37 protein-coding genes, 1 tRNA gene and 2 riboswitches are annotated in these 52,475 nt (G+C 72.2%); of the genes, 22 read left to right on the top strand and 16 right to left on the bottom strand.

Translation table 11 applies throughout. From position 1 onward, the window contains the following. Window positions 1-705 (top strand): DUF6745 domain-containing protein (locus AB0E14_RS28065; RefSeq protein ID WP_362423935.1); only part of this gene is annotated, 705 nt, incomplete at its 5' end. An 87-nt stretch (window positions 706-792) separates the two neighbouring features. Here AB0E14_RS28065 and AB0E14_RS28060 read toward each other — a convergent pair. After that, the gene (locus AB0E14_RS28060) at window positions 793-1,452 is read right to left on the bottom strand and encodes a TetR family transcriptional regulator C-terminal domain-containing protein (RefSeq protein ID WP_362423932.1); all 660 of its coding nucleotides are present in this window, start codon (window positions 1,450-1,452) and stop codon (window positions 793-795) included. A gap of 86 nt (window positions 1,453-1,538) precedes the next feature. After that, window positions 1,539-2,717 carry a Glu/Leu/Phe/Val dehydrogenase dimerization domain-containing protein gene (locus tag AB0E14_RS28055; RefSeq protein ID WP_362423928.1) on the bottom strand — a complete coding sequence of 393 codons (1,179 nt, stop codon included), beginning with the start codon at window positions 2,715-2,717 and terminating at the stop codon, window positions 1,539-1,541. Between the two features lie 162 nt (window positions 2,718-2,879). Between AB0E14_RS28055 and AB0E14_RS28050 the strand changes: the two genes are divergently transcribed. The 7 genes from AB0E14_RS28050 (at window position 2,880) to AB0E14_RS28020 (ending at window position 9,216) form a co-directional block, all read left to right on the top strand. Continuing rightward, complete coding sequence (locus AB0E14_RS28050; RefSeq protein ID WP_362423925.1) at window positions 2,880-4,079, top strand: MBL fold metallo-hydrolase; 1,200 nt, start codon at window positions 2,880-2,882, stop codon at window positions 4,077-4,079. 63 nt (window positions 4,080-4,142) lie between these two features. Beyond that, window positions 4,143-4,937: a hypothetical protein gene (locus AB0E14_RS28045; RefSeq protein WP_362423922.1), complete on the top strand. Its 795-nt coding sequence runs from the start codon at window positions 4,143-4,145 to the stop codon at window positions 4,935-4,937. A gap of 451 nt (window positions 4,938-5,388) precedes the next feature. Continuing rightward, entirely contained in the window at window positions 5,389-7,236 is a 1,848-nt protein-coding gene (locus tag AB0E14_RS28040; protein WP_362423919.1) for an ATP-binding protein, read from the top strand. Window positions 7,237-7,243: 7 nt separating this feature from the next. Further along, window positions 7,244-7,678: a roadblock/LC7 domain-containing protein gene (locus tag AB0E14_RS28035; RefSeq protein ID WP_215071982.1), complete on the top strand. Its 435-nt coding sequence runs from the start codon at window positions 7,244-7,246 to the stop codon at window positions 7,676-7,678. Next, the gene (locus AB0E14_RS28030) at window positions 7,675-8,052 is read left to right on the top strand and encodes a DUF742 domain-containing protein (RefSeq protein WP_362423916.1); all 378 of its coding nucleotides are present in this window, start codon (window positions 7,675-7,677) and stop codon (window positions 8,050-8,052) included. Before AB0E14_RS28035 ends, AB0E14_RS28030 begins: the two co-directional genes overlap by 4 nt. Further along, complete coding sequence (locus tag AB0E14_RS28025; protein WP_362423913.1) at window positions 8,030-8,653, top strand: ATP/GTP-binding protein; 624 nt, start codon at window positions 8,030-8,032, stop codon at window positions 8,651-8,653. The genes AB0E14_RS28030 and AB0E14_RS28025 overlap by 23 nt, the downstream gene beginning before the upstream one ends. Continuing rightward, on the top strand, window positions 8,650-9,216 hold the full coding sequence (locus tag AB0E14_RS28020; RefSeq protein WP_362423910.1) for a GAF domain-containing protein: 567 nt from the start codon (window positions 8,650-8,652) through the stop codon (window positions 9,214-9,216). Before AB0E14_RS28025 ends, AB0E14_RS28020 begins: the two co-directional genes overlap by 4 nt. Before the next feature lie 105 nt (window positions 9,217-9,321). Here AB0E14_RS28020 and AB0E14_RS28015 read toward each other — a convergent pair whose 3' ends face one another. Beyond that, complete coding sequence (locus AB0E14_RS28015; protein ID WP_362423907.1) at window positions 9,322-10,521, bottom strand: acyl-CoA dehydrogenase family protein; 1,200 nt, start codon at window positions 10,519-10,521, stop codon at window positions 9,322-9,324. Window positions 10,522-11,116: 595 nt separating this feature from the next. Here AB0E14_RS28015 and AB0E14_RS28010 point away from each other — a divergent pair. Further along, window positions 11,117-11,488 carry an MmcQ/YjbR family DNA-binding protein gene (locus tag AB0E14_RS28010; RefSeq protein ID WP_362423904.1) on the top strand — a complete coding sequence of 124 codons (372 nt, stop codon included), beginning with the start codon at window positions 11,117-11,119 and terminating at the stop codon, window positions 11,486-11,488. A 26-nt stretch (window positions 11,489-11,514) separates the two neighbouring features. Here AB0E14_RS28010 and AB0E14_RS28005 read toward each other — a convergent pair whose 3' ends face one another. Both AB0E14_RS28005 and AB0E14_RS28000 read right to left on the bottom strand, forming a co-directional pair. After that, window positions 11,515-12,408: a transketolase gene (locus AB0E14_RS28005; protein ID WP_362423901.1), complete on the bottom strand. Its 894-nt coding sequence runs from the start codon at window positions 12,406-12,408 to the stop codon at window positions 11,515-11,517. Between the two features lie 43 nt (window positions 12,409-12,451). Beyond that, a complete protein-coding gene (locus AB0E14_RS28000) occupies window positions 12,452-13,138 on the bottom strand; it encodes a transketolase (RefSeq protein ID WP_362423898.1) in 687 nt (228 codons plus the stop codon). 126 nt (window positions 13,139-13,264) lie between these two features. Between AB0E14_RS28000 and AB0E14_RS27995 the strand changes: the two genes are divergently transcribed. After that, a tRNA-Pro gene (locus AB0E14_RS27995) sits at window positions 13,265-13,338 on the top strand. A gap of 233 nt (window positions 13,339-13,571) precedes the next feature. On the opposite strand, the gene AB0E14_RS27990 is transcribed toward AB0E14_RS27995, so the two are convergent. Next, window positions 13,572-14,273: a TetR/AcrR family transcriptional regulator C-terminal domain-containing protein gene (locus AB0E14_RS27990; RefSeq protein ID WP_362423894.1), complete on the bottom strand. Its 702-nt coding sequence runs from the start codon at window positions 14,271-14,273 to the stop codon at window positions 13,572-13,574. Between the two features lie 143 nt (window positions 14,274-14,416). Between AB0E14_RS27990 and AB0E14_RS27985 the strand changes: the two genes are divergently transcribed. Then, window positions 14,417-25,147: a LamG-like jellyroll fold domain-containing protein gene (locus AB0E14_RS27985; protein WP_362423891.1), complete on the top strand. Its 10,731-nt coding sequence runs from the start codon at window positions 14,417-14,419 to the stop codon at window positions 25,145-25,147. A gap of 26 nt (window positions 25,148-25,173) precedes the next feature. Beyond that, window positions 25,174-25,788 carry a hypothetical protein gene (locus AB0E14_RS27980; RefSeq protein ID WP_362423887.1) on the top strand — a complete coding sequence of 205 codons (615 nt, stop codon included), beginning with the start codon at window positions 25,174-25,176 and terminating at the stop codon, window positions 25,786-25,788. Window positions 25,789-25,940: 152 nt separating this feature from the next. Here AB0E14_RS27980 and AB0E14_RS27975 read toward each other — a convergent pair whose 3' ends face one another. Then, complete coding sequence (locus AB0E14_RS27975) at window positions 25,941-26,783, bottom strand: dienelactone hydrolase family protein (RefSeq protein ID WP_362423884.1); 843 nt, start codon at window positions 26,781-26,783, stop codon at window positions 25,941-25,943. A gap of 116 nt (window positions 26,784-26,899) precedes the next feature. On the opposite strand from AB0E14_RS27975, the gene AB0E14_RS27970 reads away from it, so the two are divergent. Further along, complete coding sequence (locus AB0E14_RS27970) at window positions 26,900-27,940, top strand: helix-turn-helix domain-containing protein (RefSeq protein WP_362423880.1); 1,041 nt, start codon at window positions 26,900-26,902, stop codon at window positions 27,938-27,940. On the opposite strand, the gene AB0E14_RS27965 is transcribed toward AB0E14_RS27970, so the two are convergent. Next, a complete protein-coding gene (locus AB0E14_RS27965; RefSeq protein WP_362423878.1) occupies window positions 27,882-29,273 on the bottom strand; it encodes an erythromycin esterase family protein in 1,392 nt (463 codons plus the stop codon). The two genes, AB0E14_RS27970 and AB0E14_RS27965, sit on opposite strands and share 59 nt — an antisense overlap. Window positions 29,274-29,523: 250 nt before the next feature. Here AB0E14_RS27965 and AB0E14_RS27960 point away from each other — a divergent pair, with 250 nt between their 5' ends. Then, window positions 29,524-30,330, top strand: coding sequence for a serine protease (locus AB0E14_RS27960; RefSeq protein WP_362423876.1), 807 nt, complete (start codon window positions 29,524-29,526; stop codon window positions 30,328-30,330). Window positions 30,331-30,398: 68 nt separating this feature from the next. Here the strand turns inward: AB0E14_RS27960 and meaB are convergent, their stop codons facing one another. Genes meaB through AB0E14_RS27945 form a run of 3 tightly spaced genes read right to left on the bottom strand, consistent with a single transcriptional unit; the run spans window position 30,399 to window position 35,376 of the window. Further along, window positions 30,399-31,394: a methylmalonyl Co-A mutase-associated GTPase MeaB gene (meaB, locus tag AB0E14_RS27955; protein WP_362423874.1), complete on the bottom strand. Its 996-nt coding sequence runs from the start codon at window positions 31,392-31,394 to the stop codon at window positions 30,399-30,401. After that, window positions 31,391-33,565, bottom strand: coding sequence for a methylmalonyl-CoA mutase (gene scpA, locus AB0E14_RS27950; RefSeq protein ID WP_362423871.1), 2,175 nt, complete (start codon window positions 33,563-33,565; stop codon window positions 31,391-31,393). The genes meaB and scpA overlap by 4 nt, the downstream gene beginning before the upstream one ends. After that, window positions 33,565-35,376 carry a methylmalonyl-CoA mutase family protein gene (locus AB0E14_RS27945; RefSeq protein WP_362423868.1) on the bottom strand — a complete coding sequence of 604 codons (1,812 nt, stop codon included), beginning with the start codon at window positions 35,374-35,376 and terminating at the stop codon, window positions 33,565-33,567. Before AB0E14_RS27945 ends, scpA begins: the two co-directional genes overlap by 1 nt. 141 nt (window positions 35,377-35,517) lie before the next feature. Beyond that, a riboswitch (cobalamin riboswitch) is annotated at window positions 35,518-35,711 on the top strand. Between the two features lie 240 nt (window positions 35,712-35,951). Here AB0E14_RS27945 and AB0E14_RS27940 point away from each other — a divergent pair. From AB0E14_RS27940 to AB0E14_RS27920, 5 genes are read left to right on the top strand one after another with little or no spacing between them, the layout of a single operon-like run. Next, window positions 35,952-37,475, top strand: coding sequence for a CoA-acylating methylmalonate-semialdehyde dehydrogenase (locus AB0E14_RS27940; RefSeq protein WP_362423865.1), 1,524 nt, complete (start codon window positions 35,952-35,954; stop codon window positions 37,473-37,475). A gap of 6 nt (window positions 37,476-37,481) precedes the next feature. Continuing rightward, window positions 37,482-38,630, top strand: a complete 1,149-nt coding sequence (locus AB0E14_RS27935; protein WP_362423862.1) for an acyl-CoA dehydrogenase family protein — start codon at window positions 37,482-37,484, stop codon at window positions 38,628-38,630. Next, window positions 38,627-39,727, top strand: a complete 1,101-nt coding sequence (locus AB0E14_RS27930; protein WP_362423859.1) for an enoyl-CoA hydratase/isomerase family protein — start codon at window positions 38,627-38,629, stop codon at window positions 39,725-39,727. Before AB0E14_RS27935 ends, AB0E14_RS27930 begins: the two co-directional genes overlap by 4 nt. Further along, a complete protein-coding gene (gene mmsB / locus AB0E14_RS27925; protein ID WP_362423856.1) occupies window positions 39,724-40,620 on the top strand; it encodes a 3-hydroxyisobutyrate dehydrogenase in 897 nt (298 codons plus the stop codon). The genes AB0E14_RS27930 and mmsB overlap by 4 nt, the downstream gene beginning before the upstream one ends. Next, on the top strand, window positions 40,617-41,408 hold the full coding sequence (locus tag AB0E14_RS27920) for an enoyl-CoA hydratase (protein ID WP_362423853.1): 792 nt from the start codon (window positions 40,617-40,619) through the stop codon (window positions 41,406-41,408). Before mmsB ends, AB0E14_RS27920 begins: the two co-directional genes overlap by 4 nt. Window positions 41,409-41,492: 84 nt before the next feature. On the opposite strand, the gene metE is transcribed toward AB0E14_RS27920, so the two are convergent. From metE to aceA, 3 genes are all read right to left on the bottom strand, one after another. Then, window positions 41,493-43,811, bottom strand: a complete 2,319-nt coding sequence (gene metE / locus AB0E14_RS27915; protein WP_362423850.1) for a 5-methyltetrahydropteroyltriglutamate--homocysteine S-methyltransferase — start codon at window positions 43,809-43,811, stop codon at window positions 41,493-41,495. Between the two features lie 183 nt (window positions 43,812-43,994). Next, window positions 43,995-44,149: riboswitch (cobalamin riboswitch) on the bottom strand. A gap of 154 nt (window positions 44,150-44,303) precedes the next feature. Then, on the bottom strand, window positions 44,304-45,902 hold the full coding sequence (gene aceB, locus AB0E14_RS27910; protein WP_362423847.1) for a malate synthase A: 1,599 nt from the start codon (window positions 45,900-45,902) through the stop codon (window positions 44,304-44,306). Between the two features lie 121 nt (window positions 45,903-46,023). After that, on the bottom strand, window positions 46,024-47,307 hold the full coding sequence (gene aceA / locus AB0E14_RS27905; protein ID WP_362423844.1) for an isocitrate lyase: 1,284 nt from the start codon (window positions 47,305-47,307) through the stop codon (window positions 46,024-46,026). A 394-nt stretch (window positions 47,308-47,701) separates the two neighbouring features. Here aceA and AB0E14_RS27900 point away from each other — a divergent pair, with 394 nt between their 5' ends. Then, window positions 47,702-49,099 carry a short-chain fatty acyl-CoA regulator family protein gene (locus AB0E14_RS27900; protein ID WP_362423841.1) on the top strand — a complete coding sequence of 466 codons (1,398 nt, stop codon included), beginning with the start codon at window positions 47,702-47,704 and terminating at the stop codon, window positions 49,097-49,099. Window positions 49,100-49,139: 40 nt separating this feature from the next. On the opposite strand, the gene AB0E14_RS27895 is transcribed toward AB0E14_RS27900, so the two are convergent. Then, a complete protein-coding gene (locus AB0E14_RS27895; protein ID WP_362423837.1) occupies window positions 49,140-49,781 on the bottom strand; it encodes a TetR/AcrR family transcriptional regulator in 642 nt (213 codons plus the stop codon). A 146-nt stretch (window positions 49,782-49,927) separates the two neighbouring features. On the opposite strand from AB0E14_RS27895, the gene AB0E14_RS27890 reads away from it, so the two are divergent. Continuing rightward, a complete protein-coding gene (locus AB0E14_RS27890; protein WP_362423834.1) occupies window positions 49,928-50,959 on the top strand; it encodes a medium chain dehydrogenase/reductase family protein in 1,032 nt (343 codons plus the stop codon). A gap of 85 nt (window positions 50,960-51,044) precedes the next feature. Further along, on the top strand, window positions 51,045-51,446 hold the full coding sequence (locus AB0E14_RS27885; protein WP_362423831.1) for a nuclear transport factor 2 family protein: 402 nt from the start codon (window positions 51,045-51,047) through the stop codon (window positions 51,444-51,446). A 31-nt stretch (window positions 51,447-51,477) separates the two neighbouring features. Here the strand turns inward: AB0E14_RS27885 and AB0E14_RS27880 are convergent, their stop codons facing one another. Continuing rightward, a complete protein-coding gene (locus AB0E14_RS27880; protein WP_362423938.1) occupies window positions 51,478-52,320 on the bottom strand; it encodes a glutamate ABC transporter substrate-binding protein in 843 nt (280 codons plus the stop codon). Window positions 52,321-52,475: the final 155 nt, after the last annotated feature.

Raw genomic sequence — 52,475 nt, 5'->3', positions numbered from 1 at the left:
ATAGGGGCCGGGGTGGACGCCGAGGGGGGCGGCGGCTCCGACGGAGCCGCCGCGGGCGACGGCACCGCCGCCGAGCACGCCGCCGCCGTGCGGCTCGTGCTGCTCGACGCGGTCCTGGGCCAGCACGACGCGGCCTGGCTCGCGGCCTTCGACGGCCGGGGCGAGCGCCTCGCGGGACTCACGGCGGTCGCCGAGAACGCGGGCTGGTGGTGGCCGTACGAGAAGGTCGCCGTGGTGTGCGAAAGGCCCGTCGAGCTGCACCGGGACGAGGCCGGCCGGCTGGACCGCGGCGACGGCCCGGCCCTTGCCTACGGCGACGGTTTCGCCTTGCACGCCTGGCGGGGCATGGCCGTGCCGGCGGAGTTCCTCGCCGAACTGGGCGGGCTCACCCCGGAGCGCATACGTTCCGAGGAGAACGCCGAACTGCGCCGCGTGATGCTGGAGTTCTACGGCTACGAGCGCTATCTCGCCGAGTCGGGCGCGCAGCCGGTGGCCCGGGACGAGAGCGGAGTGCTCTGGCGGATCGAGCTCGTGGACGACGAGGACGTGGTCATGGTCGAGGTGGTCAACGCGACGCCCGAGCCGGACGGGACCTTCCGTACGTACTGGCTGCGGGTGCCGCCCCGGACGAGGACCGCCCGCGAGGGCGTCGCCTGGACCTTCGGGCTCACGGAGGCGGCGTACGAGCCGCTCGTCCAGACCTGAGCGGTCGGGCACGGGTGGTAGCCGGCGGCGGGTGGTGGCCGGCGGCGGGTGGTGGTCGAGCCGGGTGGTTGCCGGGGCGCGCCCGGCCTACGCCGGGGGCTGCGGGGGCGTCGTCGGCGGGGGTGCCGGCTGCGGGGGTGCCGGCGCGTCCAGCGACGGCAGCCCGAGTTCCCGGGCCAGGGCCGCGTCGGCCCACTCCAGCATGGCGGCGCGGGAGAGGGACCCGGCGTACGACGTCATCTGCACCGCAAGACCGTCCAGGAAGGCGGTCAGCCGCCAGGCGGCGGCCGCCGGATCGGCGCACGGGAACTCGCCGGCCGCCGCGCCCTCCGCGATCACGCGGGTCAGGGCCGACTTCCACTGCTGGTCGAGCGCCCCGGCGACCTCGCGGAGCGCCGGCTCCCGGAGGCAGGCCGCCCAGCCCTCGATCCAGAGCCGCCAGCCCTTGGCCTGCCCGGTCGGGGCGTACCACCGGACGGCCGCCCGGAGGCGGCGCAGGGCGGTGGTCCGGCGTCCCAGGAGTCGGCGCAGATGCACGAGGTCGGACTCGGCGGCATACGCGAACGCCTCCGCGACGAGCTTCTCCTTGGTCGAGAAGTGGTAGAGCACGAGCGCGTTGCTGACCCCGAGGGCGCTGGCGACATCGGCGATCCGGACGGCCGCCACACCCCGCTCCTCGATCTGCGCGACGGCGGCGCGGAGCAGCTCGTCCCGCCGTTCCGCCACGCTCAGCCGCACTCTCGTCACGCCGGTCAGCCTACACAGACCATGCCGACGGCATGATCATCTTTCTGGCTGGTCGGGTGATCTCGCTGGGTTCGTTCGGCTTTGGATCAGTACCAGCCGTACCGCTCCGCGATCTCCGGCAGCCGCTCCTCGACCAGCGCGTGGGCCGCGGCGCGCGGCGTGGTGCCGTCCGCCTCCGCCCGGTCCAGCATCCGGCCGACGAGGGCGCGCATGGCCGTCCGGATGTGGGCGAAGGCCTCGTCCGGGTCGGCGCCGATGTCGCCGAAGAGGGTCCACCACCACCAGGCGTTGGTGGCGGAGTTCACCACGACGTCCGGCAGGACCGTGATGCCGCGCGCGGCGAGGAGCGCCTCCGCGTCGGGGAGGACGGGCATGTTGGCCGCCTCGACGATCCAGCGGGCGGTGATCCTCGACTGGTTCCGGGGGTCGATCGCGTACGAGACGGCGGCCGGGACGAGCACCTCCGCGTCGACGGCGAGCCAGGCGTCGCCGGGCTCCTCCCGGTCCCCGGGCCGCAGCGCGGCGCGGTCCACGGTGCCGTGCGCGTCGCGCGCGGCGAGGAGCGCCTCGACATCGAGCCCGTCCGGGTTGGTCATCGTGCCCCGTACGTCCGCCACCGCCACGACCGTGAGCCCGGCCCTGGTCAGGAAGCGTGCCGTGGCCCCGCCCATGGTCCCGAAGCCCTGCACGGAGACCCGCGTACCGCCGTACGGCCTGCCCGCCCGTTCCAGGGCCACCAGAACCGACTCGGCGACCCCGCAGCCGCCCGCCAACTCGTCGAGGCCGATCCCGTCCACCTCGGTCGCGAACGCGTCGGCGAGCCTGCGCCGGGCCTGCGCCTCGTCGTCCAGGAGCGGATAGACGGCCTGCACCGAGGAGACGAGCCCCGCCTCGGCCGCCGCCCTGTCGACCACGTCCTGGGTCAGACCGAGGTCCTCGCCGGTGGTCCAGAAGCGTTCGACGTAGGGGCGCACCGCCCGCAGATAGCGGACCAGGACGCCGTACGCCTCGGGCGAGCGGGGGTCGCAGTCGATGCCGCCCTTGGCGCCGCCCAGGGGGACGTACCGGCTCTTCGGGTCGTAGTGCAGGGCCTCTTTCATGGTCATCCCGCGCGCGAGCCCGGCCACCTCCGCCGCTGTGCAGCCCTCGCGCATCCGCAGCCCGCCGCTGCACACGCCCCGCACCAGCCGGTCGATCACCAGATGCCCCTGTCGGCCGGTGACAGGGTCCAACCAGGTCAGCGAGATCAGCGGGGCGGTGGTCATGGGCGATCTCCGAGGGTGCGGCGAGGCTGCTGGTGGCTCTGTCGGTGGGACTGCTGGTGAGGCAGGGGGTGCTACTGAATGAGCGTTCAGTATCGCGCATGCTCCGGCCGGGAACGGCGCGGGCCGACCATAATGGAACGACCCCGACCACCAGGAGGTCCCGTGACCGGCACCGGCTCCGACCATTCGCTGCGGGCCAGGCTGCGCGCCCTGCGCCCCGAAGCCTTCGGCGCCGATCCCGAGGGAGAGCGCCTCGAGCGCATCCGCCGCTCGCCGAACTTCGCGGACGGCGTCTTCCAGAACCCCGTGGCCGCCCGGCACAGGCCGTCCGGCTCCACCGTCGAGTTCGCGAAGATCTACTTCCAGAAGGAGGCCCGGGCGCTCCGGGCCCCCACCGGCACGATCCCCGTGCACGCCACCACCGTGGCCGACCTCGCCAAGCCCCCGGTCTCGGGCCTCCGGATCACCTGGATGGGGCACTCCAGCGTCCTCGCGGAGATCGACGGCCACCGGGTCCTCTTCGACCCCGTCTGGGGCGACCGCTGCTCGCCCTTCGCCTTCGCCGGCCCCAAGCGGCTGCACCCGGTGCCGCTGCCGCTCGCCGCGCTCGGCCCGGTCGACGTCGTCGTGATCTCCCACGACCACTACGACCACCTCGACCTGCCCACGATCAAGGCGCTGGCCGGCACGGACACCGTGTTCGCCGTTCCGCTCGGCGTAGGGGCCCACCTGGAGCGCTGGGGCGTGCCGGCCTCCCGGCTGCGCGAGCTCGACTGGAACGAGTCCACCGAGATCGGCGACCTGCGTCTGACCGCGACCCCCGCCCGCCACTTCTGCGGCCGGGGTCTGCGCAACACCCAGCACACCCTCTGGGCGTCCTGGGTCGTCGCCGGCCCCGAGCACCGGGTCTACCACAGCGGCGACACCGGCTACTTCCCGGGCTTCGCGGAGATCGGCGCCGCGCACGGCCCCTTCGACGTGACCATGATCCAGATCGGCGCGTACAGCGAGTACTGGCCGGACATCCACATGACTCCCGCCGAGGGCGTCCAGGCCCACCTGGACCTCCAGGGGGGCCGCCCGCACGGCGTGCTCCTGCCGATCCACTGGGGCACCTTCAACCTGGCCTTCCACCCCTGGGCGGAGCCGGGCGAGTGGACGGGCGAGGCCGCCGAGGACGTGGGCCAGGCCGTGGCCGCCCCCCGCCCCGGCGAGCCGTTCGAGCCCGGCGAGAAGCTCCCCGAGGACCCGTGGTGGCGCGGCGTGTCCAGCCCGATCGCCCGCCCGTGGCGCCGCTCCGGCCGCGCCGAGGTGTCGCCCGAGCCCCGCAGCGGCGACCTCGACCTCGCGGGCGACCGCTGACGGCGCGCGTCCCGGCGGCGCGCAGCGGGCTTCGAAGGCCCCTGCCGCGGGCATCAGGAACGGGTGAAGTCCCAACGTTTCGGCCTGAGTTGGTACGACGTACCGCCACCGGTCTGGATCCGGGTCCTGCTCGTCCTCGTCAGCGGGGCCCTGGCGTGGTCGGCCGTGGGGAACGTCGTGGACGCCTACCGGGGAACGCTCGACTACCGCGCGGCGTCGGTCTGCGACCGGGAGGGATGCGTCCGACCCGCGGTCGGAGAGGTGCTCGACCGCAGGACGGGTGAGCGCTGCACGACGAGCAGCTCCAGCGGCGGTACGTCGGGGGGCACCGTGACGATCGGCGGCGCCGGGCCCGGTATGGCCGGCGGGGCCGGCGGGGGCACCGTGACGATCGGCGGCACCACCGCCGGCGGGACCACCACCACCTGCACGACCTATCACCAGCTGAGGGTCGGGTGGCAAGGCGACACGTCATGGCTGGAAGTGGAGCGGCGGGCCTATGACGAGGCGCGGCCGGGTGACCGCGCCGAACTGCGCTTCTGGCAGGGGAAAGCGGTCCGGCTGGAGGTGCGCGGGCACGTGAGCACGTATCCGCCGCCGACCCAGTCGAGGCTCTGGCCATGGATGATGGTGGTCTGGCTCGCCCTCGGCCTGCTGCTGGCGGGGGCCGTCGGCATGCCGCCCGTGTTCCTTCTCTTCGGCGGATTCGTCTGGGGCCTGGTCGGGATGTTCGTCGCCTTCGTCGCAGGTCTCCTGCTGCTCTGGTCGGTTTCCGCCCTGTTCGTGTTCCTCGGGATGCTCGCCGCCGTGCTGGCGGTGGTGGGCCTGCACCAGCGCTGGATCCTCAGGCCGAACTGAACCAGGCGGGTCGGGTGGCCTCCTCCGTCAGGCTCGGGCGGGTGTCGATGCGAACGCGAATGCGAATGTGAACGGTCGCGGCCGGGTCGCGGGGGTGGGGGGAGTGCCCCGCGGGGTGGAGGAGCGGGGTGCTCGGCTCGCTGTGTGAAGGGGGTGGGTGCGATTCCGGTCGACGGGATTCAGCCTTTGGTGGAGGAGGGCGGAGGCCTCCGGACGCCTCCTCCGTTCCGTGCCCCACCACCCGTGTCGAGTTCCGGCCATGCCTTCTCGGCCTGTCGTGCGAAGGCTGATACCAGAGTGAGTCCCGTCTACGGGTAAGTTTGCCAACTGCGCACCGCACATGAACGGTTGACGTCTACAGTGGGTGGTTGGTGATCATCGGTAGCCTCGTCAGACCCACGTAAGACACCCCCGTCGTACGCCGCATCCTGGGCACGTACCAAGGACACTCATGTCTCAACTTCGCGCACCCGCCGCGCGGTCCGAACGCCGTGAGGGCGGGCGGCACGGCCGGTCAGGCGCCCGTTCCGCTTCCGGTGCGGGAGCCCCCCCACCCGCGCAGCACACCGCGCCGCTCCCGACGGAAGCCCGCATACGCCCCCAACTCCTGCGCACCTCCGTGCTTCCCGCCATCGCGGTCGCACTCGGTGGCGCCGCCGCCGTTCTCTTCACGCTCCGGTCCACCGGAGCGAGCCCCACCCCTGGCCTCTGGGCCGCCCTGACGGGCGCCGCGGCCCTCACCGTCGCCTCCATCACCGCGGCGGCGCTCGGCGCCGACCGGGCGGCCAAGGCCGTCCTCGACCGCTGCAACGCCCTGCGCCGCTCCAGCGCGCGCGCCCAGAGTGAACTGCGTACGGTCGTCGAACAGTTGCGCAGGGGTGAGGGTGCCCCGGACCGCCCGGTCACGCTGCCGACGGTGGCCTCCGGAGACGAGTTCGACCTGCTCGCACAGGAGCTGAACCGCTCGCACGAGGCAGCGGTGGCTGCCGTGGTGCAGGCCTCCCGGCTCTCCAGCAGCGTCGGCAACGAACAGAAGGTCGAGGTCTTCGTCAACCTCGCCCGTCGTCTCCAGTCCCTCGTGCACCGCGAGATCCAGCTGCTCGACGAGCTGGAGAACGAGGTCGAGGACCCCGAGCTGCTCAAGGGCCTGTTCCACGTCGACCACCTGGCCACCCGCATCCGCCGCCACGCGGAGAACCTCGCCGTGCTCGGCGGCGCCATCTCCCGCCGCCAGTGGTCGAATCCGGTCACCATGACCGAGGTGCTGCGCTCCTCCATCGCGGAGGTCGAGCAGTACCCACGCGTGAAACTGGTGCCGCCCATCGACGGTACGCTGCGGGGCCATGCCGTGGCCGACGTCATCCACCTGCTCGCCGAACTCGTCGAGAACGCGACGGTGTTCTCCGCACCGCACACCACCGTGCTGCTGCGCGCCCAGTACGTCACCGCCGGCCTCGCCATCGAGGTCGAGGACCGCGGCCTGGGCATGCCGGTCACCGAGCAGAACAAGATGAACGCGCTCCTCGCCGACCCTGACCAGGTGAACGTGGCTCACCTGCTCCAGGACGGCCGCATCGGACTCTTCGTCGTCTCCGCGCTCGCCCGCCGCCACGGCATCGCGGTACGGCTCCAGTCCAACATCTACGGCGGTGTCCAGGCCGTCCTCGTGCTTCCCCAGGGCCTTCTGGGCGCCGACCCCGAAGGTCTCGCGCGCAGCGCGAACCAGACGGCCCAGATCCAGCAGGCCCCGCAGGCCCCGCAGGTCCAGCAGGCCCCGCAGGTGCAGCAGCCGCCCCAGGTCCCGCAGGGCCGGCCGGTGCAGCAGTCGCCTCAGGTCCCGCAGGCACCCCAGGTGCCGCACGTTCCGCACCGGCCGCAGGGTGCCCCACACCCGGCCGTCCACGGTGTCCCCACCGCTCCGGCACCGGCCACCCCGCCCGTACACACCAACGGGGCGGCTCCCGCCACGCACACGCCCGCGCCCGTACGGGCCGAGCACGCGTCGGCCGAACCCCCGCACCGACCGCTCACGTACACCACCTCCGCCCCCGCGATCCCCCTGCAGCAGGCCGAGGCAATGGAGCGAGCCCAGCCCCCGGGCCGCCCGCTGCTCCCCAAGCGGCGTGCCCAGGAGCACCTCGTCCCGCAGCTGCGGGACGAGCCGGTGGCGCGCAGGCCCGAGGAGCACGCCCTGCACGACCCGGGTCTGATGGCCGCGTTCCAGCGCGGCATCGGACTCGCGGAATCCCAGCCCTCCCCCCAAGAACCGCCGCGTCACGGTGACGCGCACAAGGAGTAGATGCACCATGGCGAGCAATGTGCCGAACGGCCATTCCTCGGATCTCGACTGGCTGCTGAGCGGTCTGGTCCAGCGGGTCCCGTACACGCGGAACGCGGTCCTGCTCTCCTCCGACGGCCTGGTCAAGTCGGTCCACGGCCTCGACACGGACGCCGCCGACCACATGGCCGCGCTGGCCTCCGGGCTGTACTCGCTCGGCCGCAGCGCCGGCGCCCGGTTCGGCGACGGGGGTGAGGTGCGACAGGTGGTCGTCGAGCTGGACTCGACGCTGCTCTTCGTCTCCACCGCCGGTTCCGGCACATGTCTGGCGGTCCTCGCCGGACGTGAGGCGGACGCCGCCGTCCTCGGGTACGAGATGGCGATGCTGGTCAAGAGCGTACGGCCGTATCTCGTCACTCCCGCCAGACAAGCGGCGGGGGCGGCGGGCAGCACGGGGCAGTGAGCGCGGTGTCCCCCCAGGAGGGGCCCTGGCTCGACGACGCGGCGGGCCGGCTGATCCGTCCGTACACCGTGAGCGGTGGCCGGACCCAGCCGACCACCGCCCTGGACCTCCTCTCCTTGGTGATGGCGACCGGCTCCTCCCCGCAGCCGCACATGGGTCCCGAGCACAGCCTGGCCCTGGGGCTGTGCGACGGACCCACCTCGGTGGCGGAGATCGCGGCGCATCTGCGATTACCCGCCGTCGTCACCAAGGTCCTGCTCTCCGACCTCGTGGACTGCGGGGCGCTGACCGCCCGCGCGCCCCGCTTCCACGCCAACCCAACCGACCGTTCCTTGCTGGAGGCAGTGCTCGATGGCCTACGACAACGGCTCTGAGCGCCACGAGAGCTTCACGACCGACCCGTTCCCCACCGCGCTCAAGATCCTGGTGGCGGGCGGTTTCGGCGTGGGCAAGACGACCTTCGTGGGCGCGGTCAGCGAGATCGAACCGCTGAGCACCGAAGAGCTGCTGACCCAGGTCAGCGCGGGTACCGACAGTCTGGAGGGCGTGGAGTCCAAGACCACGACCACGGTCGCCATGGACTTCGGCCGCATCACGCTCGACGACAGGAACGTGCTGTACCTGTTCGGCACCCCGGGCCAGGAGCGCTTCTGGTTCATGTGGGACGAGCTCTCCGAGGGCGCCCTCGGAGCCGTCGTCCTCGCCGACACCCGCCGGCTTCAGGACTGCTTCTCCGCCGTCGACTTCTTCGAGCGCAGGGGCATCGGATTCGTGATCGCGGTCAACGAGTTCGACGGCGCCTACCGCTACGAGCCCGACGAGGTCAGGGCCGCGCTCGACCTCAAGCCCGAGGTGCCCGTGGTGCTCTGCGACGCGCGGATCTCCAGCGCCGGCATCCGCACCCTCCTCACCCTCGTCCAGCATCTGCTCACCACCATCCCGGCCCCCGTGCCGAGCTACGGAGCACCGTCATGACCTACGACCCGACCGGTCACCTGCTGCTGACCCCCGTCGACCAGGAGGCACCCGCGCGTGTGCGGCGGCTGCGGGAACTGGGTCTCGGGGAGCGGCCGGAGCCCGCGTTCGACGAGTTCGCCCACCGGCTCGCGGAGGTGACCGGCGCCCCGTTCTCGATGGTCAACTTCATCGACGAGCACCGCCAGTTCTTCGCCGGGCTGCACACCCCGACGGGCACGCACAGCGGAAGCGACCTCAACGCGGCGGCCGGCGGGAACGTGGGCCGGTACATGGACCGCGACCACGGCTACTGCCCGCACGTCGTGGTGCGCCGCAAGGCGCTGGTCCTGGAGGACGTCTGCGACTACCCGCGCTTCGCGGGGAACCCGGTCGTGGACGAGATCGGCATCCGCTCGTACATGGGCGCGCCGCTGATCGACCGTACGGGGATAGCGCTGGGCACGATCTGCGTGGTCGACACGGACGTACGACCGTGGGGCCGGGCCGGTCTGGAGACCATCAAGTCGCTCGCCGCGGAGCTGGTGGAGCAGATCCACCGTCGAGAGGACGGCCTGATCTGAGCCCGCGTGGCGTGCGGAGCGGGGAGGAACGTGCCGAAGCGATGGCGCCCCGGGACGGCTCTCATAGGAGCCGTGCCGGGGCGCTTCTGTGTCTGTGATCATCGGTCATGCGTGTACCGGCTCCAGTTTGAGCAGGTCGGCGAGGCGCTCCGACCAACTCCCCTTGTCCTGGCCGAGAGCGACCTCGGCGAGGCGCAGCAGCTGGATGTCGGAGGTGCCGGCCGGGGCGAAGATGTGGTGCGCGTCGCGGAGGTAGCGCTCGATCGGCCGGTCGGTGAAGAGCCCGGCGGCCGCGTGGATCTCCATGGCGTTGCGACCGGAGTCGATCGCCGATTCGACGTTCACCAGCTTGGCGTTCATCAACTCGGCGTCGCAGGACAGGCCTTGGTCGAGAAGATGGACGGCGTGGTACGCGGCGAGCCGGGCCGTCATGAGCCGCGACTGCATCTGGCCGAGCTTCAGCTTGACCGTCGGCAGGTGGTGCAGGGGCTTGCCGTAACGGAGGCGCTCCGCGCAGAACCGGGTCGTCTCCTCCAGGATCGCCTGGTGGATGCCGAGGGAGACGGCGGTGAGGTTGGCCCGGCCGTACAGCACGCTGGAGGAGTACGCGACGGACAGGCCGTCGCCCTCGTCACCGAGCCGGTTGGCCGCCGGGACCCGGCAGTTCTCGAAGAAGAGCTCGCCGAAGCTGAAGCCGTGCAGGCCCATCGCGGCCTGCTGGGGACCGATCCTGAAGCCAGGGCGATCGGATTCGACCAGGAAGGCCGTCAGTCCCTTCGACCCAGGACCGGTCCTGACCACCACGCCGTGCAGATGACCGACGTGGCTGTTGCCCACGAAGACCTTGCTGCCGTTGAGGACGTAGCCGTCGCCGTCGCGGACCGCGGTCGCGCTCATCCCGAGGACATGCCCGCCCGACTCGGGCTCGGTGACCGCGATCGTCGGCAGGCACTCGCCGGCGGCGATGGCCGGAAGCCAGGTCTTGCGCTGCTCGTCGCTGCCGAAATGGACGATCTTCGCGGTGCCGAGCTGGGAGGCCTGCACCATGGCGCCCATCGCGCCGCTGACGCGCGAGAGTTCCTCGATGATGATGGTCTTGGCCAGATGACCTGCGCCCATTCCGCCGTACTCCTGGCCGATCGTGGCGCCCAGCCAGCCCTGCTCGCAGATCAGCCGGGACAGTTCGTGGTGCACGGACCGGGACGCCTCCATCTCGGCTATCCGCGGCCGAACCTCACGCTCTGCGAAGTCCCTCACCTGTGCTCGGAGTTGATGATGAAGTCGACTGCTGAAGTAGCTGTCCACGCGAGTCCTCCCCTGCTGTCATCTGCTCGATCGAGTGTTCGAGCAGATCGTGCATCGGCGGTGGTCCCGTCCCGAACAGGCCGACACTTCATGGTGTTGATCTTTACGGGGCGGAGCAATATCGCCACCGAGTTTGTCTCAAACCGGAGTGGTTGACGCCAGCAACTGACTGTGTTTCGGAGGGAGTTGACCTGTTCGAGTCGGTCACCAGGGCATTCCCCGTGGGCATCTTTCTGCCACATGCCAAGGGCAAACCGGTCGAGGGCATATGGCCTTGAGGGGGTCGGTGTCGCCCCATCCGTCACCTGTTCACCACAGGGTCGGCATCTCGGAAGCGTCCCGATATGCGGACGGGGCCGGAATCGTGCGGCCGGGTGTGCGTGAACCCTCGGGTCGGCGGCCGACGGGCGGCGTACGAGTGCACTGGGCGGCGCCGGGGCGCGCTACAGGGAGTGAAGGGGGCGCGCTCCGGCGCACGCGCGGCCGATCAGCGCGGTCTGCGGGTCTGCGGTCTGCGGTGGGCGGGTCGGCGGGTCCGCGGTCTGCGGTCGGCGGACCGGGTGTCGCTGTCAGTGGGGCGTCGTACGGTCGACGTATGGCCACCGCCGACGACGTACGCCGTATCGCGCTCTCGCTGCCCGGGGCGTTCGAGAAGCTCGCCTGGGGCATGCCCACCTTCCGGGCGGGCCAGGGCGGCAAGATCTTCGCCTCGCTGGACGACGACGATGAGGCGATGGGGGTGAAATGCCCCAAGGAGGAGCGTGCGGAACTGCTCGCCTCCGAGCCCGCCAAGTTCTTCGTCCGGGAGGGCCACGACGACGGCTATGCCTGGATACGTGTCCGGATCGGCGCCCTTGACGACGAGGACGAGCTCCGCGCCATCCTGGCCGATTCCTGGCGTCAGGCCGCCTCGCGCCGGCTGCGGGACCAGTATCCGGAGGTCGGCGTGCCACCGGAGGCGGGCTGAGGGCCCGCGGCCCGGTTCCGGCTCGCTCAGAGGCCGAGAAAGGCCGAGACGCGCTCGCGCAGCCCGGCCGGATCGAGGCCCTGCCCCGCGACGTGCTCGTCGAGGGTGCCGTAGCGGCGCAGCTCCCGGCGGGCGACACCGAGCCCGAGGACCCGGTGCGGGACCGCGGCGAGGGCGTCGCCCGCGGCGGCGGTCGACGTGCCGGCCAGGTACGGCTCCACCAGGACGACGTCCGGCCGCGCTCCGTCGACCGCCCGGCGCAGGCCTTCGGCGTCGAAGGGTCGCACGGTGGTGGTGTAGAGGACCGTCACGTCGAGGCCCTCGGTCGCGGCGAGCACGTTGTCGAGCAGCGGCCCGACCGCGACGACCACGCCCGCGCGCCCCTCGCGGACCGTGCTGAAACCGGGGGAGACGGGACGGGCGGCGCTGTTGGACTGGACGGAGAGCCGGACGTAGTCGAGGCCGTCGCCCGCGGCCGCCTGCCGCACGAGGGCCTCCGCCTCGTCCGGGTGGCCGGGGACGTGGATCGCCCAGCCGTCGAGGGTGTCGAGCAGGGCCACGTCGCCGGGCGCCATATGCGTCAGCCCGCCTGCCGGCCAGTCGTAGGAGGCGCCCGCGCTCACCAGCACACCGCCCACACCCTGGTGCCCGAAGTCCAGCTTGATCTGCTCGAAGGGCCGCTCGACCAGGAAGCTCGCGAACGTGTGCAGCACCGGCCGCATCCCGGCGAGCGCGAGCCCGCCGCCCGCGCCGATCAGCAGCTGCTCGCGGATCCCGACATTGATCACCCGGTCCGGATGGCGCCGCTCGGCCTCCCGGAATCCGTCCATGCTGATCTCGGCGAGGACGACCGCGAGCCGCGGGTCCTCGTCGAGCAGGCGGCCGGTGGTCGCGATGAAACGGTCACGCATCGTGTCCATGGAAGGGTCTCCTTCAGTGGGTCTCGTGGTCTCGGACGGCTGATCAGGCGTTCTTGGGCTCGACGCGGGCGACGACGGCGCGCGGGCGCCCGGGGTGGGGTGCGGTGTACGCGGCGTACAGCGCCTCGTGGTCCCGCCCGTCGACGGTCTCGGCGGACCAGCCGGCGGCCTCGAACCGCGAGGCGATCCCGCCGGGCCAGCCGTGGGTGGCCGAGCCGTTGTCGATCACGAGCGTGTGCAGCCGCTCGAGTCCCACGGACCCGGCGTACGCGATGGCCTCGTGGTTGCTGCCCTCGTCCAGCTCCGCGTCCCCGATGAGCACCCACACCCGCGCCTCGGGGACCCCGCGCGCCCGCAGCCCGAGCGCGCTCCCGACGGCGAGCGGCAGTCCGTGCCCCAGCGACCCGCTGCCGATCTCGGCACCGGGCACGAGGGTCCGGTCGGGATGGTGCCCGAGGGGCGAGTCGTACGAGCCGAAGCCCGTGAGCAGCTCCTCGGGGAAGAAGCCCTGGGCGGCGAGGACGGCGTAGTACGCCATGGGCCCGTGCCCCTTCGACAGCAGGAACCGGTCCCGGTCCGCCGCCTCCACGGTCTCGGGCGACACCCGCAGCACCCGGTCGTAGAGCACCCAGAGCGCGTCGAGGGTGGAGGTGGCGGCGGGCGAGTGCTTCTCGTCGCCGGTCATCAGGCCCATGAGGCCGTGGAGCCGGTCGATGTCCGTGTTCGTCATGCCACCCACGGTGCAACCTCAAGCTCGCTTGAGGTCAACCCTTAAAGCGGTTCGTGACCACCCACGGAAGTGCGGTATTGTTCTCATGCGCGTTCGGCCGGGGGAAACCCCAGGTCAGACGGGCACCGGGACGTGGCGCAGCTTGGTAGCGCACTTGACTGGGGGTCAAGGGGTCGCAGGTTCAAATCCTGTCGTCCCGACTGTGCGGAAACGCAGGTCGGAGGCCGTTCTCTCATCCATGGGAGGGCGGCTTTTCGTGTGTCTGGGCGCGGATGGTCGCAGCGATGCCGTCGGGGCGGACGGTCGGCGGGACGCCCGCGGTGGCCGTCGTCGCGGCGGCGCCGTGTCGCTTCGCGCGGCTGCGGGTCAGCCGGTCGGGCAAGCAGCTGAAGATCGCTGCGCCATCTTGGTGCCGACCTTCGCGGGGCCTGTTTCAGCTCGCTGTGGGGTCCGCACCGCTTCGCTCTGTGTCGAGTTGGGCCTCGAAGGCGTCGAACAGCGAGTCCAGGCCGTACTCGAAGGTCCGCTCCGGAGCCTCGGCGAACTCCGCGCCCGGCGTCTTCAGCCGGCTGCGCAGTTCGGGGTACCGCGAGGCGACCAGGGTCGCCTGCTCCATGAACTCCCCGATCTCCTTCTCGGGGTCCCGGCCCTGCCGGGTCAGGCGCCGGGTCAGCGTCGTGGCGGCCGAGGCTCCCAGGACATTGCCCAGGACGAAGGTGAACACGGTCGCCGAGGCGCGGTCCGCCGCGGCACTGGTGAACCCCGCCTTCTCGTAGAGGGCGAGGAGGTGCGCGTCATGGCGGGCCTTGCGGTCACCGTAGAAGAGGTGTGAGCCGAAGGCCTGCACCAGCCAGGGGTGCCGGCCGAGCATGCCGTGCAGGCTGAAGGCCATCTCCTTGGCGGCGGTTCGCCAGGGGGGGGCGTCCAGGTCGGGCAGGGCCACTTCGGCCCACACTTCGTCACCGACCACGCGGACGAGGTCGTCCTTGTTCCTTACGTGCCAGTAGACGGCGGTCGCCGCAACGTCCAGCCGCTTCCCCAGGGCGCGCATGTTGAGGCCGTCGAGTCCCTCGTCGTCGAGCAGCTCGATGGCTGTCGCCGTGATCCGCTCCATGGTCAGTGCTACCCGGGCCATGTCGTGACCCTACGGCAGATCCATGGGTCCGAAGAAAGTTCGGTGAGTTCCTGCACAAAGTTCAAGAGGCCATTGAACTTAGTTAAGGAACTCGACTACCTTGCGCCCGGACCGACTTGATCACCTGTCTGGGGGGCGTCAGCATGCGCAGCACGCGTACTCTTGTTCTCTTACTCGCCTTTTGCCTGGCTGTTCTCGCGGGCATCGAATACCCCGCGCAGGCCTTCGGCCGCTGGGCAGCCGCACAGGCGAGACCCGGCCCTGGGCCGCTTCCCCACCAGGACTGGGGTTCTGCCCGCGGCCGTGCCCACCACGCGTCGGGGGATACCACCGACTCCCTCGCGCCGGGGGGCCGCAAGCGTCCGCTGACCGCCCCCGGCGAACTGCCCGCCGATGCCGGGACCGCAGCGGTCCGACTGCCGGGCGAACCCAAGCCGCCGGCGTCGGTCCCCTTCTCCCGGACCACGCCGCCCCGGCCCGCCGAGGGCGGCAGGACCGCGCCCGGCTTCGACGCCGAGGCGAGCGTCGAGGTGGCCGGCGAGCGGCGGGAGAACGCCCGCACGTTCAGCAACCCCGACGGCACCTTCACCACCCGCTTCTACAACGAGCCTGTCAACCACCGGACGCCCAACGGATCCTGGACCCCGATCGACAACCGGCTCGTCGCGCAGCCCTCGGTTGCAGGGGGCGCCGCCCCGAAGACCGGCGCCGACGCCAAGACCGGCCTGAGCGCCGGATCCGCCAAGGCCGCCCGCGACACCGCGGCCGTCCCGGGCTCCGCCGCCGGTTGGCAGACCCGCTCCACCACCCGTGAAGTCCGCTTCGCCGAACACGCGGACGCCCGGACCCTGGTGCGTATCGGCACGGGTGACCGGACGGCCGTGGGGTACGGAGTCGAGGGTGCGGCGCACACCAGGGGCCGTGCCGAGGGCAACACCGTCACCTACGCCGGCATCCGCCCGTCCGCCGACCTGGAGTTGGCTGCAGGCGACACCGGCGCGAAGGAGACCCTGGTCCTCAGGGCCGCGGACGCTCCGACGCGGTGGCGCTTCCCGCTCGACCTCCAGGGCCTGACGGCGCGGCTCGACGGCCACGGCGGCGTCGCGTTCATCGACGCGCAGGGCAAGGAGCGGGCCCGGATGCCCGCGGGCTGGATGGAAGACGCGAAGCGGCAGCCCGGCGCGAACCAGGGCGTCGTCTCGGACGGGGTCAGGTACGGGCTCGCCGAGGAGGCCGGTCGCCAGATCCTCGTCGTCACCCTCGACGACAAGTGGCTCAGGGCGCCCGAACGCGTCTTCCCCGTCCGGGTGGACCCGTCGGTCACCGGTGTGCAGGCGGCGTCCGGCACGTACGTCCAGCACCCGTACACCACCAACTTCTCCACCGACACCCTCCTGAAGGCCGGCACCTATGACGGCGGCGGCCACAAGGCGGCTTCGTTCCTGCGCTTCAACGGGCTGAACACCGGCTCCCTGAAGAACGCCTGGGTGATCGACGCGAAGCTCGCGCTCTACAACACCTGGTCGTACTCGTGCACGGCCCGCCCGGTCACCGTCCACCAGATCACCTCGAACTGGTCGGAGAGCACCACGTCCTCCTGGCCGGGGCCGTCCACCGGACCGGCGCTCGGTTCGAAGTCCTTCGCCCACGGCTGGCGCCCGGAGGGCTCCACCGGCTACCCGTGCGGGCCGGCCGCCTGGGAGGCGGTCTCTCTCGGCGCGGCCGGCCGGCAGCTCGTCGACGACTGGACCCACGGGCGTAAGCCGCACTACGGCCTCGCCGTCAAGGCATCCGCCACGGACTCCAAGAGCTGGAAGCAGTTCGGCTCCGACGACTACCCGAACGGCAAGCCCAGCCTCGACATCACCTGGTCGAAGTACGGCGCCACGTATCAGCTCGGCAGCTTCGTCACCCCGATGACGGCCACCTCCGAGGGCACGTTCAAGGTCACCGTCACCAACCGGGGCCAGCAGACCTGGCCCAAGGACGGCAACATCAAGCTGCGCTACGACCTGTACGACAGCGCGGGCAAGCTCATCGGCGACTGGGGCAGGATCCGGTGGACGCCGATGCCCGAGGACGTTCCGCCCGGCTCGTCCGTGACTCTGGACGCCAAGATCGCACCGCTCGCGCCGGCCACGTACACGCTGGTGTGGACGATGGACGACTACGGCGTCACCAGCTTCGCCGCGGACGGCGTCCCCGGTGCGGCGATGAGGTTCGAGGCCGTCAACATTCCGCCGTACCTCACCGGTGCGGCGCCGCCCAGCGGAACCGTCACCGACACCCTGACGCCGACGCTTTGGGCCTCCGCGGCGGACAAGGACCGCCATCCCGGCGCGCTCACCCACCAGTTCGAGATATGCGAGGTCGAAGGCAAGGACGCGCGCAAGAACTGCCGCAGCTCCACACCGGGCCCCTCGCAGTCCTGGACCGTGCCCTCGGGCTGGCTCAGCTGGTTCAAGACGTACGCCTGGTACGCGTACGCCCACGACGGCAAGGACCGGTCCGCCCGGCCCGGACCGGCACTGCTGACGACCCAGGTCCCGCAGCCCGCGATCACCTCCCACCTGGGCGGCTCGGACAGCGGCCGCAGCTTCGGCGAGCGCGCAGGCAACTACGTCACGGCGGCCACCGACGCCGCCGTCCCCACGATCGGCCCCGAACTCGCGGTCACCCGTACGTACAACTCCCAGGACCCGCGGACCACCAACGTCTTCGGCGCGGGCTGGGCCACCCGGTGGGACATGCGCGCCGCGGCCGAGGGCGACGGCAGCGTGGTCGTCACCAGCGGTGACGGCGCCCAGATCCGCTTCGGCCGCAACACCGACGGCAGCTACAGCGCCCCCTCCGGCTCGCTGGGCGTCCTCACCTCCGCGACCGGGGGCGGCTGGACGCTGCGGGACGCCTCCGCGGCCCTCTACACCTTCGACGCCTCCGGGCGCCTGACCCGGGTCAAGGACGGGCACAGCCGCGAGCAGGAGCTCACCTACACCGCGGGCAGGCTCACCAGGGCCACCGACGTCACCTCCGGGCGCTCCCTGTCCTTCACCTGGGAGGGCGAGCACGTGGCCGCCGCGTCCACCGATGCCGTCGGCCCGCTGGCCCCCGCGCTGACCTGGACATACAGCTACACCGGCGACCTGCTGACCAAGGTCTGCCCGCCGGCCTCCACGACCCGGTGCACGGAGTACGGGTACACGGCGGGCTCGCATGCCCGCAGCCTGGTCCTGGACGCCAACCCGACGTCCTTCTGGCGGCTCGACGAGACCGACGGCGAGAACGCGGCCAGCCAGGCCGTCTCCCGTACCGGCCGCAACGCCGCCCGCTACCGCGACGTGACCCTCGGCGCGGCCGGGGCGCCGGCCGGCACCGGGAACAAGGCGGCCTCGTTCGACGGCACCGACTCGCACGTGGAGCTGCCCGACACGACGCTGTCCGGCTCCACCGTGCTGTCCGTGGAGTTGTGGTTCAAGACCACCAAGCCGGGTGTTCTCGTCGGCTTCCAGAACAAGGCCTTGGAGGACACGAAGCCCGGGTACTACAACCCGGTCCTCGCCGTGGACGGCGCGGGCCGGCTGCGCGGCGCCTTCGAGCAGTCCGACGGCTGGTTCGCCCCGCTCGGCTCGACGGACACCGTCACCGACGACGCCTGGCACCACGCGGTCCTCGCCAGCACCGGCACCAGCCAGACCCTGTACCTCGACGGCACGGCGGTCGGCACCCGTTCCGGTCCAGTGCACCACTTCGACAAGACGTACACGTACCTCGGCGCCGGCTACTCCAAGGCCAACTGGGACGGCATCAGCCCCGAGGGCGTACGGCACTTCACCGGCCTCATGGACGACGTGGCCGTCTACCAGCGGGCCCTCGATCCGGCGACCGTCCGCGCCCACCACGCGGCACGCACCGGCACGGCCAAGCTGAGCAGGGTCACCCTGCCCTCCGGCCGCACCGGGGACCAGGTGGTCTACGACACCGACTCCGAGCGCACCACGCAGGTCACCGACGCCCGGGGCGGCACCTGGTCGGTGTCCGCGCCCACGTACGCCGCCGGCTCGCAGGCCTACGCGGACGCCGTGCTCGGCTCCGGGCCGGTCAGCTACTGGCGGCTGGGCGACACCAGCGGTGTCGCGGCGGCCGACGAGGTGTCCAGCGGAGGCAACGGCGCCTACCGCGACGGCGTGACCCTCGGCCAGACCGGCGCCTTCCTCGACGGGGACGACGCCGCCATCACCCTCGACGGCACCACCGGCGCCGTCGACTTCCCCGCCGAGCCCCTCGCCGGCGACACCGCGCTCACCGTCGAGCTGTGGTTCCGCACCGACAAGGCCGACGGCGTCCTGACCGGCCTGCAGAACGCCGAGCTCGGCGCCACCCCCACCGCCTGGAACCCCAGCCTCCTCATCGACGGGGCCGGCAAGCTCCGCGGAAAGCTGTGGAACGGCGTCAAGGGCACCGCCGTCGTCACCCCGGCGGCCGTCACCGACAACAAGTGGCATCACGCCGCCCTCACCGGCGGGCCCGCCGGCCAGACGCTGTACCTCGACGGCGCGAAGGTCGGCAGCCTGCCGGGAGCGATCAAGGCTCAGACGGTCGCGCAGGCCTACCTCGGCGCCGGCTACGCGAACCCCGACTGGGACGGACGGCCCGCGGGCACCCGGTACTTCAGCGGGCAGCTCGACGAAGCGGCCCTGTACAGCAAGGAGTTGACCGCCGCCTCGGTCGCCGACCACTACAAGGCGCGGACCCGTCTGACCTCCGGCAGCGGCGACCAGTACCGCGGCGCGGTCACTGGTGCCTCGCCGGCCGGCTACTGGAGCCTGGACGAGACCGCCGGCACCACCGTCACCAGCCGAGTCGCCGCCAACGCGGGCCACGGCACGTACACCAAGGCCGTGCTCGGCAGCACCGGCGCCTTCGGCCCTGGCGACGGATCCGCCGTCCGTTTCGACGGCGACGGCCACGCTGAACTCCCCGCCCTCACCACCACGAGCGGGGACGTCTCGGTGGGCATCTGGTTCCGCACCGGCAAGCCCGGCGTCCTGGTCTCCGACCAGTCGGCGCCGATCGCCGGGGCCACGGCCGTCACCGGCTCCTGGACACCCGTGCTGTACGTCGGCGTCGACGGGAAGCTCCACGGCGAGTACTACTCCAGCGGAGCCATCGGCGCCTCCAACGCGTCCGCCGCCACGGTGACGGACAACGAATGGCACCATGCCGTCATCACGGCGAAGTCCGGGACCCAGACCCTCTACCTGGACGGTGCCCAGGTCGCCACGAAGACCGGCGCACCCGTCAACCACCAGTCCAACAGCCGCACCTACCTGGGTGCAGGCTTCGCCAAGAGCTGGCCCTCCTCTCCTGGCGACATCAGCCACTTCACCGGAGAGCTGGACGAGGCCGCGGTCTACCGGCACGCCCTGACCGCCGAGCAGGTCGCCGACCAGTACAAGGCCCGCGCGTTCGCCGCCGGCTCCACCCTGTCCTCGACCATCACGGTCACCGACCCCACCGGAGCGAAGACCGCCAACACGTACGACGAGATCCGCGGCCGGCGCCGCACCGCCACGACCGATGCCGACGGCGGTCTGACCACCTACGGCTACGACACCGGGGGCTTCCTCCGTACCGTCACCGACCCCAACGGGCACACCACCACCACGGGCCACGACGAGCGCGGCAATGCCGTCTCCAGCACCACCTGCCGTGACGCCGACTCCTGCTGGACCTCGTTCATCGCGTACCACCACAACGCAGCCGACCCGCTCGACCTCCGCAACGGGAAGCCGACCGAGGTGCGCGACGCCCGTTCCAGCGGCCCCGCCGACAACCGCTACCGCACCACTACCACCTACACGCCACTCGGTCTGACCGACACCGTCACCCTCGCCGACGGCCGCACCAGCCGGACCGCGTACACCGACGGCAGCGAACCGGCCGTCGGCGGCGGCAGCACACCGTCCGGCCTGGTGGCGACCGCCCGGAGCGCCGGCGGCGCCACCGTCTCCTACGCGTACTACGCCAACGGCGACCTGGCTCGTACCACCGCGCCCTCCGGTCACGCCACCACGTACACGTACGACGGCATCGGCCGGAAGCTGACCGAGACCCAGATCTCCGACGCGCACCCGAACGGCGTCACGACCTCGTACGCCTACGACACGCGGTCCCGGATCTCCTCCGAGACCGGCCCCGGCGTGAAGAACGAGATCACCGGAGTCACGCACACGGCGCGGATCTCCCGCACGTACGACGCGGACGGTCTGCTGCTCAGCGAGTCGACGGAAGACACCACGGGCGGCGACGCCACCCGTACGACGACCTACCGCTACAACACGCTCGGCCTCAACGATGGCGTCACGGACGCGGCCGGCAACGAGTCGGCGTTCGTACACGACGCGCTGGGCCGGGTGGTCCGCGAGTCGGACCCGGCGGGCAACGTCGTCACGCACGCGTTCACCAAGCGCGGCCGGCTCGCCGAGTCGGTACTGAAGGACTGGACGGGCGACCCCTCGGGGGAGACCCGCGACCTCGTCCTGGTCTCGCACGCGTACGACCCGGCGGGCCGGCTGGCCGCGACGACGGACGCGATGGGCGCGACGACCGCCTACACCTACTACGACGACGGTCTGACGGCTTCCAGCACGGCGAAGCAGGTCACCCAGTCCGACGGTTCGAAGAAGGACGTCGTCCTCGGGTCGACCGTGTACGACGGGGCGGGCAACGCCGTCTCGCAGACCGCGAGCGGCGGCCGCACGACGGTCAGCACCGTCGACGCCACCGGCCGGGTCACCCGCTCGGTGTTCGACCCGAACGGCCTGAACCGGGTCACGACCGCCGCCTACGACGCGGACGACCGGGTGACCGAGTCGACCCAGTCGGTCGATGCCTCGGGCCGCCGGCTGACCTCCACGACCGAGTACGACGCGGCAGGCAACCCGACGAAGGAGACCCTCACCGACGGAACCACCACCCGTGTCACCTCGGGCACGTTCGACCAGCGGGGCCTCCCGCTGACCCAGGTCACCCCGCGGGGCAACACCGGCACCGCGCGGTACGACGTCCTCGGCCGGCTGGTCGAGACGACGGCGCCGCCCGTCCAGGCCGAGGAGAACGGCGGGGCGGCGGCCGCCGTCACCCCCCGGACCCTGGTCGGCTACAACACCTTCGGCGAGGCCACCGAGGCGCGGGACACACGCGGCCTGGTGTCCCGTACGGAGACCGACAAGCTGGGGCGCGCGGTGGCGGTCACGCTGCCCGACTACACCCCGCCGGGTGCGAGCGCGCCGATCACGGCCGTGACCCGGACCACGTACGACCAGCTGGGCAACGTGGCCTCCACGACCGACCCGCTGGGCCGTACCCGCTCCTACCAGTACGACCAGTTGGGCCACCTGGTCCGTGCCACGGATCCGGCGGTCACCGGCGGCGCGCAGGGCCTCCAGGCTTCGCGCACCGCCTCGCTGGACGGCACCGCCACGGCCCTGTCCGGCGGCGGGGTCTTCACCTACACCTGGACCCCGACCGGTCTGCCGCTCTCCGTGACCGACCCGACAGGAGCACGCACCGAGTCCACCTATGACGAACTGGGCCGCAAGCTCAGCGGCACGACCGTCGAGCGCAAGCCCACTCCGCAGAACCTCGTCTCCCGCTTCACCTGGGACGACGCGGGCAACCAGGTCGCCTCGACCACCCCGGGCGGGCGCGTGACCACCGCGACCTACGACAAGGCCGGTCAGACCCTGACGGTCACCGACCCGGCCGGCGGCGTCAGCAGTTCCGTCTACGACGGACTCGGACGGCAGACCGAGGGGAAGGACGCGACCGGCCGCAGGACCGTCACCGCGTACGACCTCGCCGGCAGCCCGGTCTCGGTGACGGACTACGGCACGGGCACGACCGCGCTGCGCACCTCCACGACCGAGTACGACGCCGACGGAAACGTCACTGCGTCGGTCTCCGCCACCGGTGCGCGCCGCACCTACACGTACGACGCCCTCGGCCGCACGACGAAGCAGGTCGAGCCGGTCACCGCGACCGACTCGATCACGACGACCTTCGGTTACGACGCGGCCGGCAACCGCACGCGCCTCACCGACGGCCGCGGCAAGGTCACGTACTACACGTTCAACGTGTGGGGTCTGCCCGAGTCCACGATCGAGCCGAGCACGGCGCAGCACTCTTCGCCGGCCAACCGTACGTGGACGAATGTCTACGACGCGGCCGGCCGGGTCGTCACCGAGCTGCTCCCCGGCAACGTCAAGCGCAAGCGGACGTACGACGAGCTGGATCGGCTGACCGGTGAGACCGGATCCGGCACCGCCGCGGCGACCAGGCCCCGCTCGCTCTCGTACGACCTGGCCGGCCGGATGACGGGCGCGGGCGGCGACGGAATCCTGGCGGGCAACACGTACGCCTACAACGACCGCGGCCAGCTGCTGTCCAGCGAGGGTCCGGGCGGCAGCTCCTCGTACGCGTACGACGCGGACGGCCGGATGACCTCCCGCACGGACGTGGCGGGCACCACGGCCTTCACGTACGACGCGGGCGGCCGCCTCGACACCACCACCGACCCGCTCACCGGCACCCGGGTGCGCAGCGAGTACGACGCGGCCGGTCGCCCGACCGCCCAGGAGTACGCACGTCCGGCGGCCGACGGGACCTGGTCGGTCGGTTCGAAGCGCTCCTACACGTACGACGCTCTGGGCCGGCTCGCGGACGACAGCCTCAAGAACACCGGCACGGGCGCCGCAGTCCAGGGCACGTCCTACGCCTACGACCTCGACAACCGGATGGTCAGGAAGACCACCACCGGTACGGCGGGCGCAGGGGAACGGACCTACGGCTACGACCTCGCAGGCCGCATGACCTCCGAGACGGCCGGCGGCGCCACCACCGCGTTCACGTGGGACAAGGCCGGCAACCTGACCAAGAAGGGTGACATCACCGCCACCTACGACTCCCGCAACCGGGTCCAGACCTGGGGGACCCAGACCTTCGACTATTCCGCACGCGGCACACTTCAGGGCGTCACCGACACCAACGGACCCTCCCGCAGCGTCAGTTCGGACGCCTTCGAGCGGACGGTCGGCAACGGGACGAGCACCTTCACGTACGACTCCCTCGACCGGGTCATGACCGGTGGCGAGAACTCCTTCAGCTACGACGGGGCCTCCAACGACCTGGTCCGGGACGGCACGTCCACGTACAGTCGGGCCCCCGGCGGGTCGCTGCTCGCCAGCGCCGTCACCGGGTCCGCGGACTCGGCACGGCTGGCCGTCACCGACCGGCACACCGATGTGATCGCGAGCCTGTCCGCGGACGGCACGTCCGTCACGTCCTCGCGGGCGTACGACTCTTTCGGCAACGTCACCGCTTCGGCGGGCGCGAACCCGTCGCTCGGCTACCAGTCGGGCTGGACGGACGCGTCCACCGGCGAGGTGAACATGGCCGCCCGCTGGTACCAGCCGGGCACCGGTGGGTTCACCAGCCGCGACACCTGGCAGCTCGACCCGGACCCCTCGGTCCAGGCGAACCGCTACACGTACGCCAACGCGAGTCCGATGAACGGGATCGACCCGACGGGCCACTCCGTCCTGGACTGCTTCGACCCGCGCCCGAGGCTCAAGTTGAGCTGGTGGCTCAGGAAGGCATCCGGGCCGGTCAGGTGCACGTTCTTCGAGGCCTATGTCGCCGGCCACGACAGCATCGGTGATGTCGGGGCCTCCTGCAACGCCAACGCGTGGGAGCGGGCTCGCTGCGCCCGGGGCCGCGGCGAGATCAGCAAGCCGTCGCCCGCACCGAGCGGGCCGCCGTCCGGGTACTCGTTCACCCGCGGCTTCCGGAAGGGGTTCAGCGGCTCCTGGAACTCCTTCGGGAACTTCGCCCGGAACTACCGGCCCGGCTCGTACTCCCACGGCAGTGGCTACGGCGGGGGCCGGAGCACGGCCCACGGGGGTGGCGGTGGCGGTGGCACACGGACGCCGGTGCGTTCCACCAAGCCGCCGAAACCGGCCGTGCCGCAGAACGTCAATCGAGGCAAGAACCCGCCGATCGCCCCGACGCACCTGCCCCGGATCGCCTGGGACACGGCCGCCGGCACGGCGACCACCCTGTCCGCCTCCCAGCCGATCGCCGCGACCATCACGGCCCAGGCCCTGCTGGACGCCGCAGCCGTGGCCGTGTTCGCCCCCGCGGTGACCGATCCCATGGACGGCCGACCCGCCACCGACACGGATCAGGACGATTCGAGGGACTGCCGTCGGAACGGCGAGGGGTGGCGCGAACTCGGTGACCTGGACACCGCCCAGGGGTCGCGTGCCACGGGTATCGAGGCCTGCCTCACCAAGGAGTGGATCGAGGCACACCCCGGCTCGGAGACGGACCCCAGTGTGAGGCCGCCCGGCTATAAGTGGGCCTATCGCTATGCGAAGGTCCTCGGTAACCGCGACAGCACACACATGTGGCGCAATGCCTGCCACCTCCTGGCGAAGACTCTCGGCGGAAGCGGAAGGGACCTTCGGAACCTGTCCACGTGCTCACGCGCGGCCAACGCGGCCCCCAATGCTCCCGGAGATCCCGGCAAACCGGTTCACATGGAAACCTATGAAGGTCGGGTGTCGAAGGCCGTGAAGAAGGAGGGGCAAGTGGTCCACTACCGCGTCACGCCCCACTACGAGGGTCCGCGGACCGTGCCGACCACCTACCGGATGCAGGCCACCGGCTACCACCGCGACGGCAGCCCGGGAGTCTCGTTCGACGTGACCATAGAGAACGAGATGTTCAGCCTGAACGACAGGAAATGGCGGAACATCGGCCGCGTCACTGATCCACGAATTCGGGGCCCCGTTCCGTTCGGGCCGGGCGACTAGTGACCGATCGGCAGTCAGAGGAAGAAATGAGCGAGTTGAGCGAGCAGTTGCAGTCGGCCCTGCCTCCCGGTCTCCACGCGGGCGACGTCGTCGACTGGGACAGCGTCGAGCACGCGTACGGCAGCCGGTTTCCGCGCGATTACATGGAATTCGTCGCGCGTTATGGACGGGGAACCGTCCAGGAGACGATCTCGGTGAGATTGCCGTCGGTGGCGGGTCCGGTACGGCCCTACACGGCCGTGACCAGGCTCGATCCGGCGCGACTGGACGCGATGTCGGACGCGTCGGAGGGCCTCGGCGCGCATCGTCTGGAGGACGTGCTCATCTGGGGCGACACCGTTGCGGCGGATACGCTGTGCTGGGTTGCGGCAGGTGACGATCCGGACAGCTGGCCGGTCGCCGTCTACAACTCGGACGACGGGTGGTGCGTGTTCGAGTGCGGAATGGTGGAATTCCTGCTCGGAATCCTGCGCGCGGAGTTCGACGTCTGCCCCATCGGTGACCTGGGCGCATGGGGCATGGCCGGAGCGGCCAAGTTCCTCCACAACCGGGAGGAGCAGCGGCTCTACGACAGCGGCATCGATCCTTGGACGGGGGAGGTCAATCCGTTCCACGGGAATGAATTCACCTACGGCGTCTGACCGACGCCTCTGACCAAGCGGCTCTCCAGGCCACGCGGCGTGCCGCTCCTCTCCGAGGGGCGGCACGCCGCGTTGTGCTCCCGGGACCGTCAGCGGCCGGACTTCGCCCGCTCGCCCCACGTCGAATCCGACAGCGCACCCGGCCGCTGCGGCTACGAGGGGCCGTCGGCGGACGAGGGCGAGCCCGGTAGGACTGGCGGCAGTAGGCGTTCGGTGAGGAACGTCAGGATCTCGTCGCGGGCGGCGAGCGTGGGGTGGCCCGTCTCGTCGACCAGGTGGGCGGTGACGACGCTGTGGGGGGTGCCGACCAGGTCGGCGAAGAAGGGCGGTGGGGTCGGGTTCGCGGCGCTGTCCGGGAGGACGCGGCCGTCGAAGGCGTCGCCGAGGAGCGCGCGGTAGGCGGCGAAGCGGCGGGCCGTGCACCAGCGGTCGCCCGCGAAGCGGTACGCGAGGACGGTGAGGCCGTCGCGGGTCAGCCGGTCACGTACCGCGCGCGCGTCCGCCGCGTCGAGTTCGAGGCCGCCGGGGTCGTCGAGCGGGAGCGACGGATGGTTGACCACGGGGGCGATCACCGCCGGCTCCAGGGCCATGGTGAGGGCGAAGTTGCCGGTGAAGCAGAGGCCGATCGCGCCGACCCCGGGCCCGCCGCAGGCGGCGTGGGCCTGGCGGGCGAGGCCGCGCAGCCACCGCGTCACCGGGCTGGTGCCGCCACCGGCGAAGGCACGGAACTCCGCGCTGACGCAGGCGCGACGGACGACCTCCCTGCCCTCCTCGACCGTCGGGTGGGCGCCGTCGGTGCCGAAGAGGGACGGTACGTGGACGGTGAAGCCGGCGTCCCGTACCCAGCGGGCGAGCCGGAGGACGTCGGGGCTGATGCCCGGCATCTCGGGCAGCACCACGACCGCGGGCCCGTCCCCGGCCACGTACACCGTCTTCTCCACCCCCTCCACTGTCATGCTCCGGCGAGTGAGATCGGTGATCGGATCGTCGGTCATGGGGACAGCGTGGACCTCGGTGCGGCCGCCCGTTGAGGGGCGGGATCGCCAGGTTCGGGGGTAATCTCGCCACCGGACGACGAGCGGTGCGTGACGGTGATGGAGGGGCGCGGACGGTGGCGGGGGAGTCGGGTGGGCTGCGGGTCGGCGTCCTCGCCTACCCGGGCTGCTTCGCCTCCGAAGTCTTCGGCGTGCCCGACCTGTTGACGATGGCCGCGCACGTCGCGGGACCCGACGCGCCCGGCTACGAGGTGTCGATCGTCTCTCCCCGGCGCCGGGTCAACGCCTCCGGCGGCGTCGGTCTCGACGTGCGTCCGCCGCGCGAGGTCGACGTCCTCGTCGTCCCCGGCTTCGAACTGGGCCCGGACGCAGACCTCGACGCACGCCTCGCCGAGCTCGCCCCCGAGATCGCGTTGATCCGCGCACGGGCCGCCACGACGGCCGTCGTCTCCCTGTGCGTGGGCGCGTTCCTGCTCGCCGAGGCCGGGCTGCTCGACGGCCGCCGGGCCACCACCTCCTGGCTGTACGCCGACGAACTGGCGCGGCGCTGCCCGCGGGCCGACGTGCGCCCGGAGCGCCTGGTCCTCACCGACACGGGTGTGACCACCACGGCCGCCTTCAGCGCGATGTACGACTTCGCCCTGGACCTGATCCGCCGGCACAGCGGCGGCCGGGTGGCCCGGGCCACGGCGCGGGTCGCGCTCGTCGACGACGCGCGGACCTCCCAGAGCCCGTACGTCGACCCCCGGCTCCTGCCACAGCCCGGCGGAGCGTTCTCCCAGCGTGTGATGCGACGGCTCGACCAGAACCTCGCCGAGCGGTACGACCTCACCGCGCTCGCCGACACCTTCCGGGTCAGCACGCGGACCCTGCTCCGGCGTTTCACCGCGGAGACCGGACGCAGCCCCCTGGCCCATCTGCAGGACTCCCGGATCCGGCGCGCCCGCCACCTCCTGGAGACCACGGACCGTACGGTCTCCGCTGTCGCCGCGGCCGTCGGCTACCAGGACCCCGGCACCTTCTCCGTGCTGTTCGCCCGCCACACCGGCCACCGCCCGAGCGCCTACCGGGCCGCCTTCCGCCGCGTGGACCGGGGGTTCACCCGCCGTGGTGGACCTCCAACGGGTCGGCCGTCCGGACCCGGTGCAGGTGGATGAGGACGTCGTAGGCACGGCCGAGGGCCAGTGCGGGCAGAGGGTCGGGGGTGAAGGTGGAGCCGGCGTCGTAGACCGGACGGGCCCGGTCGAGCCAGGCGCGGGCCGTGGCCGGTGCGGTGCGCAGGTCCAGGTAGAAGTCCCGGTGGCCGACCCGGTCCAGGGTGTGCTCGTTCATGCCGGGGCGGGCCGCCGGGACGGTGACCGGCTTCCAGGCGCCGTCGAGGGACGTGTCCTTGGTGAGGAACGAGCCGCCCGCGAAGCTGAAGCCGACCGCGGCGTAGTCGCGACCGAGACGGTCGCGCAGGACGGCGCCCTGGGTCTTCGGGTACATGTCCGGGTGCGTGGAGAGATAGCCGATGTGACCGTTGTGCGCCGACAGCAGCATCCGGTGGCCGGTCAGGCGATGCCACCACAGCACGTTGTCGGCCATGGCCCGGTCCCGCAGGCGCTCGGCGGCGGTGACCGAGGCCGGGTCGGAGAGGTCGACGGTGGCGAAGGCGAAGGTCTGCGCGATGTTCCGGGCGTGCTGCACCGCCCACGCGTGGTCGACGCCTCCCGGGTGCCCGGTCACCAGGTCGAGCGCCGTCTGGGCGCGCGCGGCGGCCTCCTGGCGTCGCGCGAGCGGCTCGCGCAGGTGGGCGAAGAAGTCGTCGAGGGGGCGCAGTTCGGCGTACAGCTCGGTGAGCCGGGGCAGCGCCTCGGGCCGGCTCCGGCGGACCGAGGAGAGGACGCGCTCGAAGATGTGGTCGCCGAGCTTCGGCGCTCCGAGGTCGTCCCCCATGAAGTGGACCTGGTGTCCTGGACGGTTGTCGTTGTGCGCGCGCATCCAGTCGATCAGACTGACGAACTCCTCACGCTCCCACGGGGATCCGGCCAGCGTCTCCTCCGCGACCCGCCGCGCGTCGCCGGGGCCGCCCTGGACGTACTCGTCGATCCTGAGCCCCGCCGACCAGCTCATCTCCAGCGCGAAGGTCGTGAACCCCCGCTCCTCCACGAGGTGTCGGAAGACACGTTCCTTCATGGCGAAGAACTCGTGCGAACCGTGCGTGGCCTCGCCGAGGCCCACCACCTTCGCCCTCCCGACCATGCCGCTCAGCGCCCGGAGATCCGTACTCCGGCCGCCGGGCTCCGTGGAACGCAGCGGGTACGCGGCCCGTTCCAGGGACCGTACGACGACGGCGTCCCCGGGCGCGGCCGCTGCGGCGGCGTCCCTGGGCGCGGCCGCTGCGCGGGGTGTGGCCGAGGCGATCGGGGTGGCCAGGGTCGTGGCGGCGAAGGCCCCCGTGAGGGCGAGCACCTCGCGTCGGCCGACCGTCTTCCCGTTCTGCTGCATGCTGATCACTCCTTGCGTGCGGCGCGCGCCTTCCCGCGCCGGTGAAGTGATCTTCGTCCGCCGGGGGCGCGCACCGCGCTGGGGCGCCCCACCGACTTCGTCCACGGGCCACCCCGGGTGCGGTGCAGGGGGATACCCCCACCCCATCCGGGCCGCTACCCGGATGGTCCGGTGGATCTTGAACGACGCAGGGTGGACGGACCCACCCGGACGAAGCCGGATCCACGAGGAAAGGACCCCTGTGTTCAGCATGACGTCAGTCGGCCGCCGTGCCGCCCGGACCGCCGCCGTCGGCGCGCTCGCCGTCGCGACCTGCGCCACCCTGATGACCGGAAGCGCCGGAGCCATCGTCAACGGGACGGATTCCACCGAGCGTTACCCGTTCATGGCGGTGATCCCGGAGTCGGCGCCGAAGCACGGACTGTACGACGGCTCCTGCGGTGCGTCGCTGATCGAAGCGGAGTGGGTGCTCACGGCAGCCCACTGCGTGCGGGGCGACGGGCTCGAGCTGGACGGGATCGTCCGGATCGGCAGCGAGCGGAGGAAGTCCGGGGGGACCGTCCGGGCCATCGACCGGATCGTCGTCCACCCCGGCTATGTGAACGGCGACGGCAAGGCCGCCAACAAGGACGACATCGCTCTGGTCCGCCTCGACCGTCCCGTCACCGAGCAGCCCGTCCGCATCGCGGAGCGGGCCGGGCGGCCCGGCACGCCGACCCGGATCCTGGGGTTCGGCACCACCTCCGACACCGAACTGAACTTCGCGGAGCGGCTGCAGGAGCTGGAGACCCGCAGGGGCACCGCCGGCGAGTGCGCCCCCGGCTACGCCGACCGGACCCGGCTGTGCACGATCAGCCGGGTGCCCCGGGCCATGGCCTGCTTCGGGGACTCCGGAGGGCCGCAACTCCAGCGGGGCCGGCACGGGCGGTGGGAACTGATCGGGGCCACCTCGGGCCCCGGCGCCCCAGGACCCGCCTGCTCGGCCGGACCGGGGCTCTACACCGACGTGCCCGCCTACGCGCACTGGATCCGGAAGATCATCAGGCACGACGCCTGACCCCGGACGGGGGGCGGATGGAACGCGCCGGTGCCCGGGAGCCTACTCCCGGGCACCGGCCGCGGCGGTCAGGACCCGGTCCGCTCCGGCGGTTCCTCGAACGCCCGCAGCAGGCGCTCCGCGGCCGTGGTCGCCGTCAACGTGCCCTCCCTGAGCCGGCGTTCGACGTCGGGGGTCAGGGCGCGTACGGCGGGGTGGGCGTGCAGGCGGCCGAGCAGCTCGTCGCGGACCATCGTCCAGGTCCAGTCGACCTGCTGGTCCCTGCGCCGGGCGGCGAGCCTGCCCGTGGAGTCGAGGAGGGTGCGGTGCTGTTCCAGGCGTTCCCAGACCGTGTCGAGCCCCGTCGACTCGCGGGCGCTGCAGTGCAGGACCGGCGGCGTCCACGCGGCGTCCGCGCCGTGCATCAGCCGCAGGGCGCCCGACAGTTCGCGGGCGGCGGCCCGGGCGTCGCGCTCGTGCGGCCCGTCCGCCTTGTTGACCGCGATCACGTCCGCCAGCTCCAGGACGCCCTTCTTGATGCCCTGGAGCTGGTCGCCCGTGCGGGCCAGGGTGAGCAGCAGGAAGGAGTCGACCATCTCGGCCACCGTCGTCTCCGACTGGCCCACGCCGACGGTCTCGACGAGGACCACGTCGTAGCCCGCGGCCTCCATCACGATGATGGACTCGCGCGTCGCCTTGGCGACCCCGCCCAGCGTCCCCGCCGTGGGCGAGGGCCGGACGAAGGCCGCCGGATCCACGGCGAGGCGCTCCATCCGCGTCTTGTCGCCGAGGATCGAGCCGCCGGTCCGGCTCGACGACGGGTCGACGGCGAGGACCGCGACCCGATGGCCCAGGCCCGTCAGCAGGGTGCCGAAGGCGTCGATGAACGTCGACTTGCCGACGCCCGGCACACCGCTGATCCCGATCCGCCGCGCCCGGCCGCTGTGCGGCAGCAGCTCCGTCAGCAACTGCTGCGCCAGCGCCCGGTGCTGGGGACGGGTGGACTCGACGAGCGTGATCGCGCGCGCCACGACGGCCCGCTTCCCGTCGAGCACGCCCTTGACGTACGCGTCGAGGGCGATCACAGCTCGTGCCCGAGGCCGTCCGACAGTCGCCGTACCAGGTCGTGGGCCGCGTCCGGGATGACCGTGCCGGGCGGGAAGACGGCCGCCGCGCCCATCTCCAGGAGGGTCGGCACGTCCTGCGGCGGGATCACCCCGCCGACCACGATCATGATGTCCTCGCGGCCCTCCGCCGCCAGCTCCTCGCGCAGCGCCGGTACGAGCGTGAGGTGGCCCGCGGCCAGCGAGGACACCCCGACGATGTGCACGTCGGCCTCGACGGCCTGCCGCGCGACCTCGGCCGGGGTCTGGAACAGCGGGCCGACGTCCACGTCGAAGCCCAGGTCGGCGAAGGCGGTGGCGATCACCTTCTGGCCGCGGTCGTGGCCGTCCTGGCCCATCTTGGCGACCAGGATGCGCGGTCGGCGGCCCTCGGCCTCGGCGAAGGCGTCGACCAGGGTGCGGGTGCGTTCGACGGACGGGGACTGTCCGGCCTCGGTGCGGTACACACCGGAGATCGTACGGATCTGGCTCGCGTGCCGTCCGTACACCTTCTCCAGGGCGTCGGAGATCTCACCGACCGTCGCCTTGGCGCGCGCCGCCCGTACGGCCAGCTCGAGGAGGTTGCCCTCGCCGCCCGCGGCCCGGGTGAGCGCCTCCAGGGCGTCCCGGCAGGCGGTCTCGTCCCGCTCCTCGCGCAGCCGCCGCAGCTTGGCGATCTGCTGGGCGCGCACGGAGGAGTTGTCGACCTTGAGCACGTCGATCTGCTCGTCCGAGTCCACCCGGTACTTGTTGACGCCGATCACCGGCTGGCGCCCGGAGTCGATGCGCGCCTGGGTGCGGGCAGCGGCCTCCTCGACGCGCAGCTTGGGAATGCCGGCGTCGATGGCCTGCGCCATGCCGCCCGCCCGCTCGACCTCCTGGATGTGCTTCCAGGCGCGGCGCGCCAGGTCGTACGTCAGCTTCTCCACGTACGCGCTGCCGCCCCACGGGTCGATGACCCGGGTGGTGCCGGACTCCTGCTGGATGAGCAGCTGGGTGTTGCGGGCGATCCGCGCCGAGAAGTCGGTGGGCAGCGCGAGCGCCTCGTCGAGGGCGTTGGTGTGCAGCGACTGGGTGTGGCCCTGGGTGGCGGCCATCGCCTCGACGCAGGTGCGCGTGACGTTGTTGAAGACGTCCTGGGCCGTGAGCGACCAGCCCGAGGTCTGCGAATGGGTGCGCAGGGAGAGCGACTTGGCGTTCTGCGGGTCGAACTGCTTGACCAGCTTGGCCCAGAGCAACCGGGCCGCCCGCATCTTGGCGATCTCCATGAAGAAGTTCATGCCGATGGCCCAGAAGAAGGAGAGCCGGGGCGCGAACGCGTCGACGTCCAGGCCCGCTTCGCGTCCCGCCCGGATGTACTCGACGCCGTCGGCGAGGGTGTACGCCAGTTCCAGGTCGGCCGTCGCGCCGGCCTCCTGGATGTGGTAGCCGGAGATGGAGATCGAGTTGTAGCGGGGCATCCGCTGCGAGGTGAAGGCGAAGATGTCGGAGATGATCCGCATCGACGGCTTCGGCGGATAGATGTAGGTGTTGCGGACCATGAACTCCTTGAGGATGTCGTTCTGGATGGTCCCGGCCAGCTTCTCGGGCGGTACGCCCTGCTCCTCCGCGGCGACGATGTACAGCGCGAGCACGGGCAGCACCGCGCCGTTCATCGTCATCGACACGGTCATCCGGTCCAGTGGGATGCCGTCGAAGAGCTGGCGCATGTCGTAGATCGAGTCGATCGCCACGCCCGCCATGCCGACGTCACCGGTCACCCGAGGGTGGTCGCTGTCGTAGCCGCGGTGGGTGGGCAGGTCGAAGGCGACCGAGAGGCCCTTCTGGCCTGCCGCCAGGTTGCGCCGGTAGAAGGCGTTCGACTCCTCGGCCGTGGAGAAGCCCGCGTACTGACGGATCGTCCAGGGCTGGTTGACGTACATCGTCGGGTAGGGGCCCCGCAGGTACGGCGCCATGCCCGGGTACGTACCGAGGAAGTCGAGGCCCTCCAGGTCCTGCCCGGTGTACAGCGGCTTGACCGCGATGCCCTCCGGGGTCTCCCAGAGCAGGTCGTCACCGCCGGCGGCCTTCTTCACGGCGGTGCGCCATTCGTCGGCGCTGCCGTCGGCGGCCGGGGTACCCAGCTCGATCCCGGAGAAGTCGGGGACGGACATCAGGACACAACTCCCATCCGGTCAAGAGTGGTGGCGAGCACGGCGACCGCGTCGCAACCCGCGAAGACATAGCTGTCGACACCCGCGTACGCGGCGGGCCGGCCCGCGAGGAACACATGCCCCGCGCCCTCGGCCCGCAGCTCGCGCGCGCGGTCCTCCGCCTGCTCCTCGTAGAGCGCGTCGCTGGAGCAGAGGCAGACCTCGCTCGCGCCGCTCTCCTCGAAGGTGCCCTCCGTGACGGCCTCGATGCCGCCCGCCTGGAAGAGATTGGCGGCGAAGGTGGCCCGTGCCGTGTGCGCGGCGGCGGGGCCGAGCGTGGCGAGGTAGATCCGCGGCCGGGCTCCGGTCGCGGCGAGGTGCGCGTCGGAACGGGCGCGCAGCGCCTCGAACGCGTCGTCGCGCCGGACCCGGGGGAGCCCGCCGGACGGCGGCTCGGGCGCGGGTTCTCGGACGACGGGGTTCTCGGCGAGGTTCGGGAACTCGCTGACGCCGGTGACGGGTTCGCGCCGCTTGGCGAGCTTCGCGCTGCGGGCCGCCCAGGTCTCGGCGAGCCGGTCCCCGATCATTCCCGAGCGCAGCGCGGCGGCCTGGCCGCCCGCGCTCTCGATGGTGCGGAAGAACTCCCAGCCCGCGTGGGCGAGTTCGTCGGTCAGCCGCTCCACGTACCAGGAGCCGCCGGCCGGGTCGATGACCCGGGCGAGGTGCGACTCCTCGACGAGGATGGTCGAGGTGTTGCGGGCGATACGGCGGGCGAACGCGTCCGGCAGGCCGAGCGCGTGGTCGAACGGCAGCACGGTGACCGACTCCGCGCCGCCCACGCCCGCGGCCAGCGTGGCCACGGTGGTGCGGAGCATGTTCACCCAGGGGTCGCGCCGGGACATCATCACCGGGGACGTCACCGCGTGCTGCCGCTGCGCGCCCGCGCCGCTCGCCCCGCTGACCTCGGCCACCCGGGCCCAGAGCCTGCGCGCGGCGCGGAACTTGGCGATGGTGAGGAACTGGTCGGCGGTGGCGGCGAACCGGAACTCCAGCTGACCGAGGGCCTGTTCGACGGTGAGCCCGGCCTCCGTGAGCTGCCGCAGGTAACTGACGCCGGTCGCGAGCGCGCAGCCGAGTTCCTGCGCGGCCGAGCCGCCGGCTTCGTGGTACGGCAACGCGTCCACGGTCAGTGCCCGCAGGCCCGGGTACTCCTCGGCGCAGCGCCGCGCGAGCCCGAGGGCGGGGGAGACGTCGTGGGACCGGCCCGTGCGGGCCTCCAGGCCGAGGGGGTCGGCGCCCAGGTTGCCGCGCGCCGCCTCCGGGGCGACGCCCCGCTCCTCGTACAGCGCGAACAGCTCGCGCGCCGCCTCCTGTACGTCCTGCCCGGCGTCGAGGACGACGGGCGCGAGGTCGAGGTAGACACCGTCGAGCGTCCGCCCGAGGCTCCCGAGCGGGATGCCGCCCTCGCCGACGACCAGCCAGAGCGAGGTGACGCCGTTCTCCAGGTCGGCGAGGACCGTGGGGGCGTCGGCGGTGGTGTGCCGCTGGCGGACGTCCCAGCCGCCGACGGTGTTCCCCTCGGCGCGGCCGGACCGGACGAACGGCGCGAAGCCGGGCAGACCGGACTCGGGTGCGGTGTCCTCGGCGGCGTAGAGGGGACGGACGCGGAGCGCGTCCTCCAGGGCGGTGGACAGGGCGTCCTCGGCCGCCGGGCCCTCCACGTCCTTGCCCGACTTGCGCAGCACGCCGGCTACCAGGTGCTGCCACTGCTCACGGGACGCGTCGGGGAATTCGGCGGCGAGGGCGAGCCCGTCGTCGGGAAGGACTGTCATGCTCGGATGTTAGGACAGCTCGCTCAAATGGCTGCAGTGTGCACGGCTGTGACCTTGCCCTCTCCCGGCAGCTCTTGAAGCCGCACCCGATTCCCCTCTACGAAGGACGCGACGGGATCACCCGGTCGGGGGTGGATTTACTAGGACGTCCAACTATATAGTCGCGACGAAGGCCCGCGGTGCAGGGAAGCCGGTGCGATTCCGGCGCGGTCCCGCCACTGTGACCGGGGAGTACGCCGTCGAGCAGCACGCCACTGACGTGAGAGACGTCGGGAAGGCGGACGGTGCGCGCTGATCCGGGAGTCAGGATACCGGCCGCGGGATGTTCCGTGTTGTCCACGAGGATGGAGCTGACACGCATGGCATCGGTGCGCCCGCACACTCCCTGCGGACCCGCCCGACGGGCCCCCGCCCGTCGAGGAGTACCCCACCCCACCACCGTCAGGACCTGACGGCACCCCGCCATTCGCGCTCTCGCGCCCTGCCCACCGCCTCCCGCGGCATGCCCCTCGGCATGTGCGGTCCCGGCGGCGCACCGGCGCGCCATCCGGATCACCTGACGAGAGCAGGCACTCATGGTCCGCGCACAAGACACCACCCCCGTCCGCGAGTTGACCCACTTCATCGGCGGCAGGCACACCCCGGGAACCTCGGGGGCCTACGGCGACGTGTACGACCCCAACACCGGGGAGGTCCAGGCCCGCGTGCCCCTCGCGAACCGGGCCGAGACCGAGGCCGCCATCGCCGACGCCGCCCGGGCGCAGCGCGACTGGGCCGCCTGGAACCCGCAGCGCCGCGCCCGGGTCCTGCTGCGCTTCCTCCAGCTGGTCGAGCAGGAGAGGGACGGCCTGGCCCGGCTGCTCTCCTCCGAGCACGGCAAGACCGTCGCCGACGCCCACGGCGACCTCCAGCGCGGCCTGGAGGTCGTGGAGTTCGCCGCCGGGATCCCGCACCTGCTCAAGGGCGAGTTCACCGACAACGCCGGCACCGGCATCGACGTCCACTCGCTGCGCGCCCCGCTCGGTGTCGTCGCCGGCATCACCCCGTTCAACTTCCCCGCGATGATCCCGCTCTGGAAGGCAGCACCCGCCCTGGCCTGCGGAAACGCCTTCATCCTCAAGCCGTCCGAGCGTGACCCGTCCGTACCGCTGAGGCTCGCCGAGCTCTTCCTGGAGGCGGGGCTTCCGCCCGGCGTCCTCAACGTCGTCAACGGCGGCAGGGAGTCGGTCGACACCCTCCTCGACGACCCTCGCGTCGCCGCCCTCGGCTTCGTCGGCTCCACCCCGGTCGCCGCCCACGTCTATGCCACCGCCGCCGCCCACGGCAAGCGCGCCCAGTGCTTCGGCGGGGCCAAGAACCACATGATCGTGATGCCGGACGCCGACCTCGACCAGGCGGTGGACGCCCTCATCGGCGCCGGGTACGGCTCGGCCGGCGAGCGGTGCATGGCCGTCTCGGTCGCCGTCCCCGTCGGCGAGGAGACCGCCGACGCGCTGGTCGCCCGGCTGAAGGAGCGCATCGGCACGTTGAGGATCGGGCGCAGCGACGACCCGGACGCCGACTTCGGACCGCTGGTCGGCCCGGACGCCGTCGACCGGGTTCGAACGTACGTCGGTATCGGCGTCGAGGAGGGCGCCGAACTCGTCGTCGACGGACGGGACTTCGCCCTCCCCGGGCACGAGGGCGGGTTCTTCGCCGGGGCCTCCCTCTTCGACCGGGTCACCCCCGACATGCGCGTCTACCAGGAGGAGATCTTCGGCCCCGTGCTCTGCGTGGTCCGCGCCGCCGACTACGAGGAGGCCCTGCGGCTGCCCAGCGAGCACCTCTACGGCAACGGTGTGGCGATCTTCACCCGGGACGGCGACACGGCCCGCGATTTCACCCGCCGCGTCGACACCGGCATGGTCGGCGTCAACGTACCGATCCCGGTGCCGGTGGCGTACCACACCTTCGGCGGCTGGAAGCGGTCCGGCTTCGGCGACCTCAACCAGCACGGGCCCGACGCCATCCGCTTCTACACCCGCACCAAGACCGTGACCTCCCGTTGGCCGGCCGGGCTCCGCGAGGGCGCGAGCTTCACGATCCCCACGATGGGCTGACCGGCCATGACCACGACCCTGCTCACCGAGGACCAGCGGGCCCTCGTCGAGACCACCCTCGACTTCGCCCAGGACCACCTCGCCCCGCACGCCCTGGACTGGGACCGCGACAAGCACTTCCCCGTCGACGTCCTGCGCAAGGCCGCCGGACTCGGACTCGGCGGCGTCTACGTCCGCGAGGAGTCCGGCGGCTCCGGCCTCAGCCGCTCCGACGGCGTCCTCGTCTTCGAGACCCTCGCCTCCGGCTGCCCGTCCATCGCGGGCTACCTCTCCATCCACAACATGGTCGCCTGGATGGTCGACCGCTACGGCGACGCCCCTCAGCGCCGGCGGTGGCTCCCGCGCCTGTGCGCCATGGACGACCTGGCCAGCTACTGCCTGACCGAGCCCGGCGCCGGGTCGGACGCCGCCGCGCTCGCCACCCGGGCCGTCCGCGACGGCGACCACTGGGTGCTCACCGGAACCAAGCAGTTCATCTCCGGGGCGGGCGCCTCCCAGCTGTATCTGGTGATGGCCCGTACCGGCGGCGCGGGCGCCGCAGGCGTCTCCGCCTTCCTCGTCGACAAGGACGACCCCGGCCTCTCCTTCGGAGCCGACGAGCGGAAGATGGGATGGAACGCCCAGCCCACCCGGCAGGTCGTCCTGGACGCGGTCCGGGTCCCCGCCGACCGGCTGCTCGGAGGCGAGGGCCAGGGCTTCCGCATCGCCATGTCCGGCCTGAACGGCGGCCGGCTCGGGATCGCCGCCTGCTCCCTCGGCGGGGCGCGCAGCGCTCTGGACCGGAGCCTCGCGCACCTCGCCGACCGGCAGGCGTTCGGGCACCGGCTCCTCGACGCCCAGGCCCTCCGCTTCCGCCTCGCCGACATGGCGACCGAACTCACCGCCGCCCGCGCCCTGGTCCAGCAGGCCGCCCACGCCCTCGACCGGGGCGATCCGCGGGCGCCCGAGCTGTGCGCGATGGCCAAACAGTTCGCCACCGACACCGGCTACTCGATCGCCGACCGCGCGCTCCAGCTGCACGGCGGCTACGGCTATCTCAGCGAGTACGGCATCGAGAAGATCGTCCGCGACCTGCGGGTCCACCAGATCCTGGAAGGAACCAACGAGATCATGCGCGTCATCGTGGCCCGCGGCCTGACGGAGGCCTTCGAATGACCTCGACACCGCCGACCGGCACCCCGGGCGACGCACCCGTCCTGCTCGACACCACGGGCCGCATCGGCCACATCACCCTCAACCGTCCCCAGGCCCTCAACGCCCTCACCCACCCCATGGTGCGGCGGATCGACGCGGCCCTCACCGCCTGGGAGCACGACCCGGCCGTCGAGGCCGTCGTGATCGGCGGCGCCGGTGAGCGCGGGCTGTGCGCGGGCGGCGACATCCGCGCCATCCACGAGGACGCCCGCACGCGCGGCGGCCGGGCCTCCGCCGACTTCTGGCGCGACGAGTACCGGCTCAACGCCAGGATCGCCCGCTACCCCAAGCCGTACATCGCCCTCATGGACGGCATCGTCATGGGCGGGGGCGTCGGGATCTCCGCGCACGGCAGCGTCCGGATCGTCACCGAACGCTCCCGGATCGCCATGCCCGAGACAGGCATCGGCTTCGTCCCGGACGTCGGCGGCACGTATCTCCTCGCTCTCGTCCCCGGCGAACTCGGCACCCACCTCGCGCTCACGGGCGCCCCGGTCGGCGCCGCCGACGCCCTGCTGTGCGGGCTCGCCGACCACCACGTACCCTCCGCCGCGCTCGACGCCCTCGTCACCGACCTGGCCGCGCTTCCCGTACGGGAAGCCCTCGCCCGTCACGTACGGCCCGCGCCGCCCGGCGTGCTCACCGGGCGCCGCGAGTGGATCGACGCCTGCTACGCCGCCGACACCGTCGAGGAGATCGTCGAGCGGCTGCTCGGCCACGGGAACCCCGAGGCGAAGGAGGCCGCCGAGACTCTTCTCGCCAAGTCCCCGACGTCGCTCAAGGTCACCCTGGCCGCCCTGCGCGGGGCCCGGCACCTCGGCCCGCTGGAGCGGGTCCTCGACCAGGAGTACCGCGTCTCCTGCGCGGCCCTGACCGCCCCCGACCTGGTGGAGGGCATCCGCGCCCAGGTCGTCGACAAGGACCGGGCCCCGCGCTGGAGCCCGGCCACCCTCGCCGAGGTCACCGACGCCGACGTGCGGCGTTTCTTCGCCCCGCTCGACGAGCGGCCCGAACTGGGCCTCGCCGCAACCGCATCGACCGAGGAGGTGGTCTGGTGAGCCGTACCGTCGCGTTCGTCGGACTCGGACACATGGGCGGCCCCATGGCCGCCAACCTCGTCAGGGCCGGGCATCGCGTCCTCGGCCACGACCTCGACGCCCAGGCCCTGGCCTCGGCCGCCCGCGCGGGCGTGGAGCCCGTGGCGTCCGCCGCAGAGGCGGTCGCCTGCGCGGATGTCGTCGTCAGCATGCTGCCGGCAGGGCGGCACGTCCTCGACCTGTACGACGGCGTCCTCGCCGCCGCCCGCCCCGGCGCCCTGTTCGTCGACTGCTCGACCATCGACGTCGCCGACGCCCGCACCGCGCACGCGCGGGCGGCCGCCGCCGGTCTGCGGTCCCTGGACGCCCCCGTCTCGGGCGGGGTGGTCGGCGCGGAGGCCGGCACGCTGACGTTCATGGCCGGCGGGGGAGCGGGGGAGTTCGCCGAAGCCCTTCCGCTCCTCGAGGCCATGGGCCAGAAGAGCGTCCACTGCGGCGGGCCCGGGGCAGGCCAGGCCGCCAAGATCTGCAACAACATGATCCTCGGCATCTCCATGATCGCCGTCAGCGAGGCGTTCGTCCTCGGCGAGAGCCTCGGCCTCTCCCACCAGGCGCTGTACGACGTGGCCTCGACGGCCTCGGGGCAGTGCTGGGCGCTGAGCGTCAACTGCCCGGTCCCCGGGCCGGTTCCGACCAGCCCGGCAAACCGGGACTACCGGCCCGGCTTCGCCGCCTCCCTGATGGCCAAGGACCTGGGCCTGGCGGCCGCCGCCGCCAGGGCGGGAGGCGTCCACGCCGAACTGGGCCTCAAAGCCGCCGACCTGTACGCCGCGTACGCGGAACGCGTCGGAGCCGCTGAGGACTTCTCGGGCATCGTCCGCACCGTCAGGCAGAGCGAAGGAGACCGCGCATGACCGCCGCCGAGGCCCAGGAGTACGAGACGATCGTCGTCGAACGCAAGGGCCGCACCGCCCTCCTCACGCTCAACCGGCCCGGCGCGCTCAACGCGCTGAACCTGCAGGTCATGAACGAGGTCGTGGCCGCCACCGAGGCCCTCGACCGGGACCCGGAGTGCGGCTGCGTCGTCCTCACCGGCTCGGCCAAGGCCTTCGCGGCCGGGGCCGACATCAAGGAGATGCGGCCCCAGGGCTACCTGGACATGTACCTCGCGGACTGGTTCGCCGCCTGGGACCGGCTCGGGCAGCTGCGCACCCCGACCGTCGCCGCCGTCTCGGGCTACGCCCTCGGCGGCGGCTGCGAACTCGCCATGCTCTGCGACGTCCTGCTCGCCGCCGACACCGCCGTCTTCGGCCAGCCGGAGATCAAGCTGGGCGTCGTCCCGGGCATCGGCGGCTCCCAGCGGCTGACCCGTGCCGTCGGCAAGGCGAAAGCCATGGAGATGTGCCTCACCGGCCGCACCATGGACGCGGCCGAGGCCGAACGCGCTGGCCTCGTCTCCCGGGTCCTCCCGGCCGACGAACTGCTCCCCGAGGCGCTCGCCGTCGCGGAGACGATCGCCGGCATGTCGCTGCCGGTGGCGATGATGGCCAAGGAGGCGGTGGCCCGGGCCTTCGAGACCACCCTCGCCGAGGGCGTGCGCTTCGAACGGCGGCTGTTCCACGCGGTGTTCGCCACCGCGGACCAGAAGGAGGGCATGGCCGCCTTCGTCGACAAGCGACCGCCGGAGTTCCGGCACCGCTGACGCCGGCCGCGGAGGAGGGGCCGGGGCGCCTGTACGCGAGAGCCGGGGCGCCCGCACGCGCCCCGGCCCTCGCGGACGCCCCGGTCAGGACGCGGGCAGCTCGCCCCGGACCGTGCGCGCCGCCGCGACCAGGTTCTCCAGCGAGGCGCGGGTCTCGGGCCAGCCCCGGGTCTTCAGACCGCAGTCGGGGTTGACCCAGAGCCGCTCGGCGGGAATGGCCCGCAGCCCCGTACGGAGCAGATCGGCGGCCTCCTCGGCGCTCGGGACGCGCGGGGAGTGGATGTCGTACACGCCGGGACCGGCCTCGCGCGGGTAGCCGTGCGCGGCCAGCTCGCGGGCGACCTGCATGTGCGAGCGGGCGGCCTCCAGGCTGATCACGTCGGCGTCCAGGTCGTCGATGGCCCGCACGATGTCACCGAACTCGGCGTAGCACATGTGGGTGTGGATCTGGGTGTCCGGCCGGACCCCGCTGGTGGAGAGCCGAAACGCCTCGGTCGCCCACGCCAGGTAGCCGGCGTGGTCGGCGGCGCGCAGCGGCAGGGTCTCCCGGAGCGCCGGTTCGTCGACCTGGATGACCGAGGTCCCGGCCGCCTCCAGGTCGCCGACCTCGTCGCGCAGGGCGAGCGCGACCTGCCGGGCGGTCTCGCCGAGCGGCTGGTCGTCGCGGACGAAGGACCAGGCGAGCATGGTGACCGGCCCCGTCAGCATGCCCTTGACCGGGCGGTGGGTCAGGGACTGCGCGTACGTGGTCCAGCGCACCGTCATCGGCGCGGGGCGGGAGATGTCACCGGCCAGGACCGGGGGCCGGACGTAGCGGGTGCCGTAGGACTGCACCCAGCCGTGGCGCGTGGCGAGGTACCCGGTCAGCTGCTCGGCGAAGTACTGCACCATGTCGTTGCGTTCGGGCTCGCCGTGCACCAGGAGGTCCAGGCCCGCCTTCTCCTGGAACGCGATCACCTCCCGGACCTCGGCCTTGACCCGCTCCTCGTAATCGGCCGTGTCGATCCGGCCCGCCCGCAGGTCGGCGCGGGCGGTCCGCAGTTCGGCGGTCTGCGGGAAGGAGCCGATGGTGGTCGTCGGCAGCAGGGGCAGGCCGAGGTGGGCGTGCTGGGCGGCGGCCCGCTCGGCGTACGGCCGGGAGCGGCGGGTGTCGGCGGCGGAGACCGCGCCGGTACGGGCGCGCACGGCCGGGTCGCGGGTGAGCGGCGACTCCGCGCGCGAGGCCAGGTCGGCCCGGTTGGCGGCCAGTTCGGCGGTGATCGCGGACGTGCCGTGGGACAGGCCCCTGGCGAGGGTGACGACCTCGGCCGTCTTCTGCCGGGCGAAGGCGAGCCAGCGCAGGATCTGCGGGTCGATGTCCCGCTCGGCGGTGGCGTCGAGGGGCACGTGCAGCAGCGAGCAGGAGGCCGCGACGTCGACCCGGTCGGCGAGGCCGAGCAGGGTGCCGAGGGTCGTCAGGGACTTCGCCAGATCGGCGACCCAGACGTTGCGTCCGTCGACGACGCCCGCGACCAGTCGCTTGCCGGGCAGCCCGCCCACGGCCGCGAGGGCCTCCAGGTTGGCGGCGGCGGTTCCCGTGAAGTCGAGGGCGAGCCCTTCGACGGGCGCCTTGGCGAGGACGGGGAGGGCCTCGCCGAGCCGGTCGAAGTACGACGCGACCAGCAGCTTCGGCCGGTCCGTGCGGCCACCGAGCTCGCGGTAGGCGCGGGCGGCGGCGTTCAGCTCGGCCGGGGTGCGGTCCTGGACGAGGGCCGGCTCGTCGAGCTGGACCCAGGCCGCGCCCGCCGCGCGGAGGTCGGCGAGGACCGAGGCGTAGACGGGCAGCAGCCGGTCGAGGAGAGTGAGCGGCTCCAAGTCGGCGGCCACTCCGGGGGCCGGCTTGGCGAGGAGCAGGTAGGTGATCGGGCCGACGAGGACCGGACGCGCCGTCAGGCCGATCGCGAGGGCTTCCCTCAGCTCGGCGACCTGCTGGGTGGAGTCGGCGGTGAAGACGGTGTCCGGGCCCAACTCGGGCACCAGATAGTGGTAGTTGGTGTCGAACCACTTGGTCATCTCCAGCGGCGCGACGTCCTGCGTGCCGCGGGCCATCGCGAAGTAGCCGTCGAGGCGGTCGGAGTCGACGGCGGCGCGGTGGCGGTCGGGGATGGCGCCGACCATGACGCTGGTGTCCAGCACGTGGTCGTAGTACGAGAAGTCGCCGGTCGGCACCTCGTGGAGGCCGGCTTCGGCCAGCTGCCGCCAGTTCGAACGGCGCAGGTCGGCCGCGGTGGCCCGGAGGGCGTCGGCGGTGACGCGGCCCTTCCAGTAGCCCTCGACGGCCTTCTTCAGTTCCCGGTGCTGCCCCTGACGGGGGTAGCCGTACACGGTGGCCCGTGCTGCCGCGGCTGCGGTCCTGGTGGTCACGGAGATCTCCTTCGCGAGATGAATCCCTGAGATCCCGGGGACGGGACGAGAGCGCGAAGGGGTGACGGACCGGACGGCCGGCCTCGCGCGGACGCGCGGGTCTCCGTCTGGTGTGGTCGCCGACCCGCCCTCGAGGTCACCGGGATGTCCGCGCGCGGAATCGTCCGCGTGCGGGCAACGGGCAGGTCTTCGGACTCGCGGGCACGCTCGCCGGATCGAACCGGCGGGCACCTACTGGCCGTCGCTTCCCAGACCCGTACGGGTCCAGTGCGTATGACGGCGGTCGTTCCCGCTCACCGCTGCGGGGCAGTCCCGGATTCCCACCGGGTTCCCTCTTACGACGCATCCCGCCTGGCGGACGGGGCGAACCAGCTGCACCGGCCACCCTAAGGGGCCGGACGGCGTCGTGACGGGCGAAGTCCACCATGCGGATGGTGAACCGAGACACGCCGTCGACGCCGGCCCCTCCGCCGAGGGGCGGGGTCCCCTCGCTCACGAGCGGGGCTCCGCGTGCCGCACGAGGTGGCGGGAGTAGGCGTCCGGGGTGAAGAAGAGCGGCAGTTCGCCGCTGAGGGCGTTCCGTTCGAGCATCGCCCGCACCTCCTCCAGCGGGGCCCACGGGTACTGGGCGCCGAGCGTGTCGAGCTCCTCGTCGAGCAGCCGAACGACGGTCTCCCGGTCGATCAGCCGGTGCCGCACCCACTGCCAGATCTGCACGCGGGCGATCTCGGCGGTCGCCGCGTCCTCCATCAGACCGTCCAGGGCGACGGCGCCCTGGCCGCGCAGCCAGGCCGCGAAGTAGCCGAGCGCGACCGAGATGTTCGTGCGGATGCCCTCCCGGGTGGGCGGTCCGCTGATCCGGCGTACCGACAGCAGGTCCGCCGGGGTGACCTCCACGTCGTCCCGAGTCCGGTGGATCTGGTCCGGCAGGTCGCCGAGGACCCCGTCGAACGCCTTGCGGCAGACCTGGACGAGCCCCGGATGGGCGACCCAGGAGCCGTCGAAACCGTCCTCCGCCTCCCGCTCCTTGTCGAGGCGCACCTTGGCGAGTGCCGCCTCGTGGGCGGCCGGGTCCCTGCTCGGCACCTGGGCCGCCATCCCGCCGATGGCGTGCGCGCCCCGCTGGTGGCAGGTGCGGACGAGCAGCTCGGTGTAGGCCCGCATGAACGGGGCGGTCATGGTGACCTGACCCCGGTCGGGCAGGAGGAAGTCGGTGCGGTGGCCGAAGGTCTTGATCAGGCTGAACAGGTAGTCCCAGCGGCCCGCGTTGAGACCCGAGCTGTGCTCGCGCAGCTCGTAGAGGATCTCCTCCATCTCGAACGCGGCCGTGATCGTCTCGATGAGCACGGTGGCGCGGACCGTGCCCCGGGGCATGCCGAGGAGCTCCTGTGCGAGCAGGAACACGTCGTTCCACAGTCGGGCCTCGTACCGGTTCTCCAGCTTCGGGAGGTAGAAGTACGGGCCGTGGCCGGCGTCGATCTGGCGATGCGCGCAGTGGAAGAAGTACAGGCCGAAGTCGACGAGCGAGGCGGGCACCGGGGCACCGTCGAACTCGAGGTGCTCCTCCAGAAGGTGCCAGCCGCGCGGCCGGACGACGATCGTGGCGAGCCGGTCGAGGTCGGCGAGCCGGTACTCCTTGCCGTCGGCGGTGGTGAAGTCGATGCTGCGGTCGATCGCGTCGCGCAGGACGAGTTGGCCCCCGACGATGTTCTCCCAGGTGGGCGCCGTGGCGTCCTCGAAGTCCGCCATCCACACGCGGGCGCCGGAGTTGAGGGCGTTGACCGCCATGCGGCGGTCCGGCGGTCCGGTGATCTCGACCCGCCGGTCGGTCAGCCCGGGGGCGGGAGGGGCGACGCGCCAGCTGGGGTCGTCGCGGACGGCGGAGGTGACCGGGGAGAAGACCAGCGGGGCCCCGCCGGCCAGGCGCAGGGCCTGGCGGCGGCGCTCCTTCATCAGGTCCAGTCGGCGTTCGCCGAACGCCTCCGCCAGCTTCCCGACGAAGTCCAGGGCGGCGGGGGTGAGGATCTCGGCGTGCCGGTCACCCGGTGCGGCGAGAACGCGGACGCGGTGGGTCGGCGCGGTGGTGGGCATCGGATTCTCCTGGGGTGGGACCTGAGGGAGGCGGGACGTGACCCGGGGCCGGGCCGCCCGACGCGGCCCGGTGCCGGGCCGGACGGGACCCGGTGCCGGGTCCGGCGGACCGATGTCGGCCCTAGTGGAACTGCTCCTCCTCCGTGGAGCCGGTCAGGGCCGTGGTGGAGGACGCGGGGTTCACGGCGGTGGAGACCAGGTCGAAGTAGCCCGTGCCGACCTCGCGCTGGTGCCGGACGGCGGTGAAGCCCTGGGCCTGCGCGGCGAACTCCCGCTCCTGGAGGTCGACATAGGCCGTCATGCCGTGCTCGGCGTAACCGCGGGCGAGGTCGAACATGCCGTGGTTGAGGGAGTGGAAGCCGGCCAGCGTGATGAACTGGAACTTGTAGCCCATCGCGCCCAGTTCGCGCTGGAACTTGGCGATCTGGTCGTCGTCCAGGGCCGCCTTCCAGTTGAAGGACGGCGAGCAGTTGTAGGCGAGCATCCGGTCCGGGTACCGCGCGTGGATCGCCTCGGCGAACTCCCGCGCCTGCGCCAGGTCCGGGGTGCCCGTCTCGACCCAGATGAGGTCGGCGTAGGGGGCGTAGGCCAGGCCGCGGGCGATGACCGGGCCCATGCCGTTCTGGACGTGGTGGAAGCCCTCCGAGGTGCGCTCGCCGGTGACGAACGGGGCGTCGCGCTCGTCGATGTCGCTGGTCAGCAGCGTCGCGGCGAGCGCGTCGGTGCGGGCGACGATCAGGGTCGGGGTGTCCGCGATGTCGGCGGCGAGCCGGGCCGCGTTGAGCGTGCGGATGTGCTGGGAGGTCGGGACGAGGACCTTGCCCCCGAGGTGGCCGCACTTCTTCTCGGACGCGAGCTGGTCCTCGTAGTGGATGCCCGCCGCGCCGGCCGCGATCATCGCCTTCGTCAGCTCGAAGGCGTTGAGCGGGCCGCCGAACCCGGCTTCGGCGTCGGCGACGATCGGAGCGAGCCAGTCCGTCGTGTCCGTGCCGCCCTCGGCGGTCGCGATCTGGTCGGCCCGCAGCAGGGCGTTGTTGATCCGACGGACCACCTGAGGAACGGAGTTGACGGGGTAGAGGCTCTGGTCGGGGTAGGTGTGACCGGCCTGGTTGGCGTCGGCGGCGACCTGCCATCCGGAGAGGTAGATGGCCTGGAGGCCGGCGCGGACCTGCTGGACGGCCTGGCCGCCGGTGAGGGCGCCGAGCGCGTGGACGTAATCGAGGTCGTGCAGCTGCCGCCAGAGCCGCTCGGCGCCGCGCCGGGCCAGGGTGTGCTCCTCACGGACGCTGCCGGACAGCCGCAGCACGTCCTCGGCGGTGTACGTGCGCTCGATGCCGGCCCAGCGCGGGTCGGTCGCCCAGCGCTCTGCGAGCTGCGCGGCGGTCGGCTTCGTCGTCTCGGTCATGATCGTCACCGTCTCCCTGCTTTGTTGTGTTTGCCAATCCGCTGTGTGGTCCTTCCAGGGAGTGGCACGCAGTGTCTGTCGATGGTTCGCGGCCCGCCGGTGCCCGGGGAGGCGGAGATGAGCAATCTGGCCGCTCCGGTCCGTCTCGGCGCCGGAACTGCCGACATCAGGGCGTGAATCGGGTCCCGGCTCCCCGCTCTGGACCGGTGGGGTCCGGCGGGCCGCACCTCGACTCTGGCACTGGCACCGCGTGCCATCAATCGTGGAGTCCTGCCAAGTTCTGCGAATCTTCGGACGCCGGATCGCCAAGATTGCGAAGGGTGCGAAGCGTGCCCGGTGGCGTACGCTGCGCATGACCCGGACGCGGAGTCCCGGGGGCGGAGGGGAGCGCGCGGTGGGCAGGACGTACGCGGGGGCGCGGCTGCGGAGGCTGCGCGAGGAGCGCCGGATGAGTCAGGCGGAGCTGGCCAGGACCCTGGGAATCTCGCCGAGCTATCTGAACCAGATGGAGCACGACTCCCGCCCGCTCACCGTGCCCGTGCTGCTGCGGCTCACCGAGACCTTCGGCGTCGACCCGGCCTTCTTCTCCGAGCGGGACACCGGCAGGCTCGTCGCGGACCTCCGGGAGGCGCTCGCGGGGGAGTTGGGCGCGTCCCGCGTCGCCCCCTCCGAACTGGCCGAACTGGCCTCACGGATGCCTGACGTCGCCCGGGTCCTGGTCCGACTCGGCCGCCGGAACCAGGCGTTGTCCGAGCAGTTGGCGGACGTCACCGACGGCCGGCACGGCGCCGGGGAGTCGCCGCGCTCCGCCCACGAGGAGATCAGGGACTTCTTCTACCGCCGGCAGAACTACCTGCACGACATCGACCTCGGGGCCGAAGGCCTGGCCGCGGAGATCGGCATCCGGCCGGGCGAGGTCGTCGGGGCCCTGACGACGCGTCTCGCCGACGCCCACGGCGTGCGGCTCGCCACGGAGACCGGCGACCGCCTGCACCACTACGACGGGACGACGCGGACCCTGCACCTCTCCCCGCGCCTGCGCCCCGGGCAGCGTGCCTTCCGCATGGCGACCCAACTCGCCCTGCTGGAGTGGGACGCGGAACTCGACCGGCACGCGGCCGAGGACTTCGATGCGGGTTCGCCCGCCCACGCCCTGGCCCGCATCGGGATCGCCAACTACTTCGCGGCGGCGCTGATCCTCCCGTACCGCTCCTTCCACGCCGTCGCCGAGGAGTTCCGGTACGACATCGAGCGGCTCACCGACCACTTCGGCCTCGGCCACGAGACGGTCTGCCACCGGCTGAGCACCCTGCAGCGGCCCCGGCTGCGCGGGGTGCCCTTCTCCTTCGTCCGCGTCGACCGGGCCGGCAACCTGTCCAAGCGGCAGTCGGCGACCGGCTTCCACTTCTCCCGCGCGGGTGGCACCTGCCCGCTGTGGAACGTGTACGAGGCGTTCGCCGCCCCGGGGCGCATCCATGTCCAGATCGCGGCCATGCCCGACGGCCGGCGGTATCTGTGGACGGCCCGCGCCGTCACCCGGCACCGCGGCGGCTGGGGCGAGCCCGGCAAGACCTTCGCGATCGGTCTGGGCTGCGAACTCCGCCACGCCGCACGGCTGGTGTACTCCGACGGCCTCGACCTCGACAACGCGGCGGCGGCCACCCCGATCGGGATGGGCTGCCGACTCTGCGAACGGCTCGACTGTCCCCAGCGGGCGGTGCCTCCGCTCGGCCTCCCGCTGCGGATCGACCAGAACAGCGGCACCTTCGTGCCGTACCCGGTGGCCCGCTGAATCCGTCGGACGTCACCCGCCGGACGTCACCCGCCGGACGTCACTCGCCGGACGTCGGTCGTCGGCCGTCTGCTGTCGTCGCGGGGGCCTCCGGTCGCGCGGCGGGCCAACGGCCGAGCGTCGCGATCTCGCTCTCGAAGAGGGCTTCCGGTGACACGTCCATTCCCGTGAAGTGGCCCGCGAGTTCGAGCGAGAGCACCCCGTGGAGACGGGTCCAGAAGGCCATCGCCGTGGCGAAGGGGTCCGTCGAGCCCGCCGACTCACCGGCCCGCAGGAGCGCGCTCATGATCTCGCTCGCGATGCCGGTGATCTCGTCCGGTGCGTGGTAGCCGGGCACGGGTGTGCCGTACACGAGGAAGTAGCGGTGCGGGTCGGCGAGGGCCCAGCGGCGCAGCGCGCGGGCCAGGCCCGCGAGGTCGGCGCCCGCGTCCTCGGCCTGGCCGACGGTGTCGGCGAGGCTGCGGTACGCGTCCCGGACGAGTTCGGTGATCAGCTCGTCCCGGCCCGCGAAGTAGCGGTACAGCGCGGGGCCGCTCATGCCCATCTTCTTGGCGATGGCGTTGAGCGAGAGAGCCGAGGCGCCGTCGGCCGCGATCTGCTCCCAGGCCAGTTGCTTGACCTCCGCCCGCACCTGGTTGCGGTACCGCTCCCGTGGCGTCCCGCCGGTCTCCGTGTCCGTCATGGTTCCTCCCGCGCTGCCAGTTGGTTAGAGGCTATCACTCGCGTGAAGGGTTGACGGTTCCGCGAGTGGTGGTTATACCCTGTAACGGAAGCGATACCGCGTAGCCCATCAGGGGCCGCGCCGTCGACACACGGAGGTCGGTCGTCATGAGCGTCGTCGAACGAGTAGAGGTCGTCCTGCCCGGCGCGGTGGAGCCCGAGGGGCTCCAGCTGCGGCACGGGCCGGTTCCGGCGGCCGGGGAGGGGCAGGTGCTCGTCGCCATGGAGGCGACCGGGGTCTCCTTCGCGGAGCAGCAGATGCGCCGGGGTCGGTACTACGACCAGCCGCCGTTCCCCTTTGTCCCGGGGTACGACCTGGTCGGCACCGTCACCGCCGTGGGTGTCGGGGTCGGCCAGGACCTGCTCGGCACCCGGGTCGCCGCGCTGACCAAGACGGGCGGCTGGGCCAGTCACGTCCTGCTCGACGCCGCCGATGTCGTCCCCGTGCCGGCGGGCCTCGGGGCCGCCGAGGCGGAGACCGCCGTCGTCAACGGGATCACGGCCTGGCAGATGCTGCACCGCAAGGCCCGGATCCGGGCCGGCCGGACCGTCCTCGTGCACGGCGCCAACGGTGGCGTCGGCACCGTGCTCGTCCAGCTCGCGCGCAGCGCCGGGGTGAACGTCATCGGCACCGCTTCCGCCCGTCACCACGAGGCGCTGCGGCGGCTCGGCGTCACTCCGGTCGACTACCGGGCCGAGGATGTGCCGGCCCGTGTGCGGGAACTGGCGCCCGGTGGGGTGGACGCGGTCTTCGACCACATCGGCGGCCGCAGCGTCGTCGACTCCTGGCGGCTGCTCGCGAAGGGCGGCACCCTCGTCTCGTACGGCAGCGCCGCGACCCGGGACGACTCGGGGTCGAAGCAGTGGCCGGTGCTCAAGATCCTCGGCCGGGTGTGGGTCTGGCATGCGCTGCCCAACGGCCGCCGCGCGTACTTCTACAACGTATGGGGCGGCCGGGCCTTCGCCAGGAACCGCTTCCGCGCCCGCCTGCGCGCCGACCTCGGGCAGGTCTTCGACGCGATGCGCCGTGGCGAGATCACGGCCTCGGTCGCGGCCGAACTGCCTTTGAGCCGGGTCGCCGACGCGATGCGACTGGCCGAGTCGGGGACGGTGAACGGCAAGGTCGTCCTGACCCCGTGAGGCGCGAAGCCGGGGGTGGACAGGGTCGAGCCCGGGCCCTAGCCTCCTCTCAACCTATTCAACTAGTTGAGTAATGCGAGGGCGCATGCACCCGTTCCGCAAGGCCGTCGAGAACCGTGACGCGGCCGCCATCGAGGCCCTGCTCGCCGAGGACGTCGTCTTCACCAGCCCCGTGGCCTTCAAGCCGTACGCCGGCAAGGCGATCACCGCCGCGATCCTGCGCGGCGTGATGAGGGTCTTCGAGGACTTCGCCTACGAGCGCGAGATCGCCAACCCCGACGGCCGCGACCACGCCCTCGTCTTCGGCGCGACGGTGAACGGCCGCCGGATCCAGGGCTGCGACTTCCTCCACTTCGACGAGGAAGGACGGATCGACGAGTTCACCGTCATGGTCCGGCCGCTGTCCGCCGCCCAGGCGCTCGCCGAGGCGATGGGCGCGCAGTTCGACCGCATCGCGCGGGAAGCGGCGGAGGGCACCGGAGCCTAGGGGCGTTCTGCCGGGTGTCCGACCGGCCGCCTCAACCGGTCGGTGACGTGCCGGAATCCGTCGCCCGGAGCAGGGGCAGGTTCTTCTCCACGGCCTTCGCCCACGAGCCGTCCGCCACCATGGCCTCGAGTGCCGTGTCGACCCGCGCGCGCAGCGGGCTGCCCTTCGGCAGGCCGACGCCGTAGCGTTCGTCGGTCAGCCGGAAACCCGCGAGTCGGAACTTGCCCGCGTAGGTGGCTTGCGCGGCGTAGCCGGCGAGCAGCGCGTTGTCCGTGGTGACGGCGTCGACCGCCCAGGATTCCAATGCCTGCACGCACTCGGCGTACGTGCTCCGTTCGACCACGGCCGCGTCCGGGCCGATCTTCGTCGGGATGTTCTGGGCCGAGCTCGATCCGGTGGCCGAGCAGACCTGCTTCCCGTTCAGATCGCCGACGCTGGTCACCCGCGTGTCGTCGGCCCGGAGCAGGACGTCCTGGTGGGCCGTGAGGTACGGGCCCGCGAAGTCGACCTGCTGGGCCCGCCGGTCCGTGATCGCGTACGTCGCCACGACGAGATCGACCTCGCCGCGCGTGAGGAGGGTCTCCCTGGTGGGGCTCGTGACCGCCTTCCAGATGATGGCCGAGGGGTCGTGGCCCAGCGCGCGGGCGAGGTAGATCGCGACGTCCACGTCCAGGCCCGTGTACGTGCCGTCCGGCTTCCGCATCCCCAGGCCGGGCTGGTCGAACTTGATGCCGATCGTGATCGGGGACGCGTTCGTGGGCGTACGGGACGTGCTCGGCGACCCCGAGGGCTTGTCGCTGCCCTCCGCCTTGCCGCCGCCGTCGGGCCAGAGCGTCCAGGTCAGGACGCCGGCCAGGGCCAACGCCGCGATCACGGCGAGTCGGCTCTTCCATGCGCGGTGACGGGGAACCGGAGCCGCCGGTGCGGGCGCGGACGCCGGGGGCGCGATCCGGTACGAGGTGGTCGGCGGGGCGTGATCCGGCGGGGGCGCGTCGGCGGGCTCCGGGGCGGCCGCGGCAACCGCCGCCC

Origin of the sequence: Streptomyces sp. NPDC047981 (assembly GCF_040653315.1) — a bacterium.
Classification (GTDB): Bacteria; Actinomycetota; Actinomycetes; order Streptomycetales; family Streptomycetaceae; genus Streptomyces.
The sequence above is the reverse complement of the archived record's forward strand: the minus strand, read 5'-3'. Positions and strand labels throughout refer to the sequence as shown.

Coding starts and splice junctions, on each gene's coding strand:
- AB0E14_RS28055 (WP_362423928.1), bottom strand. CDS start 2,717: ATGACCACCGCCCCGCTGATCTCGCTGACCTGGTTGGACCCTGTCACC.
- AB0E14_RS28040 (WP_362423919.1), top strand. CDS start 5,389: ATGTCTCAACTTCGCGCACCCGCCGCGCGGTCCGAACGCCGTGAGGGC.
- AB0E14_RS28035 (WP_215071982.1), top strand. CDS start 7,244: ATGGCGAGCAATGTGCCGAACGGCCATTCCTCGGATCTCGACTGGCTG.
- AB0E14_RS28025 (WP_362423913.1), top strand. CDS start 8,030: ATGGCCTACGACAACGGCTCTGAGCGCCACGAGAGCTTCACGACCGAC.
- AB0E14_RS28020 (WP_362423910.1), top strand. CDS start 8,650: ATGACCTACGACCCGACCGGTCACCTGCTGCTGACCCCCGTCGACCAG.
- AB0E14_RS28010 (WP_362423904.1), top strand. CDS start 11,117: ATGGCCACCGCCGACGACGTACGCCGTATCGCGCTCTCGCTGCCCGGG.
- AB0E14_RS28005 (WP_362423901.1), bottom strand. CDS start 12,408: ATGGACACGATGCGTGACCGTTTCATCGCGACCACCGGCCGCCTGCTC.
- AB0E14_RS28000 (WP_362423898.1), bottom strand. CDS start 13,138: ATGACGAACACGGACATCGACCGGCTCCACGGCCTCATGGGCCTGATG.
- AB0E14_RS27990 (WP_362423894.1), bottom strand. CDS start 14,273: ATGGCCCGGGTAGCACTGACCATGGAGCGGATCACGGCGACAGCCATC.
- AB0E14_RS27985 (WP_362423891.1), top strand. CDS start 14,417: ATGCGCAGCACGCGTACTCTTGTTCTCTTACTCGCCTTTTGCCTGGCT.
- AB0E14_RS27980 (WP_362423887.1), top strand. CDS start 25,174: ATGAGCGAGTTGAGCGAGCAGTTGCAGTCGGCCCTGCCTCCCGGTCTC.
- AB0E14_RS27975 (WP_362423884.1), bottom strand. CDS start 26,783: ATGACCGACGATCCGATCACCGATCTCACTCGCCGGAGCATGACAGTG.
- AB0E14_RS27965 (WP_362423878.1), bottom strand. CDS start 29,273: ATGCAGCAGAACGGGAAGACGGTCGGCCGACGCGAGGTGCTCGCCCTC.
- AB0E14_RS27960 (WP_362423876.1), top strand. CDS start 29,524: ATGACGTCAGTCGGCCGCCGTGCCGCCCGGACCGCCGCCGTCGGCGCG.
- scpA (WP_362423871.1), bottom strand. CDS start 33,565: ATGTCCGTCCCCGACTTCTCCGGGATCGAGCTGGGTACCCCGGCCGCC.
- AB0E14_RS27945 (WP_362423868.1), bottom strand. CDS start 35,376: ATGACAGTCCTTCCCGACGACGGGCTCGCCCTCGCCGCCGAATTCCCC.
- AB0E14_RS27940 (WP_362423865.1), top strand. CDS start 35,952: ATGGTCCGCGCACAAGACACCACCCCCGTCCGCGAGTTGACCCACTTC.
- AB0E14_RS27935 (WP_362423862.1), top strand. CDS start 37,482: ATGACCACGACCCTGCTCACCGAGGACCAGCGGGCCCTCGTCGAGACC.
- AB0E14_RS27930 (WP_362423859.1), top strand. CDS start 38,627: ATGACCTCGACACCGCCGACCGGCACCCCGGGCGACGCACCCGTCCTG.
- AB0E14_RS27920 (WP_362423853.1), top strand. CDS start 40,617: ATGACCGCCGCCGAGGCCCAGGAGTACGAGACGATCGTCGTCGAACGC.
- aceB (WP_362423847.1), bottom strand. CDS start 45,902: ATGCCCACCACCGCGCCGACCCACCGCGTCCGCGTTCTCGCCGCACCG.
- aceA (WP_362423844.1), bottom strand. CDS start 47,307: ATGACCGAGACGACGAAGCCGACCGCCGCGCAGCTCGCAGAGCGCTGG.
- AB0E14_RS27895 (WP_362423837.1), bottom strand. CDS start 49,781: ATGACGGACACGGAGACCGGCGGGACGCCACGGGAGCGGTACCGCAAC.
- AB0E14_RS27890 (WP_362423834.1), top strand. CDS start 49,928: ATGAGCGTCGTCGAACGAGTAGAGGTCGTCCTGCCCGGCGCGGTGGAG.
- AB0E14_RS27885 (WP_362423831.1), top strand. CDS start 51,045: ATGCACCCGTTCCGCAAGGCCGTCGAGAACCGTGACGCGGCCGCCATC.